The sequence below is a fragment of the Emticicia sp. 17c genome, assembly GCF_037153985.1.
Lineage (GTDB): Bacteria > Bacteroidota > Bacteroidia > Cytophagales > Spirosomataceae > Emticicia.
The window spans coordinates 749728-805839 of the sequence record NZ_JBBAYI010000002.1 but is presented as its reverse complement, the minus strand read 5'-3'; the positions used below and the strand labels follow the sequence as shown (position 1 = coordinate 805839).

The window sequence follows — 56112 nt, the reverse complement described above, 5'->3', positions numbered from 1 at the left end:
CCCCGCACCGCTGATGGTACTGAGTTCAAACTTGGGAGAGTAGGTAGATGCCAGGATTTTATTGTGAAAGACCTCAACAGAAATGTTGGGGTCTTTTTTTGGGCTTATACCTCAAAAAATAATATATAATACACCAAAAAACAAAATTAAATGGAAATGCTAGGGATAAAATAATATTATTGCCTTGAGTTTTATTTCATTAAGTTGTATCAGGAGAATTATATTTATTGAACTTCACTTTATCTTTTCTCGTAATAAGGGATAATCTCTTGGGTATAACACGCGATAGGCGTTTTGAATATGCCTTTCTCAAATGCTTGCCTGTGTAGTTCGGGTATTTTCTTCAATCTTTTCATCCTGAGTCTATCTACCCTCCTGAGCGTAATAAAATCATAAATGATATCAAACATCACTATTATCTCAACCTCATTACAAGAATCTTCAAGCGTAATTGTAGTTGTTTCCATGCCAACATCTCTAAGTAATATTTTTTTCACAGAAACGGGAATATCTATCTTGAAATAACCATTTAAATCTGTTTTGCCAACTTTCACTGTATCATTAATTACAATTTGCGTATATGGCATAATTTCCAAATCTTCAGTAATTACTCTGCCTGTAATAGTTTTATTTTGAGAATAAAGGCTGCTTATTGAAACAAAAGGTACGAGAAATGTAATGATTATTTTCTTCATTTTATTAGCTTTTTTGGTTTGTGGCCATGTGTATACGCATATTATGCGGGTTGAAACTGCACATAAGTTCAATCTAAAAATACTATTATTTTTCGTAAATAATAGCACTATTTATTAATAGGTGCAGTTAAGAAAGTCTATATGTTTTTTGTCCCCTTTAAAAATTTGAAAAAAATTAAGTTTTAGTTATTGCTCTGCTGTAAGTACTAAAGACTAGAGTAGACTAGCTGATGATTATTTAAAAGTAGAAATGATAAGATAACAAAAAACTAATTTCACTTTCAGCGGGTATTTGGGTCTTGAACATAATGTTTTTCGTTTAAAGTAGCATGAAAAACAGATTTTCAACAAAGCAATTGAAATAAGATAAAAGGAAGCAGAAAAGTTGGTTACGAAAAAATAAACTCATTCTGAAACCGACTTGCGCAAGTTAATTTCAGAATGAGTTATTATATTGATTTGAAATTTTAGGCCTTTTTTATGCTAAAAAACTACCTGATTACTTCACTCACCTGTACGGTAGGGATAACATTGGTATATTTCTGAAAATCGGCTCTGATAGCCTGTATGTTCGGAGCGATGGCTGCTTGATATTCGCTGATACTTTTTACATAAAAACTTCCGATTGCCATAAAAGGCAGTGGAGCGTTGGGTGTGCCGCTTGAAACACCTTTTTCAATGGTATATCGAACCAGATTAGACCCTAACAAACCCGCCACAAATGGCATGTGTTTGTTTTCGTAGTAGTCCATATCAAAAGTTTTGCCTTCAGAATACGGATAAAAAACAGATACTTTAATTAGACCTTTATCGGCAGAAGCCGATTTTTCTTCTTTTTGTTGGCTAAAAGCAGCAGAACAGGTGGCGAGCAATAACAAGATTACGAATAGGTTCTTTTTCATAGGAGTATTTTTTTAGATTATACAAATATATCCTTTTATAACATCAATAGATATATGAATTATATAAAGATTGATAATATATTTACTTACTCTATGGAAATAGAAATATAACTCAGGAAAAAACACGTAAAGCAGTGTCAGAGCCAGCTGTACGGTAAGGATTAAAAACTTATTTTTGCTTTTCCTGCCAGTTTCTTCTGAAACACGCTAAAAGAATCAGACCCTCTTATGTCTAACCTTTGTAGCTCATAATTATCTTTAAAAGAACGGTTTAACCGGTTACCTATCCTGAAAGCCATAATAACTCCCATTGACTGCATGGCCTCTTTCATTTGCTTAAGTAGTATTTTATTTTTTGGCCTTCCGCCATAAGGGTACGCAAATGCAGGTAAAAACGATAAACCACTCTGTTTAAAAAAATGAATGTTGTTTTGTAAATCGTTTGCTATTTCAGCAATTCCTGCTGTTTTGTAGTTTTGGTGTGTATGCGAATGCAGACCAAACGAAATAAGGGCAGGATTTAAAGACTTTAGTTGAGCTACATTCATTAAATCGTCGGCTTTTGTATCCCACGAGCTTGTTTTACCAATATAGCTAGTCGGTAAAAAAATTGTAGCAGGGGCGTGGTACCTTTCCAGTATGGGGTAAGCATATTTTAAATTATTCAGGTAGCCGTCGTCAAAGGTGATAAAAACAGCATTAGCAGGTAATTTTTCTTTTTCTGTAAGATGACCTATCAAGCGTTCTAAAGGAAGAATCTGATAGCCTTTTGATTGTAGAAACTGCAAGTGTTCTTCTAGTTGGAGAACACTTACAGTTAAATCATCGGTAAAATCAGGTAAAACTTTATGATACATTAAAACAGGAATACCTCTTTTGGGGGAAATCATGACAGATAACCAAACAAAAAAAGCTGCTACAATAGCAATTAAAGCATATATCATCGAAGCTCAGATTTAAAATTCCCCTGATTAATCTCGTGTAGTTTAATGTATTTGACCGTCGTGCTAACCGCTTGCCCGAAAGACCAGACGAAACCGCGGTAGCCATTCAGAAAATTTAACCTGACCAGGTATTCAATTAGAAACTTTACAGGAAACTTGGCCATTATTTTTACAATAGACACCTTTTTATCGGCTTTATGTAATTCAACGGCTCCTTTGGTAGTGTAGTTATTTATTTTGTTCAGGTAATCGCTCACATCGGCATAGCTATTATGCAAAACGTGGTTTTTCAGCTTACCCCTTTTTCCGTTCAATACAACATCTTCATGAATCTCGCGGTCGTTATAATAGCCGTGTTTCCTGTTAAATAGCCGAAGGTGAGGCATTTTGTATTCACGCCCGTAGCGCAAGGGTTTTCCCAGAAAAATTAAGGTGTTCGGAATCATGAAACCCTCATACCCGGGGTTCTGAAAGGCTTCCAGAATTTCTTCTCTTAATTCATCGCTCACAACTTCGTCCGAGTCTACAATAAAAACCCAGTCGTGTTTAGCCATCGAAACCGCATAAGATTTTTGTTTGCCAAAACTATCAAATTTTCGGTAAATAAAATTTGCCTGATACTTTCTGGCAATTTCTTCAGTTCCGTCGGTACTTCCACAGTCTAAAACGAGTAATTCGTCGGCCCAGTCAACAACAGATTTTAATACGCCATCTAATGTTCTGGTATTATTCAGGGTAAGTGTAATAATTGAAATCGGAATTTTATTAATATTCTTTTGCATATCTCTCAAGTACATTAAATTAAATATAGGTTCGTATTATTTCATGTGTGGAAATACACAGCAAACTTATCTATTCATGTAATGTATGATAGTGCGGATATAAACTCATAAGCCTGACCTTTGTCAGTAATAACAAGGCATACAAAGCCGTAGGTGGTTAAACCACCAAGCATGATGTTAATGCCTTATAGGTGCCGATAAAGACAGGAATCAATAACTGCTTAAGACTGGCAGTTAAACAATAATTGTACAGATAAACTTACGGGTTGATTGAAATACCGGTTCCGTCTGGAACGCATAGGCGGAGATAAATGCCCCTCTCGAGGAGTGGGGGTAATTAAGAGTAAATTCTTCATTTTTTGTTTAAATAATAGGTATAGTAATAATCCAGTAACAAATTTAATTAACAGAAGCTAATTCAAAAAATAAAAAAAATTAATTATTAATTAATAATAGCCAAATGCTAAAAAATCGTTAAAACAGGCACTTTAAAATAATTGAGAATACGACTGTAAGGGGATAAAAACCTCATTTAAGGGTACTGAAAATTCATGCTGGCTTTATGTTTAACGAGAATATATGCTACCCTTGAGCCGATGTTTATATTATAAAAAAAGCAGTAGTAAAAGTTACTCACTACTGCCAATGAAATGCTATTTATATGTAGTCAGACAGTGTCTGGTTCATCCTCGTAAAAATCTTCGTCAGTGTTATAAGTTCTGGGGTCTGCCTGTTGTCGGGTGTCTTCCAGTCGATTATAGTAACGGTCGTTGTCATAATACCGGCGGTTTCGGTTGTCCTCATTATAACGTCTGTCTCTGTCGTCATAATAATCTCTTCGGTCATCATAATATCTACGTTCGCGTTCACGATAGTAGTGGTCGTCACTCCAACAGTGGCAGCGGTCATTACAGTCGTATCCGCGGCGGTGATAATGACGCCAGCCTCGCCCACCTCCGATAATAATAGGTGGCGGAACAATATATACTCGTGGCCTGTAACCCCACGAAAAGCCAATAGCTGGCGGAGGTACAACAATTCTTGGAACAATTACACGTGGCACAACCCGTACATAAGGGCGGGGTGGAGCGTATCGATACCTGTATCCGCGGCGTTGGGCATTGGCTTCGGTAACGAAAATCATGCAAAACAAAATAAGAATGGCAAAGATGTTACGTTTCATAATTTCGTTCATTTTTGTTAATGATGCGTTTATACATACAATGGTTGCATAAAACGTAATTTTTAATCAAGACAAACGAAACCCTGTTTACCCCTATGCCACGCATAATTTTAGTTGAGGCGGGTAACCAAAGCTATATATTGAGCCAGTAGGTCATTTTTAAAATTAAGGCTCTGTTTTTAGGAGCCCAGGCGTTTACATAATACCTGCTGATATTCTCGGCAAAATAATTGTCGGTATATACCAGAAAAACATCGCTCACAGGGCGGAAACGCCATTGCAAACGGGAATTAATATTGATGTTGTTAGTTTGTGTATTATATTGAAAAAAAGTGCTGAAAAACAAGCTTTTTGACATCGCAAGCTCTGCTCTGGGGCCTAATAGCCAGTATTTTACGCTATTGTATGGCTGTGGTAAATCAATTCTGGTATAGTTGCAGTCAAGCGTAAGAACACCGTAGGGCTGAAAACGATACGCTATGCTGCTTTCCAATATATCGGCTTTACCATTAAAGTACTTACCGGTACTGAAATCAAAAGAGCCTGTCAGGGTGTATCGCCGGCTACTGCTGTACCCTATATTAAAGAATTTTGATTTGTAATCGCCTATGGGTAGTTCTACTACATTTTTATAGGTGTCGGGGTTGGGGTTATCGCTGGCATTGGTTGGGTCAAATGCACCAAACAAATGGGTGAAACTCCAGCTATATGCGATGTAGGCTTCATCACCAGCAGGACTATTGGCAAAAGCAAAAACATTTGACTCACTATCGAGCAGATTCCCTTTTAAATCAAACACATCTTTGCCTTCAGTTCCAACGCCATAGGCATTAATGTATTTCGCAATTTGAGCTGATTTAGGGTTTAATACGATGTTGGCGGGACGATAAATCTGCCATATACCTGTACGCGGCACAAAGCCAATATCAGCGCGGTAGTTTTCGCCAATACGCTGTACACCAAAGTTAAGGTCAATGTTGGGGTGATGGTAGCCCATAAAATGCGCGGCACTACCAGCATCTTTTTTTCCATCAGGCGAAAAAGACTCGTGGTAATAGGTCTCAACCTCAAAGCGGCTGTCTTTTGAATAATAATTAAATTCTAACCCTCCTACTCTATTGTAACGCCTGTAATTTTGTGTTTGCTGTTCGGTTAAATTGCCGAAAATATTTTCTTTATCGGTAAAAATAGCACCAATGGTTGAGCGAGTGAATATTTTGCGTTGAATAGTAGCTACCGAATAGTTAGCCGCAGGCAAATAATTATTGTTACCAAAATCGACGCGTCTGGTTTGCATATTCATGAGCCCAACGCGCCATTTGTCGTTGAGTTTACCGCTTAAACGAGCCCCTGCCAGAATAGGAACCTGTTGGTTAAGACCTGTATTGGGGTTACGGGTGATACCAATCCGGCGTGAGAAAAACGGGCGGGTATCGGGGAAACCGAAAGTGCCGAAAAGGTCGTTGTTTTCGAGGAAAAACTGCCTTCTTTCAGGAAAAAACAACTCAAAACGGCTCAGGTTGGTAACTTGTTTGTCTACCTCAACCTGAGAGAAATCAGGGTTTATTGTTAAATCAAGATTCAACGAGGGTGTAACAGCCACTTTGGCATCCAGCCCGATGCCTTTCGGATACGCCGAAGTAGCACCTAAAGGGCTAAGGTCATCTTCGTTTCTGGGGAAATCCTTCTGGGTGGCTAACGACACATAAGGAATCACAGAGATGTTGGCTCCGGGCTTGGGTGGGGTTTCGTCCCACACCATCAGGCCAGTATAAGCCAGATTACTAGGGGCAAAGTTACGAGGCACCGGACTCCAGCTTGATTGCTCGTTGCGTTTCATAACGGTTCTTGTAAAGTTTACCCGCCAAGTGTTTTCACCCTCGGTTACTTTATAACGAATAGTTTTAAAAGGAATAGCCATTTCAACTACCCAATAATCGTCGTGGTTCTTTACGTGCGAATACCACTTGTTGTCCCAGTAGTTAGAAATCTCGCCGCCGTTAAAAAGTAGCCCCTCGCGTTGTACACCGTAAGGATTCACCACAAACTGAAAAGCATTGAGGCGGTCTTTGAAGGTGTCGAGGTTCAGAATAAACACATCGCTGGTACCCGGTTCAAAGTCTCTTTTTAAAGAGGCAACCGTATAACTGTTTCTTGGCTGGTAGCAAATAGCCCCAACATAAATAAAGTTATTATCAAAAGCCACCCGAACTTCTGTTTGTAGCTTTGCAAAGGAAGAGTCGTAAGGGCGGTTCAGGAAAAAATCTTTACTGATGTCGGCGGTTTTCCATACGTCTTCGTCCAGAACGCCGTCTAGCTTAATGGGAGTCGCAGATTTTTTAATGTGGATAACGTACTTTTCTTCGTTTGAGGTTTTGTTGTCTTGTGCTAATAGTGCGCTTAATGCACATAGGCATAAACCTATGGCTGCGTATAGTTTTTTCATAAAACAGTTAATAATACGGATAATACTTTTTATACATGAGTACAGGCAAAAAAGTTGCAGTTTATCCGAAAAAATTATGATACTACGTTCTGTGGTGTGCCTTTCTGATAAGCCCTGATATTTTCGATGGTGCCTTTGAGTAAGGCTTGGCGGGCATCAACTCCTGCCCATGCAATATGTGGCGTAATAATACAGTTTTTGGCAGTCAGAAGCGGATTATCGGCTGCCGGAGGTTCGCTCGACAAAACATCAAGCCCCGCCCCTGCAATTGCAGCTGTATTGAGAGCCTCGGCCAGTTCAGCTTCATTAATTAATCCGCCGCGAGAGGTATTAATTAATATAGCCGATGGTTTCATAAGTGCTAGGGCCTGTTTATTAATAAAGCCCTGATTCTCGGCTGTCAGGGGGCAATGCAAAGTAACAAAATCACTTTTTTTCAAGAGTTTATCTACTTCACAAAGTTCTACGCCTTCCATTCCGCCACTGTTTAGGTTTCTTTTATTAGCCAGAATCTTCATGCCGAACCCTAGCCCTATGTTTGCTACTTTTTTACCAATATCGCCCAGCCCGATAATACCTAAAGTTTTACCTTCGAGTTCTGTCAGGGGTGATAAATAAAAACACCAGTCGGCCGAAGAAGGCCACGTTTGAGCAATATTATGCGCGTGTGCAGCTACTTTATTGGTAAAGCTTAATATTAACGAAAACACCAGTTGCGCTACTGAAGCAGAGCTATACCCACGAACATTAGTAACAATAATACCTTGCTCTTTGGCGGCTGCTACATCAATAATATTATAACCGGTGGCCGTAACGCCAATGTATTTCAGCTTAGGTAGCTGGCTGATAAGCTCACGGTTCAGCGGGCATTTGTTGGTCAATATCACTTCGGCATCTTTAGCGCGCTCAATAATTTGTTCTTTGGGCGTGCGGTCATAAAGTGTTACTTCGCCTAAAGTATGAAGTGCCGATAAATCAAGGTCTTCTAGGATATTAACAGTGTATGCGTCAAGATAAACAATTTTCATGGTATAAATATTTAAGCGTTAAATAGTAGGTAAAACCGGTCTGTAAACCTAAGTAAGCAAATTCAAGATGTCTTCTTTCGACAACGACTTAACGAAGGTTTCTTCGGTAGTAATCAGGTTATCGAATAGCTTTCTTTTGTTTTGTTGTAAAGCCAGAATTTTTTCTTCTACCGAATTACGGGTAATAAACTTATAAGTGAAAACGGTATTCTGTTGCCCTATTCTATGGGCGCGGTCAACGGCTTGGGCCTCAATTGCCGGATTCCACCAGGGGTCTAACAGAAAAACATATTCGGCAGCCGTAAGGTTTAAGCCTAAGCCTCCGGCCTTTAACGAAATCAGAAAAATCTTGATGTTTTTATCTGTCTGAAAAATATCGACCTGCTCTTGTCGGTTAGCCGTAGAGCCATCCAGATAGCAGTAAGGAATGTGGTGTTCGTCGAGATAATTTCTGAAAAAGGCCAGATGCTTTACAAACTGGCTGAACACCAGCACCTTGTGGTCTTCTTCGATAATGGTTTCAAGCCTTTGCAAAACCTCTTCGTCTTTACCCGAATTCCCCTCATAATTCTCATCAATCATGACCGGATGATTCGCCAGTTGCCGGAGTTTGGTTAAGCCTTGTAACACTACCATCTGTGATTTACCGAGGCCGTCTTGCTCTATCTGTTCCAGAATAATGTTTCTGTAATAAGATTTTGCTTCTTCGTAGGTTTTTTCCTGCTCTTCGGTCATGTCGCAGTAATGCACACTTTCTACTTTAGGGGGTAGTTCGGTAGCTACCTGCGACTTATGCCTGCGTAGCATAAAAGGCTTGATGAGGTTATATAGATGACGTATCTGTTTTTCGTCCTGATGTTTTTCAATCGGAATCTGGTATTCGTTTCTAAAAAAACTCTGTGTACCCAGTAAACCTGGGTTAATGAAGGTCATCTGAGTCCATAAGTCCATGGTGCTGTTTTCCAGCGGCGTACCCGTCAGTATCAAACGATTTGCACTATTAAGTTGCATAACCGCTCTGGAAATATGCGATGTCGGGTTTTTAATAGACTGCGACTCATCCAGAATAACATAATTGAAACGGTAATCTTTAATGAAATCAATATCGAGCCTGACAATACCGTACGAAGTCAGAATTAAATCATAGTTATTAAATTGCTCGGTGTTTTTTTCCCGATAGGTACCTGTATAAACAAAGGCTTTCAGATCTGGGGTAAACTTCTCGATTTCTTTCAGCCAGTTGTACACCAGCGAGGTAGGCATAATTAACAAGCTAGGGTTTTGCGCCAGTCCGGTTTCTTTCTGAGATTGTAAAAAGGCGAGCGTCTGAATGGTTTTACCCAAACCCATGTCATCGGCGAGGCATCCGCCAAATTTGTATTCCGACAAAAACCTCAGCCAGTCGTAGCCTGCTTTCTGGTAAGGCCGTAAGGTTGCCAGTAAACCTTTGGGCGATTCGTACTGGTTAATTTTCTCAAAATCGCGGAGTCTTTCTAGTTTTCTGGTCATTACCGAATGCGCCAGCCCCTCGTCGGTCAAGTCCTGTACCAGAACCAGATGGTGCTTTTTCAGAATAATATCATCTTCGTCGGTTTTCTCAACAAAACTGAAAAGCTCCGAATACCTTGTAAACCATTCTTCAGGAATAACCGCAATCTGGCCATTGGGTAGAATAAACTCACGTTTATTAGCCATAATCAGGTTCCTGAGTTTCAGGAAGGGGATTTCAAATTCGCCAAAACGAACCTTTGCCTGAATATCGAACCAATCGTTTTTTTCTTCAATATTAATTTCGATAGAAGAATAACCCAAAAAATATTGTTTCTGGTTAAAACTGCCTGAATCCTGCCTTACTTCAAAATTGTTTTCTTCTAAAGCGTTAGCGTTTTTTTGCAGCCATGAAAAAGCCGGCGCTTTGGGTAACGAAACACGCCCGTGGCGGAGGTCAAGCCCCCAGCCTCTGAGCAGATTTATCTGGCTACGTTCATAAGCTAAATCTCGTTTTACTTTATGAAAAATCCAGTCAGTACCATTTTTTTCTACGTTTACGTAAGCCTCGGCCGAGAAACTATCAAACCGGAAAGTGTACGTACCGTACTGAAACGCCAGATCGAAAACTATCTTGGTGTCTTTTTCTTCTTTTTCTTCTTCCTCCTGCTCAAAAAGGCTTGCCATTGCTTTGGCGGGGCTTGTTGCCATTTCTGAGATTGTCAGGAGTGGTTTTGAAGGGTGTTTCTCGAATTTTATGTCAAAACCTTGCGCAAAAACATCAAACTGTGCTATTAACGGCGCAATAAATTTCTGATAGTAGGTGTCTTCAATATTACGAGGAATAATAATGTGGTTTTTGTTCAGAAAAGGGCGTAGCTTTTTACCATCGACGTTTTTTTCAAAATGGTAAAGTTTGTTATCGACCAGTAGCCATGCGGGGTCGTCCGATAAAATGCTGGCATTCTTAAACTGAAACTGAACGCGCTCGCCAGCACATTTAATGGTCGGAAAATAATGGGTGTTTTCTTCGTTTCTGATAAAATTAAAGAATACCCTTGCCCCTTCTTCAATCATTCTGATAGGTTTCCATGTGGGGTCGCCATCAGTACCCATAACAAAAACCTGTTTAGCCAGAAGTTTTTCCAGAATTTGTGCGCGGTGTTTTTCTATATACCCATGAATGGTTTCCTGTAAGAGTTTATCGCCTTTGTCGGAATCAAAAACTTTCAGGAAGAAATCGAGCGGGCTAATTTTTCGGGTATTGAATTTTTTCAGAACGGCTTCTTGCTGAATGGCATCAATAAGTTTTACTAATTCAAAATCGGTGGCATCTAAACGTTCTGAAAACTCTCGTATATTTTTTGAAGAAATATTCTGATTTAGTAGCGTAAGCTCGCCTTTTCCATTAAGTTGAACAATGAAGGACTCAAACAAGAACCCCAGGTATTCATGCTCAAATAATGAATAAACGATTTGAAATGGTTGTTGGGTAGATACTTTCATGTTTACAAAATATGAAGCCCTGCCAGTAGGATGTTTAGGAGAAACTTTTCTTATCTGTATCATGGCCTAGATTTTACTCCTTGTACAAACTACAAAAATGATGAGAGATTAACTGATTTGCAAGTAAACTATAATAATAAAAAATGTAGCAACACGATGACTCGTGCTGCTACGGGTAAAGGGAAGAAAGATGAGGTTGTTTCTTAAATACCTGTATAGTTGAACGGCGATATGCGACGAAGCTCGTATTTAACTTTTTCGCTTACATCAAGCGTATCGATAAACTCCTTTATTTTCTTTTCCGTGATTTTTTCGTTCGTACGGGTCAGCGATTTAAGGGCCTCATAGGGTTTCGGAAAGCCTTCTCTTCTTAAAATAGTCTGAATACCTTCTGCCACTACCGCCCAGTTTTCTTCCAGGTGGTGGTCAATGGCATCTTTGTTCAGCTCTAGTTTGTCCAGACCTTTCAGTAACGATTTAAGCGCAATAACGGTATGTGCCACAGGCACGCCCAGATTTCTTAAAACTGTTGAGTCGGTCAGGTCTCTTTGCAGACGAGAGATAGGCAACTTAGCCGAAAAATGTTCAAAAAGTGCATTTGCTACGCCTAGGTTTCCTTCGGCGTTTTCAAAATCAATGGGGTTTACTTTGTGTGGCATGGCCGATGAGCCTATTTCTCCGGCTTTGATTTTCTGTTTGAAATAACTCATCGAAACGTAAGTCCAGACATCGCGTGAGAAGTCAATCAGAATATTGTTCAGCCTTTTCAGGTTATCGCTCAATGCCGCCAGCATATCGTAGTGTTCAATCTGGGTTGTTTTCTGGCTTCTGAATAAACCTAACTGTTTATTTACGAAGTTGTTACCAAACAAAACCCAGTCTGACTGTGGATAAGCCACATGGTGGGCATTAAAGTTACCAGTGGCACCCCCAAACTTTGCCGAGTAAGGAATGGCCGTAAGAAGCTCAAGTTGTTTTTCGAGACGCTCACAAAAAACAAGGATTTCTTTGCCCAGACGCGTTGGCGAAGCGGGCTGGCCGTGTGTATGTGCCAGCAACGAAATATCCTGCCACTGTTCTGCTAAAGTATGTAGTTTTTCAAGAACCTGAGCAAAAATCGGCAATACGTTGTCGGTCATGGCCTCTTTCAGCGAAAGCGGAATAGCTGTATTGTTAATATCCTGCGAGGTAAGGCCAAAATGAATAAACTCGGCATAAGGGGCTACATCGAGCTTCTCGAATACTTCTTTAATGAAATATTCAACGGCTTTTACATCGTGGTTGGTTGTTTTTTCAATTTCCTTGATTTTAAGGGCATCTTCTTCCGAAAAGTTCTGATAAATAGCTCTTAAATCTTTGTAAAGGTTTTTCGGAAAGTTTTCTAACTGCGGTAATGGGAGTTCGACCAACGCAATAAAATATTCAATCTCAATCCGAACACGATAATGAATTAAACCAAATTCTGAAAAATATTTCGCTAGGTCTTCCACCTGACGGCGATAACGACCATCGACAGGAGAAATAGCAGAAAGAGTTGTTAAAATCATATATAGTAAATTTAAAGTGTAGCCAGTGATAGTATGGCGAAGATTTCAAAAATCACGTTTATAGCTACATCAATAGTAAGTCGATTTATGTTTTTTCTCCGAAAAAAACATTCCGTTGAAAAATAAACTGAAGCACAAAAACAGGCATGAAGCATTTGTGGCTGAGCGGGGTAACACCGCCCCCGAACGGGCATTTATATGCCAACCGAAAATTGCCAGACACACCATTGGTTTATCAGGTTAGCTTACGGTTGCCTGCGTTTTGTTTTATCAATTGCAAATTTAGTGCTTTAATGCCAATGGATTAGTTGTTCTATCAAAAAAAAAATTAAATTGCTTCACTTTTCAACCTAAACCAACAAAACCTCTCAATGCAAACTTCTAATTTTATTGGCGAGTTAATAGGCACACTCGTACTTATTCTTCTTGGCAATGGTGTAGTTGCCAACGTTTTACTAAAAGGCTCAAAAGGTGAAAATGCTGGCTGGATAGTTATTACAGCCGGCTGGGCATTTGCCGTGATGTCGGGTATTTTTGTGGCACAGAAATTCGGCAGTGAGGCCGCACAACTGAATCCGGCCGTTACGGTAGCAATGGCCGTAAAAACCGGCGACTGGTCAAATGTGGGCCCTTTTATTCTGGCACAACTCATCGGGGCCTTTTTAGGAGCAGTACTGGTATGGCTGGTTTACCTGCCTCATTGGAGCATAACCGAAGACAAAGGCGCAAAGTTAGGAATATTTGCTACGGCTCCGGCTATTCGTCATACTACGGGTAACATTCTGGCAGAAATAATAGGTACTATTGTGCTTGTGGTGGCGTCGTCGTCGTTTTATAGTACGCCCCAATCGGGTTCAGGCCCGTTGTTAGTAGGTTTTCTGGTGTGGTCAATCGGGTTGTCGCTAGGTGGCCCAACAGGCTATGCTATTAATCCGGCGCGCGACTTAGGCCCTCGTTTAGCCCATGCCATTCTGCCCATTTCTGGTAAAGGTGCTAATGACTGGAACTACGCTTGGATACCCGTTATCGGGCCTATAATAGGTGGCGTAATTGCTGCTTTTATTCTGAATGCTTTTCATGTATAAACCGAGGCGGAGGCAATAAAATAATTTATCTGGCTTTATTGATTTGATTATAAACTTTTCTTGAGTATATTCGTTTAGATAGAAACAGTTCTTACAAAACAGAAGTGTTTTATTTAATTTTAATAAACCAAAATCATTCGGGAAATGATATTGGAATATCCAACAACCCAGCAATCAAGAATTGATTTACGGGAACTCAAGGAGCTTGTTCGGCACGGCGAAAACAAGCATATAGAGTTTAAGCTCAAGACTAACCATCCAGAGAAAATTATCCGTGAAGTAGTTGCTTTCGCTAATTCTGACGGTGGGCGGCTTATTATTGGTGTCGGCGATGATAAAAGCATTAAAGGGCTTAAATTTGCCGATGAAGATGAGTTTATTCTGCGCCGCGCTATTGAACGGAATATTTACCCTGCTATTGATTACGACGTAAAACATGTAATGGTTGAAGGCGAAAGAGAAGTGCTGGTGTTTAATATTCCGAAAAGCCCCTATAAACCCCACTATGTTGACCTTGATGGCATCATAGAAAACAGAAAGGCTTATGTGCGCGTTGAAGACCGCTCGGTTCAGGCCAGCCGCGAAATGCGCGAGATTCTGAAAGGAGAACGAAAAGCCCAGAATATCAGGTTCAGGTATGGCGACAAAGAAAGAACCTTAATGAAGTATCTGGCCGATAACGAACGAATCACCGTTGATACTTATGCAAGTATTGCGAATATTCCAAGAAAAATAGCTTCACGCACATTAGTTGTACTAGTGTTGGCCAATGTTATTAAGGTGCAGCCCCACGAAGTGCAAGATTTTTTCATAGCAGCATAACAAAATATTTTACAAAGCCGGAAATACACATTCCGGCTTTATTTATGATTTAACCCTGGCTTTATTTAGTAGTAAACCCTGCCGACAAACACCACTAAAACAGTACGATTTGGGGCTAAAACCATTAATTCTGCGGCTAAACGAAAAAAAATAACAGAAATAATAAGAATTAGTATAATTTTTATCAAAGAATACAACAAGTTCGGAATCAATTTCATAACTTTGCAGTCCGAAAAAATGCGGACATTTAAAAGTATTCATAAAATTCTGGATTGCGCGATAACTATCTGATACTAAGTGTAATCAAACAAGTGGTCAAAAAATGGCGAAAAAAGAAAAAACAGGAATTGAGATTCTTGAAAGTGCAGAAACTTTAAAACAAGAGTTTGGAAAAGCAGAAAATTTCTTAAAGAAGAATCAAACATTGTTAGTCTACGTTGGTGGTGGAATTCTGGCAATTATATTAGGTATTGTTGGATATAATTACTGGACAAAATCACAAAACGACGAAGCACAGGCTGCCATGTTCAATTCGGTATATGCTTTTGAGTCAGATTCTTTGAAACAAGCATTGAACGGTACTGGTGGTAACGAAGGGCTATTGAAAATAGCTGACGAGTTCGGTGCAACCGATGCAGGTAATCTGGCAAACTTCTACTCAGGGGTAGCTTTAATGAAACAAGGTAAGTTCGACGAAGCAATTGAACACCTGAAAAACTTCAGCTCAAGCGATTTACTCGTACAAGGCCGTGCTTACGCTTTGATTGGTGATGCCTACATGGAAAAAAAGAATACCGAAGAAGCCATCACTTATTATAAAAAAGCGGCTGACTACAAACCTAACAAATTCTTTACGCCAACGTATTTAATGAAGTTAGCAACAGCTTACGAAACTATTAAAGACAACAAGTCAGCATTAGATGCCTATAACCAGATTCTGGAGAAATTCCCTGAGTCAACAGAAGTAACTAATGCGAAGAGATACAAGTCCAAACTCGAAGGCATCGTCGGCGAGTAAAATTTGGTTATACATTGAAAATAATCAAAGGGATAAGCCGAATAAGGTTTGTCCCTTTTTTAATAATAAGTCAGCCTACTTGGTAATTTAACAGAATATGTCATCAGCCAATAAAAATCTTAGTGTATTCAGTACCACAGGTTTGCCCGATGTAAGCCAGAAAAAATTTGCCATTGTTGTGGCCGAATGGAACAGCGAAGTAACCGAGGCTCTTTTTGACGGCGCATACCAGACCCTACTAGCACACGGTGCAAAAGCCGAAAACATTATCAGAGCAAATGTGCCGGGCAGTTTTGAATTAAGTTTTGGGTCGCAGGTCTATGCCCAGAAAACCGACATCGACGCCGTGATAGCCATTGGTTGTGTGATTCAAGGCGAAACAAAGCATAACGATTATATTAACCATGCCGTTGCCGGCGGATTAACACAAGTAGCGTTAAAATATAACAAGCCAGTTATTTTTGGGGTGTTAACGCCTAATAACCAGCAGCAGGCACTTGACCGCGCCGGTGGAATACACGGCAACAAAGGCGATGAAGCCGCCATTACGGCTATTAAAATGCTGGCATTACAATAAACCGGTGTTAAGCCTATGCCTCAGATAATACTCGAAACACCCATAGCTGCACCAATAGAAGTGTGTTATGATTTGGCTCTGAGTGTTGATTTGCACCAGCTTTCAACAGCGCACACACACGAACATATTGTGGCAGGGGTAAAGCAGGGTATTATGCAATTGGGTGATACCGTTACATGGCGCGCCAGACACTTTGGTATCTGGTTACAGCTAACCAGTAAAATTACAGCAGCACATAGGCCCACATACTTTGTTGACCAAATGGAGAAAGGCCCTTTTAGTGCATTAAGGCATGAGCATTACTTTACTGAAACACAACAGGGCGTTTTAATGAAAGATGTTTTCATGTTCAGGTCGCCGTTCGGAATCTTAGGAAAAATAGTAGACAGCTTAATACTCGAAAATTACCTGAAAAGGTTTTTGGCAGAAAGAAATGGGTATATAAAAGAAATAGCGGAGTCGGGTAGATGGAAAGAAATATTAAGCCATACACAAGATTAAATATTTTATTCATAGTAAAACCAGAACCACAAGAAAATGCAAGTTTGGAAATTTGGCGGTACTTCCGTAGGGAAACCGGAGCGTATGCACTCTATTCGTAATCTGATTACAGAAGATGGTCAACGTAAAATTGTTGTATTATCGGCCCTGTCCGGCACAACAAATGCTCTTATCTCTATCGGCGAATCTCTGAAAGCTAATAATGATTCCGAAGCTATTGAAAAAATAGATTCCCTATATGCGCATTATCAGGCATTTATAAAAGACCTATACAAAACTCAGGAGGGTTACAATAACGGCCAAGCCATTGTTGACAAAGAGTTTAGTTTTATACGCTCGCTGGTAAATATCAAACCTTTTACCATTAAGCAGGATAAAGAAATTGTGGCAGAAGGCGAGTTGCTTTCTACCCAGATGTTTGAGGCATATTTGCGGGAAGAAGGCGTAAGCTCTACGCTCTTGCCAGCACTTGATTTTATGCTGATTGATGCCGACAACGAACCTGTGTTGAGTTTCACGGAAGAAAAACTTTCGGCTATGCTTTCGCAGTTGTCAGACACCCAGATATTCATTACTCAAGGGTTCATTTGCAGAAACCCACGTGGCGAAGTAGATAACCTTAAACGCGGTGGCTCCGATTATACGGCTTCGTTAATCGGTGGGGCTATCAGGGCCGAAGAAATACAAATCTGGACAGACATCGACGGAATGCACAACAATGACCCCCGCATTGTGAAAAGAACTTTTCCGGTTCGTGAATTAACATTTGAAGAAGCGGCAGAATTGGCTTATTTTGGTGCCAAAATTTTACATCCAAGTACTATTACCCCAGCAAAAATGAGAGGTGTGCCTGTGCGTTTGAAAAATACCATGGAGCCTAATGCTTATGGAACGCTTATAGCTCATAAAACCACCGAGTCTGAAATTAAAGCAATTGCGGCAAAAGATGGCATTACGGCTATTTATATTCACTCAACCCGTATGCTGAACGCCTACGGATTTCTGACCAAAGTGTTTGAAATCTTTGAGAAATACAAAACGCCTGTCGATATGATTACCACTTCTGAAGTTTCAGTAGCAGTAACTATCGATAACCCCGAGCATCTGGCAGATATTAGTGCCGCTCTAAGTCAGATTGCAGATTTGGAAGAGCATGACAGAAACCAGTCTATTATTTGTATTGTAGGTGACTTTAAAGCTGACAAAGCAGGGGTTGCATTAAAAGTAATAGAAGCCATGAAGGATATTCCAATCAGAATGATTGCCTATGGCGCATCTGAACACAATATTTCTTTACTGGTTGATACAAAAGATAAAAACGCAGCCTTGAATGCACTAAACGAAGGCTTATTTAAATTTGAGTAAAAGATATGTTACAACTAAATTATATTAAAGAAAATAAACAGGCAACTATTGACGGGCTTACGCGCAAATACTTTAAAAATGCCGAAGAAACCATCAATAATTTGCTGGATATTGACCAGAAACGTAGAGAAACACAGGCCGAACTGGACAACACTTTAGCTAAGTCAAATGCTTTGGCTAAAGAAATTGGGGGCTTAATGAAGGAAGGAAAAAAAGCAGAAGCCGAAACAGCCAAAGCCCAGACAGCCGAACTGAAAGCGCATTCAAAAAACCTTGAAGAAGTACTGAAAGGCTTTGAGAATGATTTATACGAAGTGCTGGTAACTATCCCGAATTTACCTCATGCCAGTGTACCAGAAGGGCGCACCCCCGAAGAAAACCTGAATGTGTTTGAAGCAGGCACAATTCCGGCCTTGCCCGAAAACGCACAGCCACACTGGGAGTTAATCAAGCAATATAACATTATTGATTTCGACTTAGGTAATAAAATTACAGGTGCGGGTTTTCCGGTATATAAAGGTAAAGGTGCCAGAATTCAGCGTGCCATGATTAACTTCTTTCTTGATGAAGCATTGGCCGCAGGTTATGGCGAAATTCAACCTCCGATTCTCATTAATAAGGATTCTGGTTTTGGTACGGGGCAGTTACCTGATAAAGAAGGACAAATGTACCATGCCACAGCCGATGATTTATACCTGATTCCGACGGCTGAGGTTCCTATTACAAATATCTATCGTGATGTAATTCTCAACGAAAACGAATTGCCCCTTAAAAATGTAGGTTATACGCCATGTTTTCGCCGTGAAGCAGGTAGCTGGGGCGCACATGTAAGAGGGCTGAATCGCCTGCACCAGTTCGATAAAGTAGAAATTGTGCAGATACGTAAACCAGAAGAATCGTATCAGGCTCTTGACGAAATGGTAGAACACGTAAAAGGCTTGCTTAACAAGCTCGAATTACCATACCGTATTCTGCGTTTATGCGGAGGAGATATGAGCTTTACTTCTGCCCTTACCTATGACTTTGAGGTATATTCTGCCGCTCAAAAAAGATGGCTCGAATGTAGTTCAGTATCAAATTTTGAATCTTATCAGGCTAACCGTCTGAAACTAAGATATAAAGCCGACGGTAAAACACAGTTATTGCATACGCTTAATGGTTCGGCTCTGGCATTGCCACGTATTCTGGCTGCTATTCTGGAGAACAATCAAACGCCTGAGGGTATCAGAGTGCCTCAAGCACTGGTGCCATACTGCGGTTTTGATATAATTAACTAGTATCTGTACAGGCTAAATAAAAAATGCGAGGCCGAAAACCTCGCATTTTTTATTTATGATGCTTGCTTAATTACAACCACCTATCTGTGCCGTAAATACTGTTCCGGCATCGGCCTTGAAATTAGGTAGTAGCATAATTGATTTCTCTGACTGATACATGATGTTTGTGTTTTTAGGAATAAAATCATCCTGAATAGTATTGGTAGCCGAAATACCGTTACTGGCAACTACACGGCTAAAAACACCATTATAATTGGAAGTAATGGTTTCAGTATCTGAGCAGAAAGTTTTAAATACCCTTACGTCATCAATAGCCCACCCTGCCGGATTAGCTCCGTCGTCCGAGTCAATATGGAAAGTAATTCTGATGGTTTTTCCTGCAAATTCGCTAATATCGGCTCTATAAATGCCCCATCCTGCCGACTCCTCTATTGTACTCGTTCCGAAAACATCCCTCATCGTTGCCCCTGCCCATTGCCACACTCGTTTAGAAGCAACTAAAGGGGCCACTCCTGATACATCCTGTACTTCTACATAGGCGTGGTCGGCAAAAGCACCCTCTAACTGGAATTTCTGCGCCCACGTCAGGTAAATTTTCTTTGTTTCCAGATTCGCCAGAGAAATATTCGGCGAAATAAGATTACTATTTGCTTTTGAACTGTAAGACCCCGTTAGGTTGGTTTTCCAACAATTCACACCGCTGTTACTTGTGTTGATAGGGGCAAACGTTGGCGTGCCTCTATTCCAGTCGTCTACCGAGCCAGTATGCGTAAAACCTCCATTATTGCTCTCAAAATCGTTAAAATAGATATTGGTTAAAGTACCTGCAATATCGTCCTGCTGTTGTATTTCCAGACCCCAGCTAATAAGGGTTCCGCCGTTATTATTGGTGTCGTCATCAATGGTTAAAGTCCAGGTTCCGTTCGAAAGCTGGCCTTTGAACCACTCAAGCCGATAATTATATTCTGGCTGAAATATAAAATTATTGACAGATGGGTAAATACCTATCGGAATACCCGCATCATCATCCAGTTTCAGATTCATTGTTTTCAGGTTTTCGCCAACATTGGTTGAGATATCCGTTAATAAACCAACCGTATTGCCAGCTGGCGACGTAAGCCTGATGTCGAGGTCTTCGATTCTATCGTGCGTGAGGTTAATAACTACCCTTATTTTTTCAATCCGCTTGGTGTCGTTTACTACCAGCGACGAAGTAGTAGTGCTTACCGTGGTCGGAATGGTCTTAGGAACATCCGAACTCGTGTAATTGGCAAAATTAGTATTGTTAGCAGGCAAAACGCTGATAATCAGATGATAAGTGCCAAAACTTACGTTGTCGCCAGTACCTACAAAAATACTGTAAGTGCCTGCGTCCTTAACGGTCATAAAGAAACTTTCGGAGTTGGGCGAAACGTTGCTGGGGTCGTTTGCGGTAAGAATAAAATTATCAAAATAGCCTAAGCCAATTTGTCCGTTCCAAGTGGTTGCATCTCTTTCGGGGTCATTGTCTAGCCCTAAAAAAACGGTATCTCCGGCATTAAGTGAAATAGAGAAAAAATCATAATCATTCACCGACGATACATTACCGGAAATCCAGCCGGAAGCAGGTATGACTTGCCCGGGGGCTGTATTGTTGTCTTCGGTTTCTGCCACCAAGTTAGTTCCGGCACTTGATTGCAGACGAAAATACAACGAATAAGGCAGCATTTGCCCGCCCGTTGAGCTATGGGTAACTTTTATGTAATACGTACCTGTGGCGGGTATTATCGCACCTGCAATGCTCGACGAAGTTGCATCAAAATAGCCGTCATCATTGTCTGCCTCAATCACGCTTTCGCTGTTTGTAAGAATTTCCAGATAACTATCGGTGGTGAAGCCTGTGGCTGAAAAAGACGTTTGAGTAGCTACATACACACGGTCGTTCTGAGAAGCAGTAAAAGAGAAGTAATCGACGGCATCGCTCGAAAAAACAATGTTGCCTTTAATTTTTACATCGTTTCCTCCTAAGGCATTAGCCGTTGCAAGGCTATTGTTGGGTTCAATCTCTTCTTTTGAAACCATTGTACTGGTTAGCGGAGGCGGAAAACTAAGTGTTTTTGATTGATTAGAAACAAAAGAATTTGGTAGATAAGATGGGGCTTTAGCTGGTTTTACTCGTGGCAAAAATTTCTGAACTTTAAATACTTGAGTATTATCGCATGGCATCCCATTTTTTGCTAAAGTTATGTGGGTAACAAAAACACATAGCACACTTAAAAGCAAGCATTTTTTCATCGGGGTTTTGTAAGAATATATGAGTTAGAAAAGCAAAAACGTAGCTAATTTAATGGATAATTTTTGAGTTCCAGCTTTTTTTTGCAATATTTTACGAAAAATACAAGAGGCAATAAACCTGAAAGATTTATGGGTGCATCTGAAATATTTGACCCTTTTTTGAATAAAATAAAACAAAATTGCCCTATAAAAGTACAGAAAAAGCCATAACGGTATCTATACGTAACCCAAAATATGAAACCAAGTAGTAGGGGTTTTGTAGGCGTATTTATAGAGGTAAATGTGTATTAAAGTTTAAAAAACAAGTTTCCGACAATAATAATTGCATCGTTCTTAAACCCTGTTCTGGTTTTTTGTGTCATCATAAATAAAAGCCTGCTTATGCTTCAAAAGATACATAGTTTTTTGGCACACAAAACTCAAGCGAGTTTGCTTGGTTATATGTGCTTTGTGGCAATGGTGGCGGGGTCTTGCGATAAAGTAAGTTTGAGTGCCGTAAGTCCGGGAGGAATGGAAGAAAACCCGAACGATATTTTTTATACAACTAAAGAACCTATTACCGTAAATCCTACGGCCCTGAAAGGGCTTGAAACAGCCAGCCAGATTAGTATTATACAAGCACCTAAATATGGAGAGGCCAGATTTACCGACAATGGCCTGATTTACTACCGTTTTACGGCTAGTACGGCTGTTGGTAAAGATAACCTCATTTTAAGAGGAACCATACAAGGTGGCGCAACAGTGGATAAAGATGTACAGTTTAACATTGTGGCCTCTACTCAGGATTTACCCTGTTTTGCCGGAGCCATCGGCGACAAAATAGATATTGAAGCCTCAACAGCTACCGAGCTTGACATTACTGCCAACGATAAAACCTGTGCTACTATCAGCTCATTAAAAATCGAAATTGCACCGCAGCATGGTAAAGCAGTTGTGCAGGGGCAGAAAATAGTGTATACCCCCGACCAGAATTTTGTGGGTGCAGACACCCTTTTCTACCGTATTGGCATACCCAATACAAAAAATGCCGTTGCACCTGTCGAGCTATCTGTTATTGAGCCAAAAGCCTGTGCAACAGGTATAAAAGATGATGTGCTGAGCTTGGCTAATTATGTGCTAGGGTCTGATATAGCCATTGATGTTTTACAAAACGATGTCGTTTGCCCTTTATATAGCAAGGCAACACTAAAAATTATTGCACAACCTCAATACGGAAAAGTAAGCGTAGATACCACAAGTTTTGATAATCCGGTGTTGGTGTACCGCTCCGATAAAAATTTTACGGGTAACGATACATTCAGTTATGGTTTATACCGTGACGATACCCATTTTATTCAGGCTAAAGTTTCGGTCTCAATTAAACCATAATAAAGAACGTATTTCTATCTAAATAAAAACATAAGAATCTTTCGACTTGCTTACTGACGAAGAAGTATTTAAAGGCTGTTTAAAAAACGACCGCAAAGCCCAAGCGACTTTTTATCAACGATATAAAAGTCGTTTTTTTGGCGTTTGCTGGCGTTATGCTAATACGCGTGAAGATGCCGAAGATATTTTTCAGGAAGCACTCGTAAAGGCTTTCAGGCACATAAAAGAAGTAAGAGATGCCAAAGACGTATCGGCATGGGTAAGAAGAATCATTGTAAACACGGCTATCAGCCATTATAAAAAACAAGTAACTTTTGAAGATATAAGCGATTTATCGGACGAAGAGCTACTTGGGGTTGATGAGGGAGAAGATATTCTGACACAATTAAACAATAAAGAGTTAATGGAAATACTAAGTACTGTCTTGGCCGAACTCCCCAACGGAGCAAGAATGGTATTTAATATGTATGTGATGGAAGGATACACCCATCCTGAAATTGCAGCTCAATTAAAAATAGCCGAAGGAACATCAAAATCACAGTTGTTTTTTGCCAAGAAATACATTCAGGAAAAATTAAAAAAAAAGTTTTTTAGCACGGTAGCGTCAGTTAAATGACAATAGTTTGCATGAAAGTATATGAACAAACCTAAAGATAAAATAGAGGAGTTGTTTCAGAGCCATTCAGATGACTTTGACAAAATGCCTGACGATAAACTCTGGGAAACCATAGAGGCGCAACTTCCCCCAATTGCTCCGAAGCACATCTTTCTGCGTTGGAGCCTAGCCGCTGCTTTATTGCTGTTTTCATTAATAGGTTATTGGGTATATCAATCATTTACCCGACCCGACAAACCTGTTATGGGGCAGTCAGGCAAAGTGCCTGTAAAAACAGCCGAAAAATACGCCACAATTAATAGCCGTGAAGACGCAGAAAAAACAGCCGAAAAAACGAAAGGAAATACAAATAAAAACCAAACAGCAGGTGAGGCATATCAAGCGGCCGTGGTGATGCGACGCGATAAAAAAGAAGACAAAAGCAAAATATTAGCTGAGAGACAACCCAAAAAATCAGCCAATAGCCAGCAAATGACGAAGGATACCGCAGCCCCAAAATTATTTGCAGAGAATAAAGAACAGGCAGTAGCAGCAGAGGTGTATTCTCCAAAAAAAGCGAGCGTATCAGAGCGAGAGAATGATTTGACAAATGCGGTCCAGCTTACCGAAATACCTGTTATTCAGCAGGCCGACGGCCCCGACAACAGACTTGCCGAAGTAAACTATCTGGCCACAAAAGACAGGTATCACACAAACGGTATTCCTTTCAATACCCATATAGCTTATGAGCCAGTTTACCATCCTGAACCGGAGCCTTTCTTTAAAACACCCGCTGAATGGTATGTATCACTGACACCTTCTCTGAGTTATTATCGTGTTTTCTCTAATGTACTTATCAACCAGTTTAGCGGTGCCAGTAATGGCGGCCGAATAGGCTGGGCGATACAGGCCGGAGGCGTTTATCCATTAAAAATCAGACGTTTAAATTACCGAGTAGGGGTGAGCTATTTTTCGGCGCAGTCAAACTTTAAATACAGTGTAGTGAAAGGCAAACACGAACCCATCCGGTTAAATAACAATACTTTTGCCTATGGAGCCATAGAAAGCATGGAAACTGACTCAAAAAAATGGCAGGTTTTTGAACTTCAGAACGATTTACTTTTTGATATAAATCATAAACAACAAGCCGTAATAGGAGTAAAAGCAGGGAGCGATTTCTCGAAAAAACCTGTTTTTGATACCTATCTAGGTTATCGGTTCAGTAAGCCTGTTAACGCCCGTCAGGTAATATGGCTAGAAATGGCCTACGCTTACGCAATTAATGCGCAAAATTCTTCCAATCGGGCTTTCTCGTATCACATGGATAAATACAGCCTGCGTGTAGGGCTGAATTTCAGGTAGCACGCAACCGTACCAATGTTGCTATCAGATAAACTCATGGGCTTACAGCCATGGCATGGGTGTGGTACAAGTGGCAATATCTTTGAACGAAAAGCACGAAAATTTCATTATATTATTGAAAGAGTAGCAACTGCCAAAATAAACCACTGTAGGTTTGTTAAGGTATTTGCAAGTAAGAATTATTAAAACAAATAATATAATGGCTAATAAACCTATTCAGATAGATATTGTTTCAGACGTGGCTTGTCCGTGGTGCTATATTGGTAAAAAACACCTCGAAAAAGCACTTGAAGGAATGCCTGAGCAGAATTTTCAGGTTACATGGCACCCGTTTCAGTTAGACCCGACAATTCCGCAGGAGGGCCTCCCACGTGAAGAATACTTTGCCAATAAATTCGGAAGCCCTGAGCGTATTCAGCAAATGCACGAACGGGTAGAAGGAGTAGGCGCAAAAGCGGGCATTCAGTTTGAATTTGAAAAAATGCCCAAAGCAATTAATACCATTCCGTTACATAAATTGTTGCACGTAGCCAGAGAAGAAGGAACCCAGAATATGCTGGAAGAAAAACTTTTCAAAGCCTATTTTACCGAAGGTATCGATTTTTCAGAGAAAGAAAATATACTTGCTTTTATGGAAGATTTTGGCTGGCCTCGCGAAAAAACTGAAAGTATTCTGGCAGACGACCAGATTAGCTACTGGGTAACGCAGGAAATCAGGCATTTTCAGAGTTTAGGGGTATCGGGCGTTCCATTTTTTATCCTGAATAACAAATACGGGTTAAGTGGCGCACAACCTGCCGAAGTATTTCAGGAGGCACTAGCCAAAGTAGCAGAAGAGATGCAACCCGTAGAAGCAGCGGGCGATGCCTGTGAAATAGGCGGAGAAAACTGTTAAAACAGCATAGCATCAATAACAACAATAGCGGCTAGGTAACTGGCCGCTATTGTCGTTTAAAACAAGTTGTGGTAAGGGCTAAAGCAGAAATTTTTTGTAGGCTCATTTTTAGGTTTTGGGGATTATTGTTATAATTTTGAAAAAACGTTTGTTATAACTACAATGAATTTGACTAAAGCCATACAACGGAAAAGTGAAAATGTGTTAATTACTAATCTGGGCGACGAACTGGTAATGATGCATCTGGAAACCGGAAATTACATTACTTTAAATAATCTGGCCCGTGTCATCTGGGAAAAAATAGAAAATCCTGTTACGGCTGATGAACTGATAGCTTATCTGCTCTCAAAATATAATGTTTCAGAAACCCAATGTAAACACGAAACCTATAAGTTTCTTGATAGCCTTCAGGCACAGGGTTTACTTTTATAAGCACAGTAGTTGCTCTTGCTTCAATATAATCTAATCTGGCACACATGAGTTTAATTTTTGGTATTGTAAGATATGAAACCCATGCTGATGGGGATTTTTTTGAGGCAATGTATGAGCCTTTAAGAGATTTTCCTCAGGTTAGGTTTCATAAGGCTATTCAGCACGAAGCAGCTTTTGGCAAGCTATTGACCTTCGGTACACCCGAAGACACCTATGATGCACAGCCCGTTTACTTAAGTGAACCAAATATATTATTTGTTGCGCAGGGCCGGATTGATAATCGGGACGAGCTAAGCCAGAGTATAGGTGTAAAAGCCGACGCTCAGGTTGCTGATAGTTATTTTATCTTACAAGCCTACTTAAAATATGGCGAAGAAACCCAGCATAAACTAAAGGGTGACTGGAGTTTTGTTGCCTATCATTTTAATACAAAAGAGCTTTTCGTGGCTCGTGATACTATGGGCTATTCAGCCTTGTTTTTTTACAAAACCGATAAATACCTTGCCTTTAGTTCTTCTGTTAAGGCAATTCTGGCTTTGCCCGATTTCAAAAAAGAACTCAATGACGAGTATCTTATTTCATTGTTGAGTTTATGGAAAGTAAGAGAGAAGTTTTTGGGTGACGAAACCTTTTACAAGAATGTTTTTTCTCTGCAAATTGGCTTTGTACTCAAACTCAAAAACAGAGCGATAACAGTTAGCCAGTACTGGCCACCCGAAAACATAAAGGAAATCTACTACAAAAATAAACAGGATTACTCAGACCAAATGTCTGAACTGGTATACAAAGCCGTAAACAGGCGGCTAAGAAGTAATAAACCAGTGGCTTCCATGCTGAGCGGTGGGCTTGATAGCAGTATGGTAAGTTATGTAGCCGCAGACCTGCTCAAACAGCAGAATAAAACTCTTACTACCCTTAGCCATGTGCCTTTGTATAAAAACAATCTTTCAAACCATCCGATGGCTCAGAAACGAGTACTTGATGAAACCCCTTTTATCAGTGCTATTATTAAAGCAGCGGGTAATATTAACCCTCTGTACCTGACTTCTGAATCTGTTTCGCCTTGGCAGGGAAGCATCGAGATGCTTAATATCATAGATGGGTTTATTCATGGAGCCGGAAATGCCTATTGGATGCTAGACATCTACAAAACCGCTGCACAAGCTGGCTATGGCACATTGCTGACCGGCGAGGGAGGGAATGGCTCTACTTCTTTCGTTGGGCTTGATTATAAGCGGCCACATAGTGTTCGGCGATTCCTCAAAAAACCTGTTGAATACTTAAAAAGACAGGTAGCTAAGCCTCTTGTTCTGAAATACTTTAGTACGCTTTCTGTATTTAATACTTTTGAAAAATTTATTCTGGAAAGTTATTTGGCTACCTCGGCATTAGATAAATACAATGTCATGGATGAGGCCAGAAAAAAGAATCAGGTTTTTTTACAATATTATGCCAACGTACTGCAATTTAAAAAGAATTATATTCTCTATTATAGGCCCAGAAGCGTATTAGGGGCAACTATGGGGCATTACTATGGCATAGAGTTAAGAGACCCCACTACCGACAAAGATTTGATGGACTTCTTTCTGGCAATACCTAATGAGGTTTTCTTTGATGAACATTTCAATAGTAAAATGCTTGTGAAGAGAATGATGGCCAATAAAATACCTGATGAAGTATTATATGCTAAAAACAAAGGTTTGCAGAGTTCTGATCTTATTTTTAGGGTAAGGGAATCAAAAACGGAGGTATTAAATGCCTTTGCCGCTCTTAAAAATTCAGCGTTGGTGCAGGATTATATCAATGTAAATAAACTCGAAAAAAACTTACAGGCATATCTGGATAGTGAAACTGTCGAATCTACGGATACTATTCATGTTTTAATAAAAACAATGCAGGCTGCTGATTTTTTGATGAAACGCTTTTAAAAATTGTATTTATCATAGAAGTTGAATAAAATCATTCAACTTCTATGTATTAACGATGGTGTCTATGAAAAAGCACCACCATCGCTCACCTCTCTCCCTCCAGCCAAAGTTCTGTCTTTTACCGAGAATACTTCCAGTTCGGGGGTACTCCATGCTAATTTTTGTTGTTCGTTAGTGGTTTTGTCTTGTACTTGGTGTTGTTCTTTCATGAGTGGTATAATTTATATAGTTGGGTATTTAGCATAAGTAAACACAATCAGTAATGCCCCTTAGCTTCTAAGAGTCATTACTGATGTAATAATGAAATAATACAGGCTACTGATTTTTTGGGCAAAAGCTTATAGTAAGGCTGAAATAATGCCCAAGAATTAAGATAGATAACTCAACCTCGGTTAATTGCTATCAGAATTTAGGAGAATATACCTGAGTCGGTAAGCCCATCGGATCCTGCCAAAGTTTTTTCTTTTACCGAGAATACTTCCAGTTCGGGAGTACTCCATGCCAATTTTTGTTGTTCGTTAGTAGTTGTTTCTTCGGAATTGTATTGGTTTGTCATGAGCTAAGAAAGTTTAATGTGATTATCTCTACAAAAAAAAGGTTTTTGAATTAAAAAGCCAATAATTAGCCATAAAATACACTCAGTATTTTAAAATATTCGGCTTGTTTACCACCAGTAACTATTTCATTATTACAAACAAGCCACGCATGGGCCAGCAGTTCTTTTGCTGATTCGTCTTTCTTCACACCAAAGTAAATTGTACTTTTTCTTTTTCTTAACTTAAGCATGAATTTGGCGCATAGTGCTTGTTCAAAGCATTGTGTGCGCCAGAACGAATATCGGCAGGCCCTTGCAATGGCAGTACCTATATGCACGAAATGCTTATTGTGCCTATCGGGTGTTGTGTCAGGCGAAACCTGTTTGCCCAGTAAAGGCAAAACTTTTGAAAAAGGAATAAAAACAAGAATAAGCCTAGAGATTGCAAGCAATCCCCAGGCTTCAGTAAAAAGAAAAAAATCTTTTAAGGCAATTTTTTTAATAAACATGGTTTGTTTCGTTTACACGCCTGTTTACCAGATTTTCACACGTTTTTCCGGTGCACGATACATTTTATCGCCTGGCTTTATGTTAAATGCTTCATAAAACTCATCAATGTTTACTACTGGCCCATTTACCCGAAGAAAACCTGGTGCGTGTACATCCGTCATGATTCTGTTTGCCAGTGCTTCGTCGCGGGTGTGGCCCATCCAAGCTAGGGCGTATCCCAGAAAATACCTTTGTAAAGGTGTAAAACCACTTATTTTTTTACCTGATTTATATTGCTCGGTTTTCTTGAATGCTTCTAACCCAAGCACAACGCCACCCAAATCGGCTATGTTTTCGCCCTGTGTCGCTTCGCCTCTTACGTGCATCGAGTCCAGAACCACATAATTATCAAATTGTTCAATAATACCTTTTGCTCTTTTAGTATATTCTTCGGCATCTTTCTTGGTCCACCAGTCTTTCAGGTTTCCTTTTTCGTCAAACTGCCTTCCTTGGTCGTCAAATCCATGTGTAATTTCATGGCCAATGGTTGAGCCTCCGGCATAGGCATAAATAATGGCGTCGTCTAGCTGTTCGTCGGCAAAGCCAGCAATGAAGAAAATAGCCGCAGGTAAAACAATTTCGTTGTTCGAGGGGTTGTAATACGCATTATAAGTTTGGGGTGTCATGTCCCATTCTGTTTTGTCAACAGGCTTGCCAATTTTGTTGGTTGTATAAGTATACCACCATTTGTTAGCTCTGATGATATTCTGTACGTACGAGTCCCGTTTAATATCCAGACTCGAAAAGTCTTTCCATTTATCAGGATAACTCACCTTTGCCATTACCGTAGAAAGTTTCAACAAAGCCTTTTTCTTGGTGCTATCTGACATCCAGTCTGACTTTTCGATACGGTCTTTATATACCGAGAAAATATTTTTAACCAGTTCTTCGTAACGCTTTTTAGTTTTTTCAGAATAATAATTTTTGATAAAAAGTTGTCCTAGTGCATCGCCCAGCAATTGTTCTTCCGAGTCCAGCACACGTTTCCAGCGTGGTTTCATTTCTTTTACCCCACGTAGCACAGTTCTGTAAAAGTAGAAATCTTCTTTAGCAAAAGGGCTGCTTAGTTCACTAGCAAAGCTGCTAACAAAGTGCCAGTTTAAATAGGCTTTCCATGTGTCAATGGGCGTAGTTTTCAATAGGTTCTCGACTGCCGTATAAAATTCTGGCTGACCCACAATGGCACTCTTAACCTGAGGGGTTTGCATGGCTGTAAACAAATCCTTAAACTTCATTGAAGGCGCAAGTTTTTCAAGAGCTGCCAAATCCATTTTATTATAATTTTTGTAGGGGTCGCGCAAGGCTTCTATTTTGCGTGAGTTTTTAGCCAGCTTTTCTTCCAGTGCATAAACTTTTTCGGCATTTTGGGTTGCAGTAGCTTCATCGTTGCCTAAGAGTTTAAACATACGTTGCAGATGAGCCTTATATTCTTTCCGAATATTGGCCGTACGGGTATCGGTATTAAAATAATAGTCTCTGTCAGGCAGGCCCAGCCCACCCTGATACAAGTGTAGGGCTTGCTCTTCGCTGTTTTTTTCGTCCTGAAAAATATAGGCACCAAACAAAGTGCCTATGCCATAAGTATGTTGCAGGGCTACCTCGTTTAGTACTCCGTTAATGTCTTTTATGGCTGCAATACGGTCAAGGTCGGCTTTAATAGGGTTTATACCCTGTTTTTCAATGCTTACACTATCCATGCCGGTAAACCAGAAATCACCGATTTTCTGCTCGCTCGACCCCGCGCTGGTACTGCCTTTGGCCGATTCCTCGCTGATAGTTCTTAAACGTTTGTAGGTTTCGTCCTGTACAAGGCTGCCTATTCCCCATGCACTTTCAGAAGCCGGAATCGGATTATTTTTAAGCCATGTTCCGACGGCATATTTAAAAAAATCATCTTTAGGCGAAACCGTCGTATCGACCACTTCTGCCAGAATATCTCTTTGGCTAGATTCCTTTGAACCCGACTGGCAGGATACCAGCCAGAAACCGCCAATAATTAAGCAAATAAAGCGTAGTTTGCTGGGTAATGTAATAGCGTGCATAAGATTAAAAGATTGAATGAAAAATGGTTTTAAATTTGACAATATTTTCTGATAAACACTATCGAACCACTTAAAATCCTATCTGATATGCTCAAAATATTTGTCTTGGCGTTGGCTATAATAGCCTTTATGGTAATATGGCTTGTTTCGTGCGGGCCATCCAGACAACAACAGGATACCCAGCAGCCCACAGGCAAAAAGCCTGAACGGTTTTATGATTTTGCCAACCCTGCCCAGAAAATGAAACTCCCTAAAAGCCTGAAAGAAATATCGGGGTTATCCTACTACCGAGGTAATCAGCTTGTTTGTGTCAATGATGAGGAAGGAGAAATTTTCTTTTATGATACCCTAAAGGAAGACATTACCGATAAAAAGGATTTTGGCAAAGCCGGAGACTACGAAGGTATTGAGGTAGTTGGCAACGAGATTTTCGTCTTGAAGAGTAATGGTAAAATAAAAGTAATAAATATAGCAACTGACGCAGAACGAACCATTGATTGTAGTAATAATGAGGTAATAGAGTACGAAGGGCTGGCTTATGTCCCCCAAACCAATAGCCTTTTATTAGCTACTAAAGAACACATTAAAGCTAAAGATACCGAAAAAATAATTTATGCCTATGATTTAACACAGGCACAGTTTAAGGCACGCTATGTAATAACCAGAGCCATGATTACTGGAAAAAACGGCAATACAGACTTTCGTCCTTCGGGTATTGCTGTGCATCCTGCCAGCGGAGACATTTACGTATTAGCCTCGCAAGGGAAGAAACTGCTGATTCTGACAAGTGAGGGCCTTAAAAAAGAATTAATTGAGCTTAACGAAAAACTGTTTCGCCAGCCGGAGGGTATTTGTTTTACACCCTCGGGCGATTTGTTTGTGTCGTCGGAAGGGGGCGATAAAAAAGCGTATATACTGAGGTTTATTTATAATTAAACGGGATTTAATACGCATTTTTATTTGTTTTATCTAAAGGATAGTGCTGCTTCTGTTTGCAACGAAGCACCGCTTTACCACACTTTTGGCTTTACTAACATAATCAAAAAGGATTTTGTGAATAAGCTATTTTGTCTAATTTTGCAACAAATTTATAATAAACCAGAAAATTATATATTATGGCACAGTATGATGTTATAGTACTTGGGAGTGGGCCTGGCGGATACGTTACCGCTATTCGTGCCTCACAGTTAGGCATGAAAACTGCCATTGTTGAGAAAGAAAGCCTCGGCGGTATTTGCCTTAACTGGGGTTGTATTCCAACAAAGGCATTGTTGAAGTCTGCCCAAGTGTTTGAATATATTAAACACGCAAAAGATTACGGAATTGAAGTAGCTGAGGCCAACGCAAATTTTGGAGCCGTTATCAAGCGTTCTCGTGGTGTAGCAGAAGGCATGAGTAAGGGGGTTCAGTTCTTGATGAAAAAAAATAAAATTGATGTAATCTACGGTTTTGGTAAAGTAAAACCCGGTAAAAAAGTAGAAGTTACAGACGCAGAAGGGAAAAAATCAGAAATAGAAGGTAAAAATATTATTGTTGCCACAGGTGCAAGAGCCAGACAATTGCCTAACGTACCTATTGACGGAGAAAAAGTAATTGAATACCGTAAGGCGATGAGCCTTGAAAAACAACCAGAGTCTTTATTGGTAATTGGCTCGGGTGCAATTGGCGTTGAGTTTGCCTACGTTTATGCAAGTATGGGTACAAAAGTAACCATCGTAGAGTTTATGCCAAATATTGTTCCGGTAGAAGACGAAGAAATTTCAAAAGAACTGGCCAAAGCCTACAAAAAAGCAGGTATTGAGATTTACACTAACTCAAGCGTTGAAAAAGTAGATACAAGCGGTAAAGGTTGTGTATCAACTGTAAAAACACCTAGCGGAGAAATTAAAATCGAAACTGACATTGTTTTATCGGCTGCCGGAATTGTAGCTAACATCGAAAACATTGGTCTGGAAGAAGTAGGTATTAAAACCGAAAAAGGTAAAATTACGGTGAATCAGTGGTCAGAAACCAGCGTACCGGGCTATTATGCCATTGGCGACGTAACACCTGGCCCTGCATTGGCACACAAAGCATCGGCCGAAGGTATTATCTGTGTTGAGAAAATTGCGGGGCACCATCCACAACCACTCGACCACAAGAATATTCCGGGCTGTACTTATTGTACTCCTGAAATTGCTTCGGTAGGTTATACCGAAAAAGCAGCTAAAGAAGCCGGATACGAAATTAAAGTAGGTAAATTCCCGTTCTCGGCTTCCGGTAAAGCTAAAGCCGCAGGTAGCCCAGAGGGTTTTGTGAAAGTAATTTTCGATGCAAAATACGGCGAATGGCTAGGTTGCCACATGATAGGGGCTAACGTAACCGAAATGATTGCAGAAGCTGTTGTGGCACGTAAGCTTGAAACAACAGGTATGGAAATTGTGAAGTCGGTTCACCCACACCCAACCATGTCAGAAGCTATTATGGAAGCTGCCGCTGCCGCTTACGGAGAAGTAATTCACTTGTAATCGAATCGGAATCATATACAAAAGGCATTTACCCAAAGTAAGTGCCTTTTTTTGTATGTAATGGTTTCCAGACCGTATACAAATACAAAAGGGGCAAAAATTGCCCCTTTTGTACCACCTTTTTTAACCTAAACACTACCCTAAAAACGCGCGGAGCATCCATGCCATTTTTTCATGCTGCCCCATGAAGTTCGTAAGTAAGTCTGTTGTGACTGCGTCTCCTAGAACTTCATCTATTTCTTTAATATCTTTACGCAAATTTGTTATAAACGCTTCGTGGTCTGCTAACAAACGGCTTATCTGAGTATCTTGTTTGTCTTCATAAGGCCCTTCTTCCAACCTTGTTGTTGCCAGAAAATCTTTCATTGTGCCGTTGGCTCTGTGGCCTAGCTGTGTGATTCTTTCGGCAATCTGGTCTATCATTTCACGAATTACATCGTATTGTTCTTCATAAAACTTGTGTAACTCTATAAAACGGGGTCCTTTTATGTTCCAATGATAATTACGGGTTTTGGTTATTAACACGTGTTCGTCAGCCAAAATAACCTGTAATAAATCAGCAATTTTTATAATGTCTTTTTCTGGTAAACCAATGTGTGCTTTCATAGCTACAAAGTTGTATCTTCTTGTGTGTTGTGTGTTTGTACTTTTATTTTAACTTCGATGAAGTCAGTTTCACTCGTTTCATAAAACCATTGAATTCATGGTTTGTATGAGAACCTCTTGTTCTGCCGTCCCAGTTTTGCGAGTTGTGGTTAGCAATCTTTAGCAAAACCACCGACATAACGAACATTGTTATTATTCCGATTATGAAGATGATGGGTGTCATGATTTCAATAGTTTAATGAAACGATTTACGCCTAATAAGATTAAAATCTCATACCATGTATTTTAATGGGGATTTTATGTGCGTTTTATTAAAAAAAATGTGGAAAATGTGGCATTTTGGGAAAATAAGTGTGGAATTTTTGCCACATTTCTTGTTTTGGGTGTGATATGACCTACATGGTACATATTATTTAGCATAATATATAAGCTATTATGCAGCTTTAAGGGCCATGTTAATATAGCGTAGAAGTTGAACTGTAATAGATAACAACCACTTATGAAATCATTAAAAACCAAACTGAAAGAATATTTTTCTTTCGCTCGGGAAGTATTTTCCGAATTCAGCACCGACAACGCCACTAAATTAAGTGCCTCTTTGTCTTATTATACTATTTTCTCGCTGGCACCAATGCTGGTAGTAATAATTTCAATAGCAGGTATCTTTTACGGACGCGAAGCCATACAGGGGCAAGTATATGGGCAAATAAACTGGCTAATCGGAAAAGATGCCGCCTTACAGGTCGAAGAACTCATCAAGAATGCACGCTTATCACAGAAGTCGGGGTTAGCGGCTATTATAGGTACTGGTACGCTGCTGGTGGGTGCTACGGGGGTTTTTGCCGAAATACAAGACTCTATCAATTTTATATGGTCGTTAAAAGCCAAACCAAAGTCGGGTATTCTTAAATACCTGTTTAATCGCTTATTATCTTTCTCGCTGATTCTGTCATTAGGTTTTTTACTGATAGTATCATTATTGGTAAATACCATGCTCGACATCTTCAGCCAGCGTTTGCAACTGTTTTTTGAAAACATAACAGTTTATCTTTTCTTTTTTATAAACCTTTTGATAGTCTTTTTAGTAATAACATTATTGTTTGCTACTATTTTTAAAGTATTGCCCGATGGTAAAATAGCTTGGAAAGACGCTTTTCTGGGGGCAGGAGTAACAGCCATATTTTTTATGATAGGGAAGTTTCTGATAGGTTATTATCTGGGGCAGTCGGCCATCATGACAACCTTTGGAGCGGCCGGCTCGGTAGTTATTATTTTGCTGTGGGTATATTATTCGTCAACAATTCTGTTTTTAGGGGCAGAATTTACTAAGGTCTATACCCGCCATTATGGAACACCAATACAGCCTAACAAGAACGCTGTTTTATTAGAAAAAAAGGAAATTGAAATAAAAGAACACAAAAAATCGATATAATTATGGAAACTCAATTTAATCCTTCGAGAGTCAGACTCCTACAAATACTGAATTTTCTGTTTTTTTTAGCAATGGTATTTGTCAACTTTCTGGCTAATTTCTTGCCCATTAATGGTAAAAACACCGGTCAGGTGTCTGACCAGTACCCGAATCTGTTTGTGCCGGCTCCATTAACATTCTCAATCTGGGGGGCTATTTATCTGCTGTTGTTTATTTTCTGTATTTATCAGTTAAGCTCAGTATTTAAAGCGAAAATTGACCCCTACGTAGGAGAAATCGTGAACAGAATAAACCTTGCTTTTATTCTGACCTGTATTATTAATATGAGTTGGATTGTGGCTTGGCATTATGACCTCATCGTAGTAAGTGTTATACTAATGCTGTTGCTTTTAAGCCGCCTTATTTTTATCGATTCCCAAATCAGGTTGTTAACACCGTATCTGAGTAATGCACAGAGTTTTATTGTAAAAGCCCCTTTTGGTCTTTACTTGGGCTGGATATGTATTGCCACAATTGCCAATATTACGGCATTGCTAGTGCATTTCGGCTGGCGTGGTGCAGGCATGAGTGAGGAGTCGTGGACATCGACACTGGTACTTGTTGGAGCTTTTATAGGCGTGTGGGCAATTTTCCGATTTAAGAATTTTTATATCGGTTTAGCCATTATATGGGCTTTGAGCGGTATTATTATTGAGCGTAAAGAAGCCGCAGTATATTATAACTACATTGTGCTGAGTGCTTGGGCAGGTATTATTCTGGTAGGTATAAGTGTATGTATTGAATCGTTCAGAGAGGGTTTCAGAAAACGCCAGCCTTTGGTGCATAACGGCGCATAAGAAAAATAAACTGGTGCTAGCAGTTATACTAAAAGAGAGCCATTTTAATGGCTCTCTTTTAGTATATGCCGAAGGTAATAATAAACTCGGTGCCTTTTCCTACTTCTGAGTTTACATCAACCGTAGCTTTATGAGATTGTATAATATTGAGTGTAGCCGATAGCCCTAGTCCGATTCCGTTGTTTTTGGCTGTAAAATAAGGCTCAAACAAGCGGCTCATGTTTTCGGGGCTTATGCCCGTACCATTGTCTTTTATACACACATAGTACTGGTTATTGGCTATGTAGGTCTTTATTATTAATACGCCTTTGTTTTCTTCCATTGCTTCAACGGCATTAATGATGATGTTCAGTAATGCAATTTTTATTTTGCTGCGGTCGAGGTTCAACAGGCAATCTTCGCCGTATTGTTTTTCAAGACTGATACTTTTCAGATTGATTCGGTCAATGGCCTGCTCGAGCGTTTCTTCCAGAATTTCATGCGCCGAAATTTTGGCAAAAGCCAGTTCGGACGGTTTAGAGTTGTTGAGTAATTCGGTGATTAAATCGCTGATACGTTGGCTGTTACGTCGGATAATTCCGAGAAATAGCTTGGAGTCTTCGTCTTGTAATTCGCTTTCCATCTGTTCTACCGACAAATGGATGTTTGTAAGAGGGTTACGTACTTCATGGGCTAATGTGCGCACAAGGCGGCCTGTGGCGGCCATTTTTTCGAGCATCATGGCTTCGCGTTCAGCTTTTCTTTGGGCTGTTACGTCATGAATAATACTCAGGAATGACTCCTTGCCTTCACTATTTTTTTGTTTCTGGGCATCAATGAGGCAGATTTTTCTTTCGCCGTTCTTGGTCAGGAAAATAGCCTCGAACTTGTCTATGCTACCGTTTTCTTCAAGTTTTTCATTGAAAAGATGCCATACCTCGGGCTTTTCAAAAATTTTGGCCGTACTCATGTTATTGAGTTCTTCGGCTTCATAGCCAAGCATTTCAAGCGTAGCCGGATTATAGTAAATAAAGCTACCGTCTTTGGGCTGGGTAACAATAATTCCTTGTCTGACATGGTTAAAGATGGTACGATACTGCTGTTCACTTTCGCGAAGTGTCTTCAGGGTATCGGCACGCTCAAGCGAGTACCTGATACAGCGTTCCAGTTTCTCAGGGTCAAGTTCACTTTTAACCAGATAATCAACCGCTCCCAAGCGCATAGCTTCCATGTCTATTTTCTGGTCGCCTTTGCCGGTGAGTAATATAATTGGGCTTTGACACCCTTCCTGAATAGCTCTTTTTAGTAAATCGAGACCTGTTTTGGCTCCTAGTAAAAAATCAAAAAAGCAAATGTCATAATTACAGGATGTTATTTTTCCGACGGCGTCATCAAAGTTCTTTGCCCAGTCAAGGGTAAATTTTTTCCCCTTTATGTCATTGAGGTAATCGCTCGTGAGGAAGAAGTCGTCTTCATCATCATCTACGATTAAAACCCTGATAGTGTCGAGCTCTTTCATGAATTAAATTTAGGTAATTGAACAATATCAAACCAGTAGCTTCCCAGGTTCTTCATCACTTCTACTAATTCAAAAAATGTAACGGGTTTCGTTACAAAACTATTAACGCCTAAATCATAAGTTCTTAATATGTCTTCCTCGGCCTTTGAGGTTGTAAGTACAATAACCGGAATGCTTTTCAGTTCATCGTCTGACTTTATTTCTCGCAGGCATTCCCGACCATCCTTTTTGGGCATATTCAGGTCGAGCAGAATTACACCCGGGCGGGGGCTGTTTTCGGGGTTACTATATTTCCCTCTTCTTTTCAGGTAATCCATCAGTTCGGCACCATCTTCCACAAACCGGAGTTCATTCAGTAAAAAATTTTCTTCCAGTGCTTCCTTTGTCATGGCTCTGTCATCGGGGTCGTCATCAGCCATAAGAATAACAATACTTTTTTTGTCCTTTTGTATTTGAATCATTCTGGTATAAATTATAGAGTTAGTGGTTAAAAAGTATCAATACCTGCCAGCAGGTATCCTAACTCATAGGTAAAAATTACTTTTTATAATTGGTTACGCTTGTTTTCAGATAAAAATATACTGAATCCCTTCGCTGGTATGAGGCCGTGGTGGTTTTAAATGGTTTTTGTAATAGATAAACCCTAACCACTGCCGTCTATTAAGCCCGAAGATTTTGTCGGGAAATTCTGGTTGAAAGCCAATATGGGTAAAGATACAGTCAAAACTTACCTACAAATTATAACTTTTCATTTTGTTATAAAGCGTTTTGCGGTCGATACTCAATACTTGTGCGGCTTTGCTTTTGTTGTAATTTACTTGCTTAAGCACCTGTAAAATCATTTCATACTCGGCATCGAGTGCGGCCGATTTCAGATTAGGTTTTACGGGTTCTTCCTGTTTTTGTACTATTTCTTCGTTTATAATGGGCTGGCTTGGTTCTGAGAACAATAGCCGCGAGTAATTGATAATCTCGAAAGGCAACGATTTCGACTCTATGTAGTCGCCGTCGGCCAGTAAGGTAGCTCTTTTGACAACATTGCGCATTTCTCTGAGATTACCATACCACGGATAGCTCAGGAACGCCGCCTTTACGTCGTCGTCGAAGCCTTTTACGTCTTTGCCTAATTCGGCGTTTGTATTTTCTAAAAAGAACTGTGCAAATTCCATAATATCACCTTTACGGTCTCTGAGCGGCGGTACATCAAGGCTGAATTCGTTGAAACGATGGTATAAATCTTCTCTGAATTTGCCTTTACGACACGCTTCCATGAGGCGTTCGTTCGAGGCAACGAGAATCCTGACATCAACCGTTATTTCTTTATTGCCACCAATCCGGCGCAGTTTTCTTTCCTGTACTACTCTTAGTAAAGCTACCTGTACATCGTAAGGCAGGTTTGCTACTTCATCCAGAAAGAGGGTTCCGCCGTTGGCCATTTCGAAATGCCCTATTTTTTGATTGAGCGCGCCTGTGAATGAGCCTTTTTCGTGGCCGAACATCTCGCTGGCAGCTAATTCTTTTGAAATAGCACCGCAGTCCATTGCAACAAAGGGGCCGTTGGCTCGTTTACTTCTTTTATGGATTTCCTGCGCAACTGACTCTTTGCCCGACCCACTTTCGCCATAAATAATGACGCTATAATTGGTTGGGGCTACGAGGTCAATCTGGTAATAGAGGTTTTTAGACTCAGGCCCGCTACCGAATATGTAGTTCGAGTCTGACTTCGACCTGCTAGGCTTGACACTAGCCTTTGGGGTGCTTGTTTCTTTTTCGGCAATTGATTGCATACTGCCCTCTGTTTTCTCGCTACCTAAGGCTTTCTTGATGGTAAGCAGAATTTCGTCGGGGAAAAGGGGTTTGGTAATGTAATCAAACGCCCCTTGTTTCATGACATCAATAGCCACTTTGATGTCAGAATACCCAGTAATAATCAGCACGGGAACATTAGGAAAACGTTCCTTTATTTTTCTTAAAATTTGCCCTCCGTCAAGGTCTCCCAAACGGAAATCAGTCATAACTAAATCAGGAGAAAACTCTTCCAATAAACTTAAGCCTGTTTGTCCGTTCTGTGCAATGGCTACTTCATAACCATTTTTGCTTAGGAAACGACGGAGTAAAAGACAAATATCAGTGTCATCATCAATAACAAGGATACGTTGCATAATATATATAATCTATTTTTAGTTTAAAGTAATGGAATTTCATTATAAAACACGTCTTAGCTGTGCTGACTGAATACCGAGGTGGTCGCGGTATTTGGCTACCGTACGGCGGGCAATAGGATAACCCTTTTGCGCCAGTAAATCGGCCAGTTGGAAATCATTAAGCGGGGCATTTTTGTCTTCTCCGGCAATTAAGCCCGCCAGCGTTTGCTGAATTTCACGGTTCGATACCTCCGTGCCTGACTCTGTAAAAATACCCCCCGAAAATAAGTCTTTTAAGTGGATAGTTCCAAAGGGTGTTTGAGCGTATTTACCGCTGGTTACTCTTGACACCGTCGAAATATCCATGCCTATAATTTCGGCAACATCTTTCAGGGTCATGGGTTTCAGTTTTTGTACATTGCCAGTTTTAAAGAACTCTTCCTGTAATTTTATCAGGGTTCTCATGGTTTTCAGCATGGTGGTTTCGCGTTGCTGAATAGCATCAATCAACCAGTTAGCTGCCGAAATTTTTGTATGGATATAGTGCGTAGTTGCTTTATCAGCAGTTCCATGTAACAGGTCATTAAACGAGTTATTGACTTTTAATGGCGGTATCTGATTGCTATTGAGCGACACTTCAATTTTGTTATCATCATAGAAAACAAGGTAATCGGGTATAATGTTATCTTTTACTAATATAGAACTAACATTTTCTTCTGAGATAGGCTTGGCATTGAGCGAAGTTATAAGCGTAACGGCAGCCTTTAGTTGTTCGGCGCATATCTCGCGGGTACGCATAATTTTCTCGTAATTGCGCACGGCAAGGTCGTCGAGGTTATTCAGTACAACTTCGTAAGCCAGTTCAACGTTACAGCCCTGCTCACGTTTATGGTCAAGCTGTGCCAGTAGGCATTCTTGCAGGTTTGAGGTGGCAATTCCTACGGGTTCAAGTTTACGTATAATCCTGATGATTTCTTCCACGTCGGTTTCATCAACAAAAATATTGTTGGTAAACGATACATCGTCGGCAATGGCTTCGGCATCATATTTCAGAAAACCGTTTTCATCCAGAGAGTCAATCACAAAATCGCCCAGCAATTGTTGGCGTTCTGTAAGAGCTAGTACGTGTAGCTGTTCTTTGAGGTCGTCGCGCCACGAAACCTGTTGTACTATTGGTGCCGAATATAAGTCATCGTCACCGCTGTAATTGTTAAGTTGTGTTTTGTAATTAGGCACATCGTCGTCATTATATTCGTCCCAGTCCAGATAATCTGAACTATTACTTTGGGTCGAATCCTGCCCATCTTTGTCAAAATCATCCATCTCAGCGTCATCGGTTGCGCTTACTTCTTCTAACATCGGATTCTCCTCTAATTCCGTTTTTATATGCTCTTCGAGTTCCAGAGTAGAAAGTTGTAGAAAGTTGAGCAACTGTATCTGAGACGGAGAAATTCTTAAAGTTTGTTTCTGTGTTTGGCTGAGATTTAGCATGGCATAATGTTTTTTCTACACCTATATATATCAATTTAGAAGCCCATATTGCCAGATGTTAGAAAAAAACAAAAAAAACGTTTGTAATATACTGATTATCAGCGGCTTGCTGGCTTGATATTTTTTTGGACAAATTTTTGAAAAAATATTTGTCTCCACAAATAATGTAAAAAAATCTACAACCTGGGAAAATAATTCCCCGTTTTTAAGATATTTGCAAATAACACTATTCTATGAAGAAGAGTCTCCGTTTTATTTTTTTCTCGTTCACTATTTGTTTAGTGTTATTGGCAATATTAAGCTGGACCTCCTACCAAAAAATCTCTGACTCAACGAGCTATGCAACAGCCGTTGAGAATACCCACGAAGTACTAAGAAAGAGTGAAGAACTGGTTTCTATCCTGAAAGATTTTGAGACAGGCCAAAGGGGGTATTTGCTTACCGAAGAAAAATCGTTTCTGGAGCCTTACTACAAGGCCGAGCGGCAGATTGAACAAGTGTACAGAGACCTGAAATACAAAGTCAGAAAAAACCCCCAGCAAACCAAAAGGCTAGATACCCTCAGGCATTCCATAAGCATGAAAATTCAGTTGTTGCGCTATAACATAAAGCAGGTGCAAATGCACGAAGTGCTTAACAACGAGGTGTTTTTGAAAGGCAAAGTTGAGATGGACAGAATAAGGCAGTTGGTTAACAGATTTCAGGCCGTAGAACGGCAATTACTCGAAGAAAGAAGAGACGTGAAAACCAAAAATGATACACAAACAACAACTGTTTTATCGTTGCTGTCTATTTTTTCATTTGTGTTGCTAATAGTTAGTTTTGTCTTGATTTTTCTGGAATTGCAACGAAGAATTAGTTTTCAGCACCAGTTGGAAAATAAAATTGATGAGTTGAATCGCTCAAATGCAGACCTCGAACAGTTTGCGTATGTGTCGTCGCATGATTTACAGGAACCTCTCAGAAAAATAAGGGCTTTCAGCGATAGGCTCGTGAGGCGGCACGCCGACTCGCTGAACGAGGATGGCAAAGAAAATCTGGAAAAAATAACCAGTTCGGCCGAACGTATGCAGAATCTGATTAATGACCTGCTCGATTTTTCGAGACTGGTAAACAGAAAACAAACCAGCTCTCAGGAAGTTGATTTACAAGAAGTAATGAATCGGGTAACGAATGATTTGTCGGTAAAGATAGAAGAAAAAAAAGCCGAATTAATTATAGAAAAATTGCCGTATATTTGGGGCATTTCTTTTCAGTTAAATCAGTTATTTTTAAATCTTATTAGCAATGCCCTGAAATTTACAAAGCCTGATGTAAAACCGCTTATTAAGATAAACCATAGTATTGTGAAGGGAGATGAGATAAAAGGCATTGAAAAAGTGAGAAGAGAGTATGATTACCATAAAATAACCATAAGTGATAACGGTATTGGGTTTGAACAAGAATACGCCGAAAAAATATTTGTTATTTTTCAGCGGCTTCATGGGCGTAATTATTATGAAGGCACAGGCGTTGGGCTGGCAATTTGCCGCCGGATTATGAGCAATCATAATGGGTTTATTTTTGCAGAAAGCCAACTGGGCGAAGGTGCCACATTTATATTATATTTTCCTACAAAATAATAAATCTTTAGAATGAGTACATTATCAATCCTCATCGCAGATGACGATGAAGATGACAAATTTTTGTTGAAGTCGGCCTTTGAAGAGAGCGGAATAGACGCGCCGTTATCGTTTGTTGATAACGGTCAGGAGCTACTTGATTTTCTGCAAAAAACCAAAAAACTACCAAGTATCATTCTTTTAGATTTGAATATGCCTAAAAAAGATGGCAGAGAGGCACTAAAAGAAATTAAAGAGAATCCGAAGTTCAGGAGCATACCTATTCTGATACTGACTACTTCTAATTCGCCGGAAGACATTAAGAACTGTTACTTTCTGGGAGCTAACTGTTTTATCACAAAACCCTCTACTTTTGAGGGTTTAATGAAGGTAATTGGAGAACTGAACAAATTCTGGTTCAATATAGCCACTATTCCGACAAAGTTGTAACAGGAGCTTGGCCGTTTACATGAATTACTTTAACCGTTTTTGGTTTTTCTTCGGTTACGTCTTTTACCCACATAAGGGCCTTTTCTACAAGAGAAGGCTTTTCTTCTATATATACGCCCTTTACCTCTGTTAGTGTAGAGGTGGGCGGTTTTTCTTCAGTTACATCTTTTACCCACATAAGGGCTTTTTCTATCATCGACGGTTTATATTCTTCCTCGTCTGGTTTATGTGTAGGTTCATCATCTGTGAGGTTTCTGACCCATGTTAAACCCTTTTCTACCAGCGTATCTTTATTGGCCTGAATCATGTTTCCGGCGTAGTTTTTTAGCAAGAAGGGTACAACCCATTTCAGAGGCCACGGGGCTCTTCTTAAAATGCCGTTTCGGATAATTGTATCAATACCAATACCAACTCCAATGTTCAGAATACCTTTGTTGCGATTAGTCAGGAAATTGCCTAGAAAACCAACAGCATGGCGTGCAGGGCTAAGTTCTTCCTTAATACCCTCGATACTTGCTCTTAGGTGGGTTTTTGTTAATGAAATCTCGTTTTTGAGGCGAGCCCTTTCTGCCCGTAGGTCATCAATGTTTCGTATCTTAGTCTTCATAGTAAAACTTCTTGATAAAAGAGTTAATAACTGGAATTTTAATGAAAGTATCTCTCATAAGAAATACAATAAGACCTATAACAACGTAAATACCTGCAACTACAAAAAGACCAGCCGCCAGATTATTAAGGCTTCGCCCTATAAGCCAAGCAACACCCAAACTCATGAAGAATAAGACAAATACTGTAATAACACCTAATACCAAAACAGAAGCAGCCGACGAAATAGCACTGGCTGTTTTTTCGGCGGCATTCAACACTCCTAAATTCCAACGGGCTTCAAGGTGGTTTGTCAGGTCGTCAAATATATCTTCAGTTTTTTCCTTGATTTCACTGTAAAGTTCCATAACAAAGGTGTTTATAAGTTAAAGATGAGCCAGAGCCTAAGCCCTGACTCATCAGATAAAATATGCGTTAGGATTTATCCTACTTGAAATTTTTTTTTGGCAGTGTTATACTGTTCTTCTGCGTCGTCTGCCAGTTCTTCAGCTTTTTGCTGTGCTTTGCCTTTCAGTTCGTAAGCTTTGTTACGTATATCGTCTTTAGCCTCTTGATATTGGTTCTTTCCACGGCGGATAGCGTTCAGTAGCTCGTCAGCTAATTCGTTAGCTGTTCTTTTTACTTTTGAGCGAATTTCATGTCCTTTATCTGGAGCAAACAACATTCCGATAACTGCTCCAGCCGCTGCTGCTGTAACAACTCCTAACAGGATTTTCGAAGTACTTTTCATAATAGTCTGATGTTTAAAAAGTTTTCAATTATGCCTATTAAACTAAAAATCCTGTTCCAACTTGTGTATGAGGGTTTTTCTTTGGCTATAAAGGGCTTAATTGTAGAACTTTTTGCCCATACTGTGGGAATCGTGGTACGGCGCGTAATATGTGTGGGTAAAATATGCTGGCACGGTTTTTTAATATATATTGTATATTATTATGAAGATTATATTGTGCAAAGATGAAAAGCTCAGAAAACGGATTATCTGCCCTAATAGTAGATGACGAAATTGATACCTGCTTATTGATTAAAATGTATTTGAGAAAAAAAGGAATAGAATCTTTTCATGCTCATACATTGCAAGATGGTTTTGAGAAAGCAAGTACCTTAGCACCGCAGTGGATATTTCTAGATAATAACTTACCAGATGGTTTGGGTATTGAAAAATTGCCGGAATTTAAAAAATTACTACCTGAAGCCAAGATAGTAATGATAACTGCTGTTGGAAAACTAAAAGAAAAGGCTTTGGAAATCGGGGCTTATAACTTTATTGAGAAACCACTCTCATACGCCTCGATAGATAGTTCACTTTAAGGATTTGATGTAAAACTTTAGCTTACTAAATACACACAAATACTAAAAACACACAAACTTTTTATTCTCCTGATAAGGAGAGTTATATCTAATCAAATCTTTTATAAATTTATTTTAAACCCTTTAACAATAATAGTATGGAAGGATTATTGTATGCAATCGTTATTGGCGGTATAGCTGGCTGGCTGGCTGGCGAAATCAAACGAGGCTTTGGTTTTGGCTTATTTGGTAATATCGTCGTTGGTATAGTCGGCGCCGTTGTCGGTAACTGGCTATTCGGAGTATTAGGCGTTTCTATTGGTACAGGCACTATTGCCTATATTATCAGAGCCATTATAGGGGCCTTAGTAGTGCTATTTATAGTAGGGCTCATAAAGCGGGCCTAGCTTATTAAAAATAAATACAAAAGCGGCAGAGGTTAAATTCTAACTTCTGCCGCTTTTGCTTTGTAATAATATGTGTTTATAGGCTTTTAAAATTTGTATAACTATTAGGTACGTATAGCAATCATGTTTTATAGTTTTCAGGGCAGAGCATGGTTTAATGTTTTGGCAGAGCTGTTGCTGGTCAATATAAATAATACCTTAACCAATACTTTTTTTGTTGTGGGTTATTAGTAAAAGCTATCAGGCAGCTCGTAAATACTGCCATACATTTTAAGGTAAGTTCGGGGCTAATGTTACATAATTATTTATATGTAAAAGATTGAGCTTGCTTAATTGCATCGGCGGCTTGGCCTTGCCAAGTAATTTTCACGATTATCTACGGAGTAGTACGGTTTCATAATATTTCACTAATCTTGAGTATTATGTTATTATAACCTTGAATGCTAGGTTTTGATTACCTCAGAACTACGAATTAAATTTCTTCCAGATAGTAAAGCACGCGCTCGTAGAAGCATTTCTTATGAATATTCCAGTCTTTTCGACTAATTTACCAAACATAACATATTTCCGTTTTGGTTGTTGTTACTTACCACACCTAACCAACCGCGGCAGACGTACTCATTTTTTAGAGGTATTAGTAAGTAAAGTAATAGGGCAGCACCAAGCCATAAAAAGCAAAAAAGCAGCAGATAAAATCCGCTGCTTTTCCAACCATTGCTACTAATCTAAACCACCTATTATTATTCAATATCTTTCTGAATATCATCAATTTTCTGGTTAAGTTTTTTCTTGAAATCTTTCCAGTCTTGTTTGATGTCGCTTCTGATTTCCTTTATTGAATCATCAATATCGTTCATTTCAGCTTTCAGTTTATCTCTTCTTTCTTGCCAACGTTCTTTTTCTTTAGCAGTAGCAGTTTTTATTTTGTCTTCCGCTTCATCAATCTCTTTTTTCAGTTCTTTGCGTTGTTCTTCCAGCTTGGCCGTCATTTCATCTTTTTCTTTCTTCACCTCGTCGGCTGTTTGTTCAACACCATCTTTAATGTCGCTTGCGGCTTTGTCGGCTGCGTTTTCAACTTTATCCTGAGCATTTTGCGCAGCGTCGGCCGCATCTCTTTTTTCTTCTCTGGAACAAGCACTAAAGCTTAAAGTTCCGATTGCTATTAAAGCATAAGCTAGTATGACTTTCTTTTTCATTGTTAAAAACAGTTTATTTATAAAAGGTTGTTTATATTTAGTCAGCTATGTTGTTGCCCATAAAGGGCTAGGTTTAAAAATGAAACCCGATTGTTGCCTGAAACAAATTGCCTTTGCTGGCAAACTTACTGGCTGTTGAGGCATCTTTGTATTTAACATCAATGATATCGTTTACATTACCTTCGTAGCGAACGTCGAAGTTGATTTTACCAATATCGAACCCAACACCTGCTTGGTAACCAAATACCGCTTTGTTAAATATCTGTTCGGCACTTTCGCCATTAGTTTCTTTGATAGCATCTCCTAGGTTACCGTCGTTACCTATATTAAATGTAGCAATAGGCCCTGCATTGATACGTAATACATCTCCGATTTTAACACCAACCAGCAACGGAAAATCAAGGTTCGTCATTCTGAAATCAACGGTTTTTGTGTTGTTGCCGTTATTGCTAATCAAATCGTATTTTCCGCCTTTCTGAGAAATCAGGATTTCAGGTTGTAAGAACACTGTTCGGCCGAATCTCAAAAATACACCACCTGTAAACCCGAATGCACGGTTGTCGTTGTTTCTGAAATTAAATACGGTATTACCCGACGTAATTGATAAATCGTTCCCTCTCACTTGTGATAAATTCGCCCCTAATCTTAAACCGGCTGTGAAGCTTTTGGTTTGGGCAAAGGTGGATGCACTAATAAGAGAAATAAAAGCCAGAGCGATTATTTTTTTCATGTTGTGTTTCTGTTTTTAAAGTTCTTAAATATGCTTATATAACAGAAATTTATATGCCAAACGGGTAAATATTTGATTTATGCCTATTAATATCAGATTTTGCCTGATTTTTGGGGAGCCTTTTCCACAGTTTGAGCAAGATTACCTCCCTGTGCATTTATTCTTTTTTCTTGGGTTGTTTCTTCTTTCTGAAAAACGAAGTGGTTTCGTTTACAGCGTTTACAATTTCTTTTTCAATTTTGTTGGCTCGTGTGCGTTTCTTTTCCATCATTTCCTGTTCGCTTACAGGCTCTCCCATCAAAAAACCATAAGGCTGTAAATTAGGTACGGAGTCGAAAATAACTTTTATAATGGCAATAATAGGCAAGCAAAGAGCCATGCCGGCAATACCCCATAAAACAGCCCCCATCAACAAACCCAGAATTGCCACCAGCGGATTGATGCTGACTTTTGAACCCACAATGTTAGGGGTAATAAAATTGCCCTCGAGCATCTGAATGGCAAAGAAAGAAGCCGCCACACCAACAGCATACATGGGCGAGTCTTTAGTAACTAATGCAATAATGATAGGCAACAACGAGCCAATAAGAATACCGATATAAGGAATAATTAACAGAATAGCCGCCAGAAAACCGAAGAAAATGGCGTACTCGATACCAAGTAAAAGCAAACTGATAGTATTGAGTGTACCTACAATAAGGGTTACAATCATTACCCCTGATAAATAACTATGAATAACCTCATATATTTTGCTTAACACTTCGTCGACTTGCTCTTTGGTTGCGCTTTTAAATACTTTATAGAAGAAATCCTTGAAAAAATCTCGATACAGCAACAGAAAAAACATATAAACGGGCATAATTGATAAATTGCCCAGCATATTAGACGTAGTAGTGAGGGCCGTACCAACCATTGCTCCACCATTGCTAATCAGTTGGTCGGTGTAGTTGTTAACCTGATTCATCTGAACTTCTGTTGATAAATTAAATGTTTCAGCAGTCCATTTTAAAATGTTATTGTATGCTTGGTCAAGTTTGTTAACAAGCTGTGGAATCATTTCGGAGAACCCCGCAATTTGTGTCGATGCCAGATACACGAGCATTCCGATGGCCAGAATAAACAGCACAAGTGTAACCGTAATGGCAACTACACGCCCTATACCTTTTTTCTCGAACCAGGCGCACAACGGAAATAACAGTATCGATAATATAATTGAAATAATAAACGGAACCAGTACGGCTTGTAGAATGCTGAGCCAGTAAATAATAATCGTAATCGATATTAAGGCTAATGGCAGTTTTAAGTTAAATGGCAAACGTTGTGGAAGCATAAGTGTAGAATTTAAAATATAAGATATACATTAACTTAAGTAAAAACTTATTCCAGCCAAAGATACATAATACATAAAACAAATAAGGCTGCAAATATTTTGCAGCCTTACAATACTTATAATGAATGCCTGTTATTTGTTCTGTGCTACTTCGCTTGAACCATTTTTGGCATCTTTCTTCAATTGGTCGTTAGCTACGATGGCCAGCTCAACCCGACGGTTCTGTTCGCGTCCGCTTTCGGTGGTATTCTCTGCCAGAGGCGAAGATTCTCCGTAGCCAATAACCGACATTCTGGAGCGTTTAACGCCGTAATCGTTTAAGAAACTGGCTACTGAATTTGCTCTTTTCTCCGACAGCTTCATATTATAACTATCAGTACCTACGTTGTCGGTATGCCCTGCTACCAGAATATTGGTATCTTCATAAGTTTTAAGCGTTTCGGCAAATTTCGCCAGATTATCTTTCGATTGTTGTGTGAGGCCGTAAGAGTCAAACCCAAACAATACACCCGATTTCATGGTAACTTTAATACCTTCTCCTACACGTTCTACTTCTGCCACCCCTTCGAGGTCTTTTTTCATTTTTGCTGCTTGTTTATCCATATAGCGGCCAATAAATACGCCCGCCGTACCACCCACAGCCGAGCCTATAATAGCATATACTGCCGGATTCTTGCTTTTGCTGCCAATGGCTGCACCCGCGGCTGCACCAGCACCTACGCCAATAATAGCCCCTTTTTGCTCATTGGTTAATTTCTTGAACGAATTACATGAAGTAGTAGCACTTAATAAAATAGCTCCACAAACCGATAACGTTAAGTATCTATTGATAGATGATTTAATGATTTTCATGACTGTTGAAAATTTGGTGATTAAACAATTTTCAACAGTAGATTAAATAAATATGCCAATTTTAACGCCAACTTGCTGTAATTTGCTTATTGTCAGGTATTTGTGGTTTTTTGAGTGCTTGTGTCTAAAACAGTAATTATTATGTTTTGCGTAGATGTGGGAAATATTTTCTACATTATTTTTTTGTTCGGAGGTCAATCTCTCCATAAAAACCATTTTTTTGGTCTGTGCTTTTCCACGAACTGCTGCCTTCAAAAAAGCCATCGAAACCCATAATATCGGCTTCTGTAACGCTTTTGCCATCAATTTTATAAGAGATTTTTCCGCCTATGGGTACATCGAACGAAACACGCTGGTTATTTCTAAAACCACCAATAACAATCCTCTCAAACTCTTCGTTGTTTTCGTCGAGCAATCGCACTCTTATGATTTTATCATTTTTATAAATCTGATAGGCATTTAATTCTCGACGGATGTTATCAAGGGCTAGCTGATGTTCTTTTTCTGACTTAAACAGAAAATCATCTGTAGTTCTGATTTCTAATACGCCGTCTCGTGCTTTTTCGCCATATTTATCAATGGCTTGTTGTTCGTTAGGCTTAGCCAGATAGCTCCAGCCGAAAGCTCGCGGATTAATTCTATGTAAGATTTCGGGGTGGTATTCGCGTCCGTTGATAATTACCAGCGGCTCTTTCCCCAAAAAATTGCTAGGGAGATAGGTGCGCAGGCTATCGGTATTAAAAGTTGTTCTCTGAGGGTTAATGCCAAAATTGTTATATCGCCACAAACTATTTTTTGGGGTGGTAGATATCCTTGCCATCGGGGGCATCATAATACCTGCCTCTTTAGTAGTTAGTATGTTTATTTTTTGCAGTTCTTTAAAATGAGCAGTAAAACCTGTTGAGGGGCTGCTGATATGTTCTTTAAAACTAACACCAGTAAGTTTGTCACCTTCATAAATAAAGTTAAAGTCTATGCCTTTTTGTAATTCTTTTTCTTTCTGAAAAATCGTAATATCTGCTTCCTTTAACATAAAACGCTCTGCTAGCGGAAATAAATAGGTAGCTGGCGTTTGAGGGTTAGAGATTGTGATGCTATAAGGACCTGCGCCGCCTTTCATTTTGAAGTCGGTTGGAAGAGCAATTTCAGGGGTGTATAGCAAAAGGGGGTTGCTCATGAGCGCAACAGGTTTTTGGCTGGAATCCTGTTTTGAGCTAATAGCTTCGGCCGAAGCTATGGGTGTTACCATAGCCGAGTCAATTTTTTGTGGAATCGTAGCCAGCGTTTTTGTCAGGTTACGTTTTAAATCCAGAATCAGTTTTTCTTTGCGCTGGGCAAAAGCAAAAAGGCCAATACCCACCAATGGCAGCATTAAAAAATAAAATAGCTTTTTCATAGTCACGGTACGTTTTTTAAAAATAAATTGGATACGTTTCGATAAAGGATGCAAACTGAACTGATTACTCAAATCGGTTGTAGTGTTAATACCCAGCTTTAATAGTAGGTGTGCATAATCTTTACTGTCGAAATACCGAACCATGTTAGCGTCTGCCTCAAATTCATGTATCTCTGTCAACGATTTTTTGTATAAATATACCACAGGGTTAAACCACAAAACTACCTTGCAGATTTCGGTGAGTAGCACATCAATCGAATGAAAATGCCTGATATGTACACATTCATGGGCAATTATCTGCGCTTCTTCTGTGGCTGTTAAACCATTTGTGTTCAGGAAAATATATTTCAGAAAAGAGGCATTTGTCCAGTTACCCTCTACCCGAACAATCCATAAGCCATTTACTTTTTCAGCCTTCTTGCTCAGGTGTATTAACTTAGCTATTTTCAGCAAAAACCTCAAAAGCAAAAAGGTGGCAATGCTGGTATATACCCAAATCAGGTAAATCCGCCAGTCTGTTTTTGCTTCTTTGGGTTTTATTACTTCATTACTGGCTAGGGGTAAATAGCTTGAGGATTCTGTATAGGCTTGTGCTGGAGTTTCGGGTATAACAAAACCAGTAGGTGCTATGCTCAGAGGGGCTTCTGCCGCCTGAACCACCCGTGTGGTTTCAAACGAAACGAGCGGAATTACAAAACTCAGGCAAAGCGTAAAAAGCAAGTAGAAACGATTCAGGGTATGAAAAGTGAACTGCCTGAACGCAAAGAAGTAAAGCCCGTAGAAAATAGCGAGGCAAGCCGAGGCTTTCAGGAGGTAATAAAGAAAAAGCATAATTGTTCGGGTTGAATAAAGGCCTTCTTACTGGTTATCTATAAACTTCTTGAGTTTGTCAAGCTCGCTTACGCTCAGTTTTTCTTCTTTTGCCATAAACGACAACAGGCTTTCGGCAGAATTATTAAAGTAATTGGCAAAAACCTTTTTGAAAGAAAATTGCCCGTATTCTTCCTTACTAATCAGCGGAAAATATTCGTAGGTTTTGCCATAAGCCTTAAAGCCCAGATAGGCTTTTTTTTCGAGAATACGCACTACCGACGAAACCGTGTTGTAGGGCGGTTTAGGGTCATCGTCTATTTTATCAATAATGTCTTTAACAAAGCATCGGCCTAAATCCCAGATTATGTGCATGATGCGCTCTTCGGTTTTGGTTAGTTCTTCCATGTATCAAATGTATAACGTATTTTTCAGTTATGCAACTGATTTTTCAGTTATTGTAAAAATAAATTATTTATATACATTTACAGTCTAATTTATTGCCTCTGAAATTTAATAATTCACTCCTCGATAGTCGACTGCCTGATATTGTGTGATTCTACCACCACAGGCATTTAATTCAAGGCAGGTTTTCACCTGTCAGGTTTCTTTGTTATACCTAAAAATCGACTATCAATCAATGTTTTATATCGAATCTGAGCGTTTAAAGCTCATCCCGCTTAACTTAGTTCAGTTACGCATCTATCACCAGCCACCAATATTGGCGCAGGAACTTGGGCTTTCGGGCATTCGTATCGAAAATGAGCCTTTCTTTCAGCACGAGTTCGACGACGCGCTGGCAAACTATTGGTTGCCAATGGTTGAGAAAAACCCCGACCACTACGAATGGTTTACGAACTGGCTTATTGTACTGAAACAGGAAAATGCCGGAATCGGCGGAATAGGGCTGACAGGTTTGCCAGATGCTAACGGAGAAACAGAAGTGGGTTATGGCATAGGCCTAGACTACCGAAAGAGAGGCTATGCCAGCGAGGCACTACAATGCCTCTGTGCGTGGGCGTTTCAGCACCCTGCACTCATGACTGTTGTAGCACATACACCCGCTGATTTGCTGAGTTCGCAGAAAGTACTGCAAAAAGCAGGGTTTCAGTTTGTGAAGATTGAAAACGAATTAATAAAATGGGCGCGTGAAAAAACCGCATAAAGCACAAAATCAGGAATAGCCCCTGTGGTTATTCCTGATGCCTTAATTAAAATATTGCCAGATACCTTTGCCTGCATACCAAATCATAACCATGCAAAGAACAATTTTCATAACAATGCCTAGCATGAAGCCTATAAACGAGCCAAAAGCTGCCCGCGTAGCCGCTGACGACGTTGAGCCGGCGTACAACTCGCCTAGCAAGGCTCCTGCAAAAGCCCCAATGAAAATTCCGAAAGGGCCAAAGAACATACCAATAATAATACCCAGCGTGCTGCCCCATGTGCCATATTTGGTGCCACCAAATTTTTTAATACCCCATATAGGCACGTAGTAGTCGAGTATAGTAACAAGCAGGGTTATGATACCGAGTGTCCAGAGCAGATTCTCGCTAAACTGGGCAAACTTGGTAAAGTGCAAAGTTAATAAACCTACAAAGCTAAGTGGCGGCCCGGGCAAAGGTAACACTGCCCCAAGCAAACCAATAAAAAGGCAAAGAATAGCAATGATTAAAAGCAGGATGTCCATAAGCGTTGAGGGGATAAATACTAAAGCAAATGTATCAATTTTTAAATCTATCGCTCATTGTCTAGTCAGCAATATTAACCATTTATCAAATAAAACATGAGTCAGCATTCACAAACAAGAGCAGAAATGCCTCAGGGGGCAAGCCAGGTACTTGACCGCCGTAATCTTGAAAACAGTTATTCGTCTCTGATTAGGCTACTCAAAAACGGTATGTCGGTGCTCGATGTTGGCTGTGGCTCAGGTAGCATTACGGCCGACATTGCCGAGCGTGTAGGTACAAGTGGCAAAGTAGTAGGAATTGATTTTAGCGAACACCTGATTGAACTGGCACGTAAAAACCATGCACATCTGAGTAATCTTTCGTTTGAAGTAGCCAATATTAATACCTATACCAGCAACGAAAAATTTGATTTGGTAATAGCTGCCCGTACTTTACAATGGGTAAACAACCCTGAAGAAGTAATCAGGCAAATGGTTGGTTTGCTAAAGCCCGGCGGTACAATTTCGGTGCTTGACTATAACCATACAAAAATTGAATGGCAGCCCGCCCCGCCCCAATCTATGCAAGATTTTTATCAGGCATTTTTAGCATGGCGGAAAGATGCCGGTTATGACAACGAAATAGCCGACCACCTGACAGAAATTTATGAAAGCATTGGGTTAAAGTCAATTACAAATATAGCACAGCATGAAATTAGTGAGGTAGGGCAGGAAAGATTCAAGGGAGATGTTCGTATCTGGAATGTAGTGGCAGAAACCCGTGGGAATCAGGTTGTGAAAGACGGATTTGTTTCGGAAGAATTACGTCTGAAAGCAATCCAAGATTATGATACTTGGATTGCCAACGACGCACAACGAATGAAACTCTATTTGCTAGCCATTGAAGCGGTTAAACCTTAGCCAGCACCTTCTGTAAGGCTTCTAAAAACATATCGGCTTCATGGGTTGTCAGGGCAAGGCTTGGAAGCAGACGAATCGTGTGCTTTCCGGCTACGCCCGTAAATATTTTATGGTCAAAAAGCAATGAATTTCTGATAGGCTCAACGGGTTTTTCAAACTCAATGCCTATCATTAATCCTTTACCACGTAGTTCTTTTATTCCCTCAAAGTTTTTGAGGTTTTCAAAGAAATAGTCGCCTACTGTGGCTGCATTTTGCACCAGTTTTTCTTTCCTGATAACATCAATCACGGCATTAGCTGCCGTACAGGCCAGATGATTCCCGCCAAAGGTTGTGCCTAACATTCCGTGTTTGGCTTCAAATTTGGGCGAAATCAGAATTGACCCGATAGGGAAACCATTGCCCATGCCTTTGGCTGTCGAGATAATGTCGGGTTTTACACCGCTATGCTGAAAACTGAAAAACTTACCCGAACGGCCATAACCGCATTGTACGCTATCATGAATAAAAATAGCTCCGGTTTTGTCACAGGCTTTGCGGATAGCTTTCAGAAACTCGTCAGAAGCTACCTGAATACCACCTACACCCTGAATGCCTTCTACTATTACCGCGCAGGTTTCGTTATCCACTGCTTTTTTTACTGCTTCAACATCGTTAAAGGGCAAAATCTGCACATGGTCATGAAAGTTAATAGGTGCTTTAATTGAGGGGTTGTCCGTAGCAGCTACCGCTGCCGACGTGCGCCCATGAAATCCTTTCGAGAAAGCAATTACTTTCTTGCGCCCGTTATAAAACGAAGCCAGTTTAAGGGCATTTTCGTTAGCTTCGGCACCTGAGTTAACCAGAAACAGGTAATAATCTTTAAAACCAGATATTTTCCCCAGTTTGTCGGCTAGTTCTTCTTGTGAAGGAATTTTTACAGAATTAGAGTAAAAACCAATGTTTTTCAATTGTTGTGTAAGCCTTCGGACATAATAAGGGTGGGTATGACCGATTGAAATAACGGCGTGGCCACCATATAAATCTAAATACTGTTGTCCGTTCTTATCCCAAAGATAAGAACCCAGAGCTTTTACAGGCTCAATGTCGTAAAGGGGATACACATTGAAAAGCGTCATTTTTCTTTAATTTTTGTGATAGAGGCTTCCTTTTAGCCTAATTTGTGAATAAGGCTGCAAAGTTCTCAATTATTATTAAG

56 protein-coding genes are annotated in these 56112 nt (G+C 39.8%); 24 read left to right on the top strand and 32 right to left on the bottom strand.

Annotation, left to right across the window (positions count from 1 at the left end; genetic code table 11):
- Positions 1 to 239: 239 nt before the first annotated feature.
- The 10 genes from WAA15_RS07850 to purB form a co-directional block, all read right to left on the bottom strand.
- Positions 240 to 695: a hypothetical protein gene (locus tag WAA15_RS07850; RefSeq protein ID WP_337042163.1), complete on the bottom strand. Its 456-nt coding sequence runs from the start codon at positions 693 to 695 to the stop codon at positions 240 to 242.
- 491 nt (positions 696 to 1186) lie between these two features.
- Positions 1187 to 1597, bottom strand: coding sequence for an EthD family reductase (locus WAA15_RS07845; RefSeq protein WP_337042162.1), 411 nt, complete (start codon positions 1595 to 1597; stop codon positions 1187 to 1189).
- A gap of 161 nt (positions 1598 to 1758) precedes the next feature.
- Positions 1759 to 2541, bottom strand: a complete 783-nt coding sequence (locus WAA15_RS07840) for a polysaccharide deacetylase family protein (protein WP_337042161.1) — start codon at positions 2539 to 2541, stop codon at positions 1759 to 1761.
- A complete protein-coding gene (locus WAA15_RS07835) occupies positions 2538 to 3323 on the bottom strand; it encodes a glycosyltransferase family 2 protein (protein WP_337042160.1) in 786 nt (261 codons plus the stop codon). Before WAA15_RS07835 ends, WAA15_RS07840 begins: the two co-directional genes overlap by 4 nt.
- 221 nt (positions 3324 to 3544) lie before the next feature.
- Complete coding sequence (locus WAA15_RS07830; protein ID WP_337042159.1) at positions 3545 to 3679, bottom strand: hypothetical protein; 135 nt, start codon at positions 3677 to 3679, stop codon at positions 3545 to 3547.
- Between the two features lie 311 nt (positions 3680 to 3990).
- Positions 3991 to 4506, bottom strand: a complete 516-nt coding sequence (locus WAA15_RS07825) for a hypothetical protein (protein ID WP_337042158.1) — start codon at positions 4504 to 4506, stop codon at positions 3991 to 3993.
- A gap of 133 nt (positions 4507 to 4639) precedes the next feature.
- A complete protein-coding gene (locus tag WAA15_RS07820) occupies positions 4640 to 6952 on the bottom strand; it encodes a DUF5916 domain-containing protein (RefSeq protein ID WP_337042157.1) in 2313 nt (770 codons plus the stop codon).
- A gap of 74 nt (positions 6953 to 7026) precedes the next feature.
- On the bottom strand, positions 7027 to 7980 hold the full coding sequence (locus WAA15_RS07815; RefSeq protein ID WP_337042156.1) for a D-2-hydroxyacid dehydrogenase: 954 nt from the start codon (positions 7978 to 7980) through the stop codon (positions 7027 to 7029).
- 48 nt (positions 7981 to 8028) lie between these two features.
- Entirely contained in the window at positions 8029 to 10974 is a 2946-nt protein-coding gene (locus WAA15_RS07810; RefSeq protein ID WP_337042171.1) for a DEAD/DEAH box helicase, read from the bottom strand.
- A 203-nt stretch (positions 10975 to 11177) separates the two neighbouring features.
- The gene (gene purB / locus WAA15_RS07805; protein ID WP_337042155.1) at positions 11178 to 12521 is read right to left on the bottom strand and encodes an adenylosuccinate lyase; all 1344 of its coding nucleotides are present in this window, start codon (positions 12519 to 12521) and stop codon (positions 11178 to 11180) included.
- 115 nt (positions 12522 to 12636) lie between these two features.
- On the opposite strand from purB, the gene WAA15_RS07800 reads away from it, so the two are divergent.
- The 8 genes from WAA15_RS07800 (at position 12637) to serS (ending at position 19166) form a co-directional block, all read left to right on the top strand.
- On the top strand, positions 12637 to 12765 hold the full coding sequence (locus WAA15_RS07800; RefSeq protein ID WP_337042154.1) for a hypothetical protein: 129 nt from the start codon (positions 12637 to 12639) through the stop codon (positions 12763 to 12765).
- Between the two features lie 127 nt (positions 12766 to 12892).
- Complete coding sequence (locus tag WAA15_RS07795; protein WP_337042153.1) at positions 12893 to 13606, top strand: MIP/aquaporin family protein; 714 nt, start codon at positions 12893 to 12895, stop codon at positions 13604 to 13606.
- A gap of 144 nt (positions 13607 to 13750) precedes the next feature.
- A complete protein-coding gene (locus tag WAA15_RS07790; RefSeq protein ID WP_337042152.1) occupies positions 13751 to 14428 on the top strand; it encodes an AlbA family DNA-binding domain-containing protein in 678 nt (225 codons plus the stop codon).
- Positions 14429 to 14750: 322 nt separating this feature from the next.
- Positions 14751 to 15446 (top strand): tetratricopeptide repeat protein, encoded by a 696-nt coding sequence (locus WAA15_RS07785; protein ID WP_337042151.1) that lies wholly within the window; start codon positions 14751 to 14753, stop codon positions 15444 to 15446.
- A gap of 97 nt (positions 15447 to 15543) precedes the next feature.
- Positions 15544 to 16023 (top strand): 6,7-dimethyl-8-ribityllumazine synthase, encoded by a 480-nt coding sequence (gene ribH, locus WAA15_RS07780; protein ID WP_337042150.1) that lies wholly within the window; start codon positions 15544 to 15546, stop codon positions 16021 to 16023.
- A 15-nt stretch (positions 16024 to 16038) separates the two neighbouring features.
- Complete coding sequence (locus tag WAA15_RS07775) at positions 16039 to 16524, top strand: SRPBCC family protein (RefSeq protein ID WP_337042149.1); 486 nt, start codon at positions 16039 to 16041, stop codon at positions 16522 to 16524.
- A gap of 36 nt (positions 16525 to 16560) precedes the next feature.
- The gene (locus tag WAA15_RS07770; RefSeq protein ID WP_337042148.1) at positions 16561 to 17889 is read left to right on the top strand and encodes an aspartate kinase; all 1329 of its coding nucleotides are present in this window, start codon (positions 16561 to 16563) and stop codon (positions 17887 to 17889) included.
- Between the two features lie 5 nt (positions 17890 to 17894).
- Positions 17895 to 19166 carry a serine--tRNA ligase gene (gene serS / locus WAA15_RS07765; protein ID WP_337042147.1) on the top strand — a complete coding sequence of 424 codons (1272 nt, stop codon included), beginning with the start codon at positions 17895 to 17897 and terminating at the stop codon, positions 19164 to 19166.
- 66 nt (positions 19167 to 19232) lie between these two features.
- Here serS and WAA15_RS07760 read toward each other — a convergent pair whose 3' ends face one another.
- On the bottom strand, positions 19233 to 21329 hold the full coding sequence (locus tag WAA15_RS07760; RefSeq protein ID WP_337042146.1) for a 3-coathanger stack domain-containing protein: 2097 nt from the start codon (positions 21327 to 21329) through the stop codon (positions 19233 to 19235).
- Between the two features lie 492 nt (positions 21330 to 21821).
- Here WAA15_RS07760 and WAA15_RS07755 point away from each other — a divergent pair, with 492 nt between their 5' ends.
- The 6 genes from WAA15_RS07755 (at position 21822) to WAA15_RS07730 (ending at position 28020) form a co-directional block, all read left to right on the top strand.
- Entirely contained in the window at positions 21822 to 22808 is a 987-nt protein-coding gene (locus WAA15_RS07755) for an Ig-like domain-containing protein (RefSeq protein ID WP_337042145.1), read from the top strand.
- Positions 22809 to 22854: 46 nt separating this feature from the next.
- On the top strand, positions 22855 to 23424 hold the full coding sequence (locus tag WAA15_RS07750; protein WP_337042144.1) for an RNA polymerase sigma factor: 570 nt from the start codon (positions 22855 to 22857) through the stop codon (positions 23422 to 23424).
- Positions 23425 to 23445: 21 nt separating this feature from the next.
- Positions 23446 to 24765, top strand: a complete 1320-nt coding sequence (locus tag WAA15_RS07745) for a hypothetical protein (RefSeq protein ID WP_337042143.1) — start codon at positions 23446 to 23448, stop codon at positions 24763 to 24765.
- Between the two features lie 199 nt (positions 24766 to 24964).
- The gene (locus WAA15_RS07740; protein ID WP_337042142.1) at positions 24965 to 25660 is read left to right on the top strand and encodes a DsbA family oxidoreductase; all 696 of its coding nucleotides are present in this window, start codon (positions 24965 to 24967) and stop codon (positions 25658 to 25660) included.
- A gap of 162 nt (positions 25661 to 25822) precedes the next feature.
- The gene (locus WAA15_RS07735) at positions 25823 to 26092 is read left to right on the top strand and encodes a PqqD family protein (protein WP_337042141.1); all 270 of its coding nucleotides are present in this window, start codon (positions 25823 to 25825) and stop codon (positions 26090 to 26092) included.
- Positions 26093 to 26136: 44 nt separating this feature from the next.
- Positions 26137 to 28020 (top strand): asparagine synthetase B family protein, encoded by a 1884-nt coding sequence (locus WAA15_RS07730; RefSeq protein WP_337042140.1) that lies wholly within the window; start codon positions 26137 to 26139, stop codon positions 28018 to 28020.
- 62 nt (positions 28021 to 28082) lie between these two features.
- Here WAA15_RS07730 and WAA15_RS07725 read toward each other — a convergent pair whose 3' ends face one another.
- The 4 genes from WAA15_RS07725 to WAA15_RS07710 form a co-directional block, all read right to left on the bottom strand.
- The gene (locus WAA15_RS07725) at positions 28083 to 28229 is read right to left on the bottom strand and encodes a hypothetical protein (protein WP_337042139.1); all 147 of its coding nucleotides are present in this window, start codon (positions 28227 to 28229) and stop codon (positions 28083 to 28085) included.
- 200 nt (positions 28230 to 28429) lie between these two features.
- Entirely contained in the window at positions 28430 to 28576 is a 147-nt protein-coding gene (locus WAA15_RS07720; RefSeq protein WP_337042138.1) for a hypothetical protein, read from the bottom strand.
- A gap of 65 nt (positions 28577 to 28641) precedes the next feature.
- On the bottom strand, positions 28642 to 29064 hold the full coding sequence (locus WAA15_RS07715) for a lasso peptide biosynthesis B2 protein (protein WP_337042137.1): 423 nt from the start codon (positions 29062 to 29064) through the stop codon (positions 28642 to 28644).
- A 24-nt stretch (positions 29065 to 29088) separates the two neighbouring features.
- Positions 29089 to 31146: a M13 family metallopeptidase gene (locus WAA15_RS07710; RefSeq protein WP_337042136.1), complete on the bottom strand. Its 2058-nt coding sequence runs from the start codon at positions 31144 to 31146 to the stop codon at positions 29089 to 29091.
- Positions 31147 to 31233: 87 nt separating this feature from the next.
- Here WAA15_RS07710 and WAA15_RS07705 point away from each other — a divergent pair, with 87 nt between their 5' ends.
- Positions 31234 to 32082: an SdiA-regulated domain-containing protein gene (locus WAA15_RS07705; RefSeq protein ID WP_337042135.1), complete on the top strand. Its 849-nt coding sequence runs from the start codon at positions 31234 to 31236 to the stop codon at positions 32080 to 32082.
- Between the two features lie 179 nt (positions 32083 to 32261).
- Positions 32262 to 33653 (top strand): dihydrolipoyl dehydrogenase, encoded by a 1392-nt coding sequence (lpdA, locus tag WAA15_RS07700; RefSeq protein WP_337042134.1) that lies wholly within the window; start codon positions 32262 to 32264, stop codon positions 33651 to 33653.
- 135 nt (positions 33654 to 33788) lie between these two features.
- On the opposite strand, the gene WAA15_RS07695 is transcribed toward lpdA, so the two are convergent.
- On the bottom strand, positions 33789 to 34259 hold the full coding sequence (locus WAA15_RS07695) for a Dps family protein (RefSeq protein ID WP_337042133.1): 471 nt from the start codon (positions 34257 to 34259) through the stop codon (positions 33789 to 33791).
- A gap of 43 nt (positions 34260 to 34302) precedes the next feature.
- Positions 34303 to 34482: a hypothetical protein gene (locus WAA15_RS07690; RefSeq protein ID WP_337042132.1), complete on the bottom strand. Its 180-nt coding sequence runs from the start codon at positions 34480 to 34482 to the stop codon at positions 34303 to 34305.
- A gap of 276 nt (positions 34483 to 34758) precedes the next feature.
- Here WAA15_RS07690 and WAA15_RS07685 point away from each other — a divergent pair, with 276 nt between their 5' ends.
- The gene (locus tag WAA15_RS07685) at positions 34759 to 35691 is read left to right on the top strand and encodes a YihY/virulence factor BrkB family protein (RefSeq protein ID WP_337042131.1); all 933 of its coding nucleotides are present in this window, start codon (positions 34759 to 34761) and stop codon (positions 35689 to 35691) included.
- Positions 35692 to 35693: 2 nt separating this feature from the next.
- The gene (locus WAA15_RS07680) at positions 35694 to 36527 is read left to right on the top strand and encodes a hypothetical protein (RefSeq protein WP_337042130.1); all 834 of its coding nucleotides are present in this window, start codon (positions 35694 to 35696) and stop codon (positions 36525 to 36527) included.
- A 58-nt stretch (positions 36528 to 36585) separates the two neighbouring features.
- Here the strand turns inward: WAA15_RS07680 and WAA15_RS07675 are convergent, their stop codons facing one another.
- From WAA15_RS07675 to rpoN, 4 genes are all read right to left on the bottom strand, one after another.
- Positions 36586 to 38025: a hybrid sensor histidine kinase/response regulator gene (locus WAA15_RS07675; protein WP_337042129.1), complete on the bottom strand. Its 1440-nt coding sequence runs from the start codon at positions 38023 to 38025 to the stop codon at positions 36586 to 36588.
- Complete coding sequence (locus WAA15_RS07670; RefSeq protein ID WP_337042128.1) at positions 38022 to 38486, bottom strand: response regulator; 465 nt, start codon at positions 38484 to 38486, stop codon at positions 38022 to 38024. The genes WAA15_RS07675 and WAA15_RS07670 overlap by 4 nt, the downstream gene beginning before the upstream one ends.
- 270 nt (positions 38487 to 38756) lie before the next feature.
- On the bottom strand, positions 38757 to 40187 hold the full coding sequence (locus WAA15_RS07665) for a sigma-54-dependent transcriptional regulator (RefSeq protein WP_337042127.1): 1431 nt from the start codon (positions 40185 to 40187) through the stop codon (positions 38757 to 38759).
- A 42-nt stretch (positions 40188 to 40229) separates the two neighbouring features.
- Entirely contained in the window at positions 40230 to 41660 is a 1431-nt protein-coding gene (gene rpoN / locus WAA15_RS07660; RefSeq protein ID WP_337042126.1) for an RNA polymerase factor sigma-54, read from the bottom strand.
- A gap of 233 nt (positions 41661 to 41893) precedes the next feature.
- Here rpoN and WAA15_RS07655 point away from each other — a divergent pair, with 233 nt between their 5' ends.
- Positions 41894 to 43282, top strand: coding sequence for a sensor histidine kinase (locus WAA15_RS07655; RefSeq protein ID WP_337042125.1), 1389 nt, complete (start codon positions 41894 to 41896; stop codon positions 43280 to 43282).
- 12 nt (positions 43283 to 43294) lie between these two features.
- Positions 43295 to 43711 (top strand): response regulator, encoded by a 417-nt coding sequence (locus WAA15_RS07650; RefSeq protein WP_337042124.1) that lies wholly within the window; start codon positions 43295 to 43297, stop codon positions 43709 to 43711.
- Here the strand turns inward: WAA15_RS07650 and WAA15_RS07645 are convergent.
- From WAA15_RS07645 to WAA15_RS07635, 3 genes are all read right to left on the bottom strand, one after another.
- On the bottom strand, positions 43692 to 44318 hold the full coding sequence (locus WAA15_RS07645) for a hypothetical protein (RefSeq protein ID WP_337042123.1): 627 nt from the start codon (positions 44316 to 44318) through the stop codon (positions 43692 to 43694). The genes WAA15_RS07650 and WAA15_RS07645 overlap by 20 nt on opposite strands.
- Positions 44308 to 44664 carry a phage holin family protein gene (locus tag WAA15_RS07640; RefSeq protein WP_337042122.1) on the bottom strand — a complete coding sequence of 119 codons (357 nt, stop codon included), beginning with the start codon at positions 44662 to 44664 and terminating at the stop codon, positions 44308 to 44310. The genes WAA15_RS07645 and WAA15_RS07640 overlap by 11 nt, the downstream gene beginning before the upstream one ends.
- 74 nt (positions 44665 to 44738) lie before the next feature.
- Positions 44739 to 45047: a YtxH domain-containing protein gene (locus WAA15_RS07635; RefSeq protein WP_337042121.1), complete on the bottom strand. Its 309-nt coding sequence runs from the start codon at positions 45045 to 45047 to the stop codon at positions 44739 to 44741.
- A gap of 224 nt (positions 45048 to 45271) precedes the next feature.
- On the opposite strand from WAA15_RS07635, the gene WAA15_RS07630 reads away from it, so the two are divergent.
- Complete coding sequence (locus WAA15_RS07630; protein WP_337042120.1) at positions 45272 to 45625, top strand: response regulator; 354 nt, start codon at positions 45272 to 45274, stop codon at positions 45623 to 45625.
- Positions 45626 to 45762: 137 nt separating this feature from the next.
- A complete protein-coding gene (locus WAA15_RS07625) occupies positions 45763 to 46011 on the top strand; it encodes a GlsB/YeaQ/YmgE family stress response membrane protein (protein WP_337042119.1) in 249 nt (82 codons plus the stop codon).
- A gap of 740 nt (positions 46012 to 46751) precedes the next feature.
- Here WAA15_RS07625 and WAA15_RS07620 read toward each other — a convergent pair.
- The 6 genes from WAA15_RS07620 to WAA15_RS07595 form a co-directional block, all read right to left on the bottom strand.
- Positions 46752 to 47207 (bottom strand): hypothetical protein, encoded by a 456-nt coding sequence (locus WAA15_RS07620; protein WP_337042118.1) that lies wholly within the window; start codon positions 47205 to 47207, stop codon positions 46752 to 46754.
- Positions 47208 to 47280: 73 nt separating this feature from the next.
- Positions 47281 to 47937 (bottom strand): porin family protein, encoded by a 657-nt coding sequence (locus WAA15_RS07615; RefSeq protein WP_337042117.1) that lies wholly within the window; start codon positions 47935 to 47937, stop codon positions 47281 to 47283.
- Between the two features lie 157 nt (positions 47938 to 48094).
- Positions 48095 to 49267, bottom strand: a complete 1173-nt coding sequence (locus WAA15_RS07610; protein WP_337042116.1) for an AI-2E family transporter — start codon at positions 49265 to 49267, stop codon at positions 48095 to 48097.
- A 132-nt stretch (positions 49268 to 49399) separates the two neighbouring features.
- Positions 49400 to 50119 carry an OmpA family protein gene (locus WAA15_RS07605; protein WP_337042115.1) on the bottom strand — a complete coding sequence of 240 codons (720 nt, stop codon included), beginning with the start codon at positions 50117 to 50119 and terminating at the stop codon, positions 49400 to 49402.
- Between the two features lie 175 nt (positions 50120 to 50294).
- Positions 50295 to 52346, bottom strand: a complete 2052-nt coding sequence (locus tag WAA15_RS07600; protein WP_337042114.1) for a M56 family metallopeptidase — start codon at positions 52344 to 52346, stop codon at positions 50295 to 50297.
- A gap of 27 nt (positions 52347 to 52373) precedes the next feature.
- Positions 52374 to 52733, bottom strand: a complete 360-nt coding sequence (locus tag WAA15_RS07595) for a BlaI/MecI/CopY family transcriptional regulator (RefSeq protein ID WP_337042113.1) — start codon at positions 52731 to 52733, stop codon at positions 52374 to 52376.
- A gap of 232 nt (positions 52734 to 52965) precedes the next feature.
- On the opposite strand from WAA15_RS07595, the gene WAA15_RS07590 reads away from it, so the two are divergent.
- Positions 52966 to 53490 carry a GNAT family N-acetyltransferase gene (locus WAA15_RS07590; RefSeq protein ID WP_337042112.1) on the top strand — a complete coding sequence of 175 codons (525 nt, stop codon included), beginning with the start codon at positions 52966 to 52968 and terminating at the stop codon, positions 53488 to 53490.
- A gap of 42 nt (positions 53491 to 53532) precedes the next feature.
- On the opposite strand, the gene WAA15_RS07585 is transcribed toward WAA15_RS07590, so the two are convergent.
- The gene (locus WAA15_RS07585; RefSeq protein ID WP_337042111.1) at positions 53533 to 54015 is read right to left on the bottom strand and encodes a DUF456 domain-containing protein; all 483 of its coding nucleotides are present in this window, start codon (positions 54013 to 54015) and stop codon (positions 53533 to 53535) included.
- 96 nt (positions 54016 to 54111) lie between these two features.
- Between WAA15_RS07585 and WAA15_RS07580 the strand changes: the two genes are divergently transcribed.
- Positions 54112 to 54915 (top strand): class I SAM-dependent methyltransferase, encoded by an 804-nt coding sequence (locus tag WAA15_RS07580; RefSeq protein WP_337042110.1) that lies wholly within the window; start codon positions 54112 to 54114, stop codon positions 54913 to 54915.
- Here WAA15_RS07580 and WAA15_RS07575 read toward each other — a convergent pair.
- Positions 54905 to 56032, bottom strand: a complete 1128-nt coding sequence (locus WAA15_RS07575) for an aspartate aminotransferase family protein (protein ID WP_337042109.1) — start codon at positions 56030 to 56032, stop codon at positions 54905 to 54907. The two genes, WAA15_RS07580 and WAA15_RS07575, sit on opposite strands and share 11 nt — an antisense overlap.
- Positions 56033 to 56112 lie beyond the last annotated feature (80 nt).

Bases quoted from the DNA above. Each gene is read 5' to 3' on its own strand.
- WAA15_RS07850 (WP_337042163.1), bottom strand. From the start codon at position 695: ATGAAGAAAATAATCATTACATTTCTCGTACCTTTTGTTTCAATAAGC.
- WAA15_RS07845 (WP_337042162.1), bottom strand. From the start codon at position 1,597: ATGAAAAAGAACCTATTCGTAATCTTGTTATTGCTCGCCACCTGTTCT.
- WAA15_RS07840 (WP_337042161.1), bottom strand. From the start codon at position 2,541: ATGATATATGCTTTAATTGCTATTGTAGCAGCTTTTTTTGTTTGGTTA.
- WAA15_RS07835 (WP_337042160.1), bottom strand. From the start codon at position 3,323: ATGCAAAAGAATATTAATAAAATTCCGATTTCAATTATTACACTTACC.
- WAA15_RS07830 (WP_337042159.1), bottom strand. From the start codon at position 3,679: ATGAAGAATTTACTCTTAATTACCCCCACTCCTCGAGAGGGGCATTTA.
- WAA15_RS07825 (WP_337042158.1), bottom strand. From the start codon at position 4,506: ATGAAACGTAACATCTTTGCCATTCTTATTTTGTTTTGCATGATTTTC.
- WAA15_RS07820 (WP_337042157.1), bottom strand. From the start codon at position 6,952: ATGAAAAAACTATACGCAGCCATAGGTTTATGCCTATGTGCATTAAGC.
- WAA15_RS07815 (WP_337042156.1), bottom strand. From the start codon at position 7,980: ATGAAAATTGTTTATCTTGACGCATACACTGTTAATATCCTAGAAGAC.
- WAA15_RS07810 (WP_337042171.1), bottom strand. From the start codon at position 10,974: ATGAAAGTATCTACCCAACAACCATTTCAAATCGTTTATTCATTATTT.
- purB (WP_337042155.1), bottom strand. From the start codon at position 12,521: ATGATTTTAACAACTCTTTCTGCTATTTCTCCTGTCGATGGTCGTTAT.
- WAA15_RS07795 (WP_337042153.1), top strand. From the start codon at position 12,893: ATGCAAACTTCTAATTTTATTGGCGAGTTAATAGGCACACTCGTACTT.
- WAA15_RS07790 (WP_337042152.1), top strand. From the start codon at position 13,751: ATGATATTGGAATATCCAACAACCCAGCAATCAAGAATTGATTTACGG.
- WAA15_RS07785 (WP_337042151.1), top strand. From the start codon at position 14,751: ATGGCGAAAAAAGAAAAAACAGGAATTGAGATTCTTGAAAGTGCAGAA.
- ribH (WP_337042150.1), top strand. From the start codon at position 15,544: ATGTCATCAGCCAATAAAAATCTTAGTGTATTCAGTACCACAGGTTTG.
- WAA15_RS07775 (WP_337042149.1), top strand. From the start codon at position 16,039: ATGCCTCAGATAATACTCGAAACACCCATAGCTGCACCAATAGAAGTG.
- WAA15_RS07770 (WP_337042148.1), top strand. From the start codon at position 16,561: ATGCAAGTTTGGAAATTTGGCGGTACTTCCGTAGGGAAACCGGAGCGT.
- serS (WP_337042147.1), top strand. From the start codon at position 17,895: ATGTTACAACTAAATTATATTAAAGAAAATAAACAGGCAACTATTGAC.
- WAA15_RS07755 (WP_337042145.1), top strand. From the start codon at position 21,822: ATGCTTCAAAAGATACATAGTTTTTTGGCACACAAAACTCAAGCGAGT.
- WAA15_RS07745 (WP_337042143.1), top strand. From the start codon at position 23,446: ATGAACAAACCTAAAGATAAAATAGAGGAGTTGTTTCAGAGCCATTCA.
- WAA15_RS07740 (WP_337042142.1), top strand. From the start codon at position 24,965: ATGGCTAATAAACCTATTCAGATAGATATTGTTTCAGACGTGGCTTGT.
- WAA15_RS07735 (WP_337042141.1), top strand. From the start codon at position 25,823: ATGAATTTGACTAAAGCCATACAACGGAAAAGTGAAAATGTGTTAATT.
- WAA15_RS07730 (WP_337042140.1), top strand. From the start codon at position 26,137: ATGAGTTTAATTTTTGGTATTGTAAGATATGAAACCCATGCTGATGGG.
- WAA15_RS07725 (WP_337042139.1), bottom strand. From the start codon at position 28,229: ATGAAAGAACAACACCAAGTACAAGACAAAACCACTAACGAACAACAA.
- WAA15_RS07720 (WP_337042138.1), bottom strand. From the start codon at position 28,576: ATGACAAACCAATACAATTCCGAAGAAACAACTACTAACGAACAACAA.
- WAA15_RS07715 (WP_337042137.1), bottom strand. From the start codon at position 29,064: ATGTTTATTAAAAAAATTGCCTTAAAAGATTTTTTTCTTTTTACTGAA.
- WAA15_RS07710 (WP_337042136.1), bottom strand. From the start codon at position 31,146: ATGCACGCTATTACATTACCCAGCAAACTACGCTTTATTTGCTTAATT.
- WAA15_RS07705 (WP_337042135.1), top strand. From the start codon at position 31,234: ATGCTCAAAATATTTGTCTTGGCGTTGGCTATAATAGCCTTTATGGTA.
- lpdA (WP_337042134.1), top strand. From the start codon at position 32,262: ATGGCACAGTATGATGTTATAGTACTTGGGAGTGGGCCTGGCGGATAC.
- WAA15_RS07695 (WP_337042133.1), bottom strand. From the start codon at position 34,259: ATGAAAGCACACATTGGTTTACCAGAAAAAGACATTATAAAAATTGCT.
- WAA15_RS07690 (WP_337042132.1), bottom strand. From the start codon at position 34,482: ATGACACCCATCATCTTCATAATCGGAATAATAACAATGTTCGTTATG.
- WAA15_RS07685 (WP_337042131.1), top strand. From the start codon at position 34,759: ATGAAATCATTAAAAACCAAACTGAAAGAATATTTTTCTTTCGCTCGG.
- WAA15_RS07680 (WP_337042130.1), top strand. From the start codon at position 35,694: ATGGAAACTCAATTTAATCCTTCGAGAGTCAGACTCCTACAAATACTG.
- WAA15_RS07675 (WP_337042129.1), bottom strand. From the start codon at position 38,025: ATGAAAGAGCTCGACACTATCAGGGTTTTAATCGTAGATGATGATGAA.
- WAA15_RS07670 (WP_337042128.1), bottom strand. From the start codon at position 38,486: ATGATTCAAATACAAAAGGACAAAAAAAGTATTGTTATTCTTATGGCT.
- WAA15_RS07665 (WP_337042127.1), bottom strand. From the start codon at position 40,187: ATGCAACGTATCCTTGTTATTGATGATGACACTGATATTTGTCTTTTA.
- rpoN (WP_337042126.1), bottom strand. From the start codon at position 41,660: ATGCTAAATCTCAGCCAAACACAGAAACAAACTTTAAGAATTTCTCCG.
- WAA15_RS07655 (WP_337042125.1), top strand. From the start codon at position 41,894: ATGAAGAAGAGTCTCCGTTTTATTTTTTTCTCGTTCACTATTTGTTTA.
- WAA15_RS07650 (WP_337042124.1), top strand. From the start codon at position 43,295: ATGAGTACATTATCAATCCTCATCGCAGATGACGATGAAGATGACAAA.
- WAA15_RS07645 (WP_337042123.1), bottom strand. From the start codon at position 44,318: ATGAAGACTAAGATACGAAACATTGATGACCTACGGGCAGAAAGGGCT.
- WAA15_RS07640 (WP_337042122.1), bottom strand. From the start codon at position 44,664: ATGGAACTTTACAGTGAAATCAAGGAAAAAACTGAAGATATATTTGAC.
- WAA15_RS07635 (WP_337042121.1), bottom strand. From the start codon at position 45,047: ATGAAAAGTACTTCGAAAATCCTGTTAGGAGTTGTTACAGCAGCAGCG.
- WAA15_RS07630 (WP_337042120.1), top strand. From the start codon at position 45,272: ATGAAAAGCTCAGAAAACGGATTATCTGCCCTAATAGTAGATGACGAA.
- WAA15_RS07625 (WP_337042119.1), top strand. From the start codon at position 45,763: ATGGAAGGATTATTGTATGCAATCGTTATTGGCGGTATAGCTGGCTGG.
- WAA15_RS07620 (WP_337042118.1), bottom strand. From the start codon at position 47,207: ATGAAAAAGAAAGTCATACTAGCTTATGCTTTAATAGCAATCGGAACT.
- WAA15_RS07615 (WP_337042117.1), bottom strand. From the start codon at position 47,937: ATGAAAAAAATAATCGCTCTGGCTTTTATTTCTCTTATTAGTGCATCC.
- WAA15_RS07610 (WP_337042116.1), bottom strand. From the start codon at position 49,267: ATGCTTCCACAACGTTTGCCATTTAACTTAAAACTGCCATTAGCCTTA.
- WAA15_RS07605 (WP_337042115.1), bottom strand. From the start codon at position 50,119: ATGAAAATCATTAAATCATCTATCAATAGATACTTAACGTTATCGGTT.
- WAA15_RS07600 (WP_337042114.1), bottom strand. From the start codon at position 52,346: ATGCTTTTTCTTTATTACCTCCTGAAAGCCTCGGCTTGCCTCGCTATT.
- WAA15_RS07595 (WP_337042113.1), bottom strand. From the start codon at position 52,733: ATGGAAGAACTAACCAAAACCGAAGAGCGCATCATGCACATAATCTGG.
- WAA15_RS07590 (WP_337042112.1), top strand. From the start codon at position 52,966: ATGTTTTATATCGAATCTGAGCGTTTAAAGCTCATCCCGCTTAACTTA.
- WAA15_RS07585 (WP_337042111.1), bottom strand. From the start codon at position 54,015: ATGGACATCCTGCTTTTAATCATTGCTATTCTTTGCCTTTTTATTGGT.
- WAA15_RS07580 (WP_337042110.1), top strand. From the start codon at position 54,112: ATGAGTCAGCATTCACAAACAAGAGCAGAAATGCCTCAGGGGGCAAGC.
- WAA15_RS07575 (WP_337042109.1), bottom strand. From the start codon at position 56,032: ATGACGCTTTTCAATGTGTATCCCCTTTACGACATTGAGCCTGTAAAA.